This window comes from Acinetobacter sp. 1130196, from assembly GCF_000588095.1.
Taxonomy (GTDB): domain Bacteria; phylum Pseudomonadota; class Gammaproteobacteria; order Pseudomonadales; family Moraxellaceae; genus Acinetobacter; species Acinetobacter nosocomialis.
Genome location: NZ_JFWX01000022.1, coordinates 1 through 57,671, shown reverse-complemented (window position 1 = coordinate 57,671; position 57,671 = coordinate 1). Strand labels below are relative to the sequence as shown.

The following is a 57,671-nucleotide window of genomic DNA, read 5'->3' as shown; positions in this document are numbered from 1 at the left end:
AAAACAGTTCATGTATTTTGTGTAACGAGGTCGTGAGCATCTTCAATCGTTAACATTTCATTCCAGCGAGTTAGGTAATTTTTTGAGCGATGGCATTGTTTCATTTGCCAAGATGGGTTACGTGAGTGATAGCCGACTTGTAAGTAATGACTACCAAAACGCTTACGGACTGTACCTAAAGTTTCCATCAATTGTTGTCTTTGATGAATAAGTTCTAAAGGCTGCCATAAATCATCAATATGTTGCTGACGTGCATGTAGACCACAAAATAACACGCCAATTTTTATGTAGCTTTTATTTTCTTTATATAAAACATCGATTTGCTGCATTGCAGCTTTTGTTAGTATACATAAATCATCTGTTGCATAGTGAAGACCGATAGCCTGAGAAATGGCTTTTTTATAAGGTGGCTTATCGATTTTTTCATAAAGCATGACCTGAATGCAGGAACAAAGTTGTTCTTGTTTCATTAAACGGCGATGTGCTCGATTAAGATGAAAAATAAGTGCTTGTTTAATAATCTCAATGCTGGATAAAGCTTGAGCAAAACTTCGTGATGCTAAAATCCGTTTAGTCGGAATAGCGGGATCGTCAAGTTGAATACAGGATTGGCCTTTTAGCTCACGAATGGTACGTGCCATGACCACAGAAAATGCTTTTGCCATATGGTGTTCATTGGCAAAAGTTAAGTCTAGGCAGGAGTACACTTCATAACTTTGTAGTTGTTTGACCAATTGATAGCCAATTCCCCACACTTCTTTGACTGATGTGTGCTGCATGAGATCTTCTATAATTAATGGATCTAAGGTGATAAAATTACAAATTCCCCTAAAACTTTTAATTTTCTTAGCATAGTGATTGGCAAGTTTTGCTTGTGTCTTTGAATATCCAATACCAATACAACAAGGTAAGCCTAACCATTTTAGGAGAGTGTTTCTCACCTCACTGCAGTAATCTGATATATCAATAGACTGAAGGTAAGGGGTGAGATGAATAAAGCATTCATCTATAGAGTAAGCTTCTAAGTCATCTGGAGAGAAAAAGTCACCGAGGACAGCAAAAAAGCGACGAGACATCTCGGCATATAAAGTGTAGTTGCTTGAATAAACTTGAACACCAGCTTTTAAAGCATCTTTTTCAATTTGAAACCAAGGTACTCCCATCTTGATACCTAAGAGTTTTGCTTCTTCGCTACGTGAAACAACACAGCCATCGTTGTTAGATAAAACAACTACAGGTTTATCATTGAGTTTAGGGTTGAAAAGTCGCTCACAGCTGACATAACAATTGTTAATATCAACCAGTGCATAAACTTCGCGGTGTGAGATTTCTCTCATCATTTCTTTGCCCCCCAATTTATTAATCCCAAATACATATTTTGAATTTGTAACATAATCAAGTTAACAAAATTACAGACTAATATCTAGGGGAGTTCAGGTTGTTCGTCGAAATTATAAAAAGGATGCAAGACTGCTGAATTGTCAGTTATTGATATGGAAATGTCTGAAAATGATAAGTTTTAGTTGGTTATGATCGGAAGCATAAGAACTATATTTAATGGATGAGTTGAGTCCTTTAAATATAGTAATGCGTATAACGCATTTGTCTTATGGGTCTTTCAAGCTGTCTTTGTTAATAAAGACAGCTTTTTTTTATAATGAGCTTAAGTTTTTTAGAGTTTGGCTTGATTGTAGCAATCGAGATGAATGCATTGCGCACTCAGTTCTATGATTTGATCAGGGGCTAATTGAAGCTTTTCCCATTTTTGCATTTGTTCAAATAACCAATAAAAGTCTTCAGGTTGCGGGGCAGCATTTTCTTTAACCAAGTGCTTTACAATATTTTGAATCATATGGTATTTATCAACATGCACTTCTTCAGAACAGTGAAATCGGACAATCCCGAACTCGACCAATAACTTTAAGACAGGTGTAAAATCTTTTAAATTACTCAATTCTTTTTGAGCTTTCATAATTGCCGCCGTAAGTGCAACTAAGGTTTGAGGGTGTTGTTCGGCCCATTCTTGTGTTACTGCGAGAACTTTATCTGCCACATTGGGAATAATGTCCTGACTTGAGCAAACCATTTTACTTAAGCCTAAAAGTTCTCCTTGTGTATTCCACGGCTCTCCCACACAAAAACCATCAATCACATGGTTATCTAAAGCTTCGACCATATACGGTGGGGGAAGTGCTTTGAGTTTGAGCGTTTGAGCTATTTTAGAATCTGCCAACGCAAGCCATTCTCTTAAACAATAATGATGGATTGAATGTTTAAATACATGGGCTAAGGATAGAGCATTATCTTCTTTAATGTAGCTCGTCACTTTTTGGGCGGTAGTTTGTGCATTATCGTTTTCTTGAATAGCCAGTTGATGGGTTAATTTTTGGCTTAAGCTAATAAAGGCACGGTTTTTACTTAAAATAAGAGGGGTTTGCAGTGCAATACCAATTTGGTCTGCACCCACAGCTGCAGCGGGTAGCATAGCAGATAAACAATGTGCAGCATCTAATAAACCAAAAGCTAAACGGTCGCGTAGACTTGCCCATGATGCTTCTTTGACTAGGGTAACATCTAAATCGACTTCTTCGAAGAAACCTTGCTGCTTTGCCCACAGTAAAGCGATGCAATCAAGTAAAGGAATATAGCCGAGTTGCAATTGAGTCTTTTCTAATTTGCTCATTTATTCATCCTTTAGTTGATCATTTAGTAATTTTTGAGCGTCAAGTAAACGCCGTGCCATTTCTCCAATCGTTATACGGTGACTCATGGCATTTTTTCTGAGTAATTGAAAAGCCGTATCTTCAGGTAAGCCATGCAGTTGCATGAGTAGCACTTTGGCCTTTTCAACATCTTTACGATCTGCCAGTTTGGTTTGAGCTTCTTTTAAGTCACCTTCGAGCTTTTTATGTTTTTTATATTGCTCAATTGAAATCTCTAAAATGGTATGTAAGCGGGCAGGGTCTATGCCGTCTACAATATAAGCCGTTACACCTGCATCTATCGCTTGTTTGATGGTGTCTTTATCTGAATTTTTAGTGAATAGAACAGTTGGTAGGTCATAGCTACTCACACAACTTTCAATAATGTCACGATGAGGATGATCCATGTCGAGCAAGATGACATCGGCTTGTAAATCTTCAAGACGAAAAATATTTAAGTGGTCCAAAGTAAGGCAGGCCACCACTTCAAAGTCATTTTCAAGCAGACTGTTTTTTATATAGTCGGCCCGTGCATGATCATCATCGATAAGAGCTATTTTGAGTTTTGGCATAAGTTCAGAAAATCAGGCTAAGAAAATGCGCCAATTCGACGCGTTTTTTGTTATTAAGTTTTAAGCAAGATTAGTGCCATCCAAATTTAAACAAAAAATCAGGCATGAGTGGTCCTTTACTATGTTAAAGCATTGTTTTGATCGATATTGGTGCAAAAATACGATTCATTTTGTGGCAAAACTTATTTTTGTTTAAACCATATAGAGGAGCAGCAATAGTGCAGGAAAAATTAAATCTTCTTTATGGATGAAAAGGTATTTTAGTTTAAATAATTGAAAATAATAATAAAAAATTATTAATATTAATCTTAAAAAGAATTGGCATGCAAAATGCTTAGTTAATTACAGGTCGAAGACGACCATAAGTTTTAAAGACGGCCAACGATGTCCGTTCTGATCGAATTTGTGAGTGCAACTGCACACATAAAGAATTTACGTTCAGTCGGAGTGAAGGTTATGTCTTTATTTTTATTGCATAAAAAAGTTACATCTGAATTAACTAATTTTTCAGTTCCAGCGATGCGAGCCTTCTCTATGAGGGGGCTCGCTTTTTTTATTTGTTTTTATAACTTTGCTATGCATTGGGTGTCGTCAACGAGTGGAAAAAATGGATTCCAAGCAGCTATACGCTTTGTGATGTTGATACGTTTCTCGGTAGAGCACAAGGCAAAACAACAATGTCTATTTGAGAACGTAAGAACGCAGCTTAAAAGCAACGTGATTTGAGGAGAAACACTATGAAATTGGTAATGATTGGTCATGGTATGGTGGGCCACAAATTCATCGAAGCCATTTTAGAAAAAGCAGATGATGAACTGGAAATCACAATTCTCGCAGAAGAGCCTCGTATCGCATATGACCGCGTACATTTGACTGAATACTTCTCAGGGAAATCGGCAAAAGATTTATCTTTAGCACGTTTTGATTTTGCCGATGCGTATGGCATCGACCTACGTTTAAATACTAAAGCAGTAGCGATTGATACAGCTGCACAAACCGTAACAACCAATCATGGTGATGTTATTAGTTATGACAAGTTGGTGCTGGCGACTGGTTCATATGCATTCGTTCCACCAATTCCGGGTAATGACCGTGAAAACTGTTTTGTTTACCGTACTATTGAAGACTTAGATGCGATTCGTACAGCGAGTCTCAATGCAAAAACAGGTGTAGTAATTGGGGGTGGTTTACTTGGACTTGAGGCAGCCAAAGCTTTACGTGATTTAGATTTAGAAACGCACGTTGTTGAGTTTGCACCACGTTTGATGGCAGTTCAAATTGATGACTTAGGGGGTAAGGTTTTACGCCGTAAAATTGAAGATTTAGGTGTAAAAGTTCATACACAAAAAGCGACTCAGTCTATTGAGTCTGGTGTAAATACCACTCATGTGATGAAGTTTGCCGATGGTAGTGAACTCGAAACTGATGTGATTTTATTCTCTGCGGGGATCCGCCCACGTGATGAATTAGCGCGAAATAGCGGGCTTGCGATTGGTGAGCGTGGCGGTATTGTAATTAATGATTATTGCCAAACATCTGATCAAAACATTTATGCCATTGGTGAATGTGCGCTTTGGCAAAATAAAATTTATGGCTTGGTTGCACCGGGCTATGACATGGCGCGTATTGCAGCAAAACATATTTTAGATGAAGAGTGTCATTGCTTCGCTGGCGCAGACATGAGCACCAAGTTGAAGTTGATGGGCGTTGATGTTGCTTCGGTCGGTGATGCTCATGCCATGACTCCGGGTGCATTAAGCTATTTCTATGCAGATGAGCATGCACTGATTTATAAAAAGATTGTTGTAAATGCCGACAAAACCAAATTGCTGGGCGCGGTTTTAGTGGGCGATGCGAAAGAGTACAACGACCTTTTACAAATGATGTTAAACGGTCTGGCTTTACCTGAAGTTCCTGAAAGCTTAATCATGCCTGGCTTTGAACAATCAGCAGGAAAATCTGGTGGTAGCGGAGTCGATTTGCTGCCAGACGGCGCGACCATTTGTTCATGTAACAACGTATCAAAAGCAGACATCTGCCAAGCAATTAGCGATGGTTCGACCTCTTTAGGTGCATTAAAGAAATGCACCAAAGCAGCAACAGCATGTGGTGGTTGTGCACCATTAGTGACTCAAGTATTGAAGTCAGAGTTACAGCGTCAAGGCGTGACTGTTAACAATCACATTTGCGAACACTTCCCGTACTCGCGTCAAGAGTTGTATCACTTGGTCCGTGTCAATGAAATCAAGACATTTGATGATTTGATTCATCAACATGGGCACGGTTTAGGTTGTGATATTTGTAAACCAGCCGTAGCAAATATTTTGGCATCTTGCTGGAATGATTTCGTACTTAAGCCAAGTCATGCAGGTCTGCAAGACAGTAACGACTACTACCTAGGTAACATTCAAAAAGATGGCTCTTACTCCATTGTACCGCGTATGGCAGGTGGGGAAGTCACTCCGGATGGCTTAATTGCGATTGGTCAAATTGCAAAGAAATATAACTTGTACACCAAAATTACTGGTGGTCAACGTGTTGATATGTTTGGTGCGCAAGTTCATGAGCTTCCATTCATTTGGGAAGAGTTAAATGCTGCGGGCTTCGAGTCTGGTCATGCCTATGGTAAGTCGTTACGTACAGTGAAATCTTGTGTGGGTAGCACTTGGTGCCGTTACGGGGTAGATAACTCGGTTGGTTTAGCGATTGAACTTGAAAACCGCTACAAAGGTTTGCGTTCACCGCATAAATTGAAAATGGCAGTGTCTGGCTGTACACGTGAGTGTGCAGAAGCGCAAGGTAAAGATGTAGGCGTGATTGCCACTGAAAAGGGTTGGAACCTTTATGTATGTGGTAACGGTGGTATGAAACCGCGTCATGCAGAATTACTTGCATCTGACCTCGATAAAGGAACACTTATTCGTTATATCGACCGTTTCTTTATGTTCTACATTCAAACGGCAGACCGTTTACAACGTACCAGTGTATGGCGTGACAACATGGAAGGCGGTCTAGACTACCTTAAATCTGTGATCGTTGATGACTCTCTTGGTTTAGCTGCCGAGCTTGAGCGCCGTATGGAACACATTATTGGTACATATCAAGACGAATGGCGTACAGCTGTCGAGAACCCAGAAGTTCGTAAACGCTTCCAAACCTATATCAATGCAGAAGCGAATGAACAAGCTGATCCGCACATTCAATTTACAACTGAACGTGGTCAAATCCGCCCATTAACCGAAGCTGAACGTTCAGAAGACCGTATTCCAATGGTTGAAGCATAAAGGGGAACTTATATGAATATTGTACAAGACAAAAATATGCTTCCTGATGATCAGTGGATTGACGTTTGTGCACTCGATGATTTAACTCCAAACACTGGTGCAGGAGCGCTAGTGAGCGGTCAAGCGGTTGCAATCTTCCGTGTGGGGCATGAAAAACGCGTTTATGTACTGAGCAATAAAGATCCGTTTAGCCAAGCGAATGTGATGAGCCGCGGGATTATTGGTGATTTACAAGGCGAACGCGTGGTTGCATCACCAATTTATAAACAACATTTCAGTTTAGCTACGGGCCGTTGTTTAGAAGATAAAGACCAAAAATTGGCGGTTTACCCGAGCAAAATTGTTGATGGCCGTGTTTGGATCAATGCGGTGCCGCAAAAAACTTATATTACCAATACAGGGGTATCACAAGACAAACTTAGACTGGTGCTGATCGGGAATGGTTTGGCAGGGATGCGTTGTCTGGAAGATTTACTTGATATGGCACCAGACCGTTATGAAGTTACGGTGATTGGTGAAGAGCCATGGGGTAACTATAACCGTATTATGCTATCTCCGGTTTTATCGGGTGAAAAAACCATTGAAGACATTATGTTGCATCCACCGAAGTGGTATGACGATAAAGGCATTAAATTTATTGCTGGTGATAAAGCCGTAAAAATTGATCGTCCGCGTAAAGTGGTTTACACCGAAAAAGGCCAGACAGTTGATTATGACCGTTTAATTCTGGCAACTGGCTCGGCACCATTTATTCCATCAGTTCAGGGTATTGACCTAAAAGGTGTTTTAACTTTCCGCGATATTTATGACGTTAACACCATGATTGAATACTGTGGTTCAAAAACTAATGCAGTGGTGATTGGTGGTGGTTTACTCGGTTTAGAAGCTGCCTATGGGTTAAAACAACGCGGTATGAATGTCACAGTCCTGCATTTGATGGACCGTATTATGGAACGCCAACTTGATGGTCGTGCGAGCCAGTTATTACGTCATAGCATTGAACAAAAAGGTATTCAAATCATTACCGAAGCCAATACAGAAGCGTTAATTGGTGATGAAAACGGTCATGTCAAACAAATCCGTTTGAAAGATGGCACAGTGTTAGATGCTGACCTTGTGGTGTTTGCTGTAGGTATCCGCCCGAATATTACTTTGGCACAAAGTGCTGGTTTACGTTGCAATCGCGGTGTATTGGTGAATGACACCATGCAAACATTTGACCCAAGTATTTACGCAGTGGGTGAGTGTATTGAACACCGTGGACAGACCTTTGGTTTAGTTGAGCCACTATGGGGCCAAGCTTTTATTTGCTCGACGCATTTGGCTGAACACGGCAGCTTAACTTTTAAGGCACCAACCGTACCAACTCAGTTAAAAGTCAGTGGTGTCGATGTATTCTCGGCGGGCAATTTTGAACCGAAAGATGATTATGAAGACATTATCCTGAACGATGAAAAACGCCAGATTTATAAACGTATCATCATTCAAAGCGATCGGGTAATCGGTGCAGTATTGTTTGGAGATACTGAAGATGGCATGTGGTATGCAGAGTTAATTGCAGATCAAACTCCTGTTTCTTCATTTAGAAATAAGCTGCTATTTGGTCGAGATTTTGCATTAAAAAATGCAGGCTAAATAGGGAAAGGAGCAGTTATGAATAGTATTCCAAGCGTTGAAATCGATAGCTCCGACCATGTTGCAAAAACAACTAAAACAACATGTCCATATTGCGGTGTAGGTTGTGGTGTTAGTGTAAACGTTCAAGAAAAACCTCAAGGACCTGTGGTGCAAGTTGAGGGGGATGCTGAGCATCCTTCCAACTTTGGGCGCTTATGTATTAAAGGTAGCCAACTTGCGGATACTTTGGGATTAGAAACACGTTTACTTCAACCGATGTTTGGTCGTAAGTCGCATCGGACTGTAACGACATGGGATGCAGCAATCAATAAAATTGCCAATAAATTCCAGTCTTGTATCGACAAATATGGACGTGACAGCATTGCATTTTATGTTTCAGGTCAGCTTTTGACTGAAGACTATTATGTGGTGAACAAGTTTGTAAAAGGCTATTTGGGCACTGCAAATATCGATACCAACTCACGGCTTTGTATGTCATCTGCGGTAGCAGCTCATAAACGTAGTTTTGGTGAAGACCTTGTCCCTGCAAGTTATGAAGATTTTGAACATGCAGACATGGTAGTTTTGGTTGGTTCCAATACCGCATGGTGCCATCCTGTACTGTATCAACGGATTATGCAGGCTAAAAGTCACAATCCCGATATGTTTGTTGTGGTGATTGACCCACGTTTTACCAGTACTTGTGAACAAGCGGATTTACATTTACCGATTTTACCGGGTCAAGATGTCGCATTGTTTAACGGTCTATTCCAATATTTATATCAAAATGGTCATGCCGATCAGGCTTTTGTAGATGCTTATACCGAAGGTTTGCAAGAGGTTTTGGCAAGCAGCGAGCCAGAAGCTAATGTGGAATATGTGGCAAAGCGTACAGGAATTGCACTCGATAAGATGCAACAGTTCTTTGAGAAATTTGCGCAGACTGAAAAGGTAATCACGCTATTTTCAATGGGTGTGAATCAATCAAGTCAGGGCGTGAATAAAGCCAACAGCATTATTAACTGTCACTTACTAACAGGCAAAATTGGAAAGCTCGGCGCTGCGCCATTTTCAATGACAGGCCAGCCCAATGCTATGGGTGGCCGAGAAGTGGGTGGTTTAGCTAATATGCTGGCTGCCCATATGGACTTAGATAGCCCTTTACATCAAAAAGTAGTGCAAACCTTTTGGGACAGTCCATTTATTGCAACTCAAGCTGGCTTAAAAGCAGTTGATTTGTTCCGTGCTGTTGAAGCTGGAAAAATTAAAGCCATCTGGATTATGGCAACCAATCCGGTGGTAAGTTTACCAGATGCCGATCAGGTGAAACGTGCTTTAGAAAAATGCGAATTGGTCGTTGTGTCAGATATTTGTGCCGATACGGATACTACGGCTTACGCCGATATTTTGCTTCCAGCTTTAGGTTGGGGTGAAAAAGATGGAACCGTTACTAACTCTGAGCGTCGTATTTCACGTCAACGTGCTTTTTTACCTGCGCCGGGTGAAGCAAAAGCAGATTGGTGGTCAGTGAGTCAAGTTGCGAAAAAATTAGGCTTTAAAGGTTTTGACTTTACGAGTGCTGTTGATATTTTCAATGAACATGCAGCTTTGTCAGCACAAGATAATGGGGACATTGAAACACGTGAGCAAACTGATACGTTCCGTTATTTCAACTTAAAAGGTTTAATGAGCCTAAGTGCTGCTGAGTACGATGCTCTGCAACCAGTGCAATGGCCAGTATGGGATAAAAAACAAGACGCTAAAGCTGTTCAACAACTGTTTGGTAAGGGCCAGTTTAGTCACAAAAACACCAAGGCAAAACTAATTCCGACTGTTGCAATTAATCCGGTACATGCAATTTCAGAAGATTATCCGCTCATTTTGAACACGGGGCGTATTCGTGACCAATGGCACACCATGACCCGTACTGGTTTGTCGCCAAATTTAACCAGTCACCGTGCTGAACCATTCTGTGAGATTCATCCAAGTGATGCATTGAAGTTTGGTGTACGTGATCAGGGCTTGGTAGAAGTTCGTTCGAAATGGGGTAGTTGTATACTACGCGCGACCTTCTCATCTGGTGTCCGTCGTGGGCAAATTTTTGCACCGATTCACTGGACTGAACAGGTCGCATCCGACGCCCGTATTGGTAAAGTCGTTAATCCAGAAGTTGATGCAATTTCAGGTGAACCTGAGTTCAAACATACGCCTGTAACTATTCAACCGTTCTATACCACTTGGCAAGGTGTGCTCTATATTCGTGAAGGATACGATTCGCATATTCAAGAATCGCTGCATCACTGTGCATGGTGGACTAAAGTCAAAATGGTGAAAACCAATCGCTATGAACTTGCAGACCGCCAAACTTTTCATGATACTCAAAAGAATCTGAAAAGCTTTTTGCCATTTGCTGATGAAACCTTTGAATGGTTAAGCATAGAAGATATTTCTTCACAGCTGAGCCATAGCGTTATTTTGAAAGATGGCATTGTAATTGCAAGTCTATATATTGCACCGCCAGATTTATTGCCAGACCGTGACTGGGTAGCAAGTCTGTTTAAACGAGAACGTTTGAGCGCCTTGCACCGTAAAGCTTTACTAGCAGGTATGCCAATGTCGGCTACCAATAATGATGGGCCTTTGGTGTGTAGTTGTTTTAAAGTAGGTAAGAATAAAATTATCGAAGCAATAAAAACACAAAACATTACCCATGAAAAACAGGTCACTGCTTGTTTAAAAGCTGGTGGCAATTGTGGATCATGTTTACCTGAAATCCGTGGCTTAATTAAAGCTTGCCAGCAAGAGGTAGAAGTGTGAATAAGGGATATCCCATAACTGATCTGGTCATTCTGGCGGGTGGACAAGCCCGCCGTATGAATGGTTTAAATAAGCTGTTGCAGCAATTCGATGGCGATACGCAACTTCTTAAGATTCACCAAAAGCTAAAATCTTCAGTATCTGAAATTTGGGTGAATAGTCATCGAGACTATTCAATCTATCAAAGTATTGTGCCCGATATTAAATGTTTTCAAGATGATGCTTCAGGTTTTTTCGGTCCACTTATGGGGATGAAAAGTGCATGGTCTCATGTACGAGCAGATTATGTTTTGTTTATTCCTTGTGATGTGACCTACATACCTACGCAAGTCGTTGCGAAATTACACAGTGCACTTCGCAAAAATAAACAGGCTCAGGCAGCTTACGTTTCAATTAATGGAGATGCCTTATACCCATTTTGTTTGTTAAAACGTGAAAGTCTAGAGGTTTTAGAGCAGCAAATTGATAAGCAACAATTGAGTTTAAAAAATTGCTTTAAACTTTTACATGCACAAGTAGCCATTTTTCAAAAGCAGAACTTATTTTTCCATAGCATTAATTCTTTAGATGAACTTCAACAATACAAACAAATTAAAGCATTTAAAGAGATTTTTTCGACAAATTAGAACTTCAATCATATCGATTTAAAATTTACATTGATAATCTGAAATCATTTTTTAAATTTTGAGTTATTGACTGTTTAGAATTTAAGTTCTATTTTGGAACTTGTTATTTTCGTTCTAGCCAGATGTATAAAAATAAACGGAGCCAGAAAAATGATGGATGCAGCTCAGCAAAGTAAAACAGATGTGACCGCATGTATTTTATGTTCAAGAAACTGCGGTTTGAGCGTAGAAATTCAAGATAACCAATTTGTCAAAATTAAAGGTAATCCTGAGCACCCATTTTCTCAAGGTTACATTTGCCAAAAAGCGGCAAGATTACAGCATTACCAGAAACATGCAGACCGTTTAACCACACCTTTAAAACGCCAACCAGATGGCTCATTTCAAGAAATTAGTTGGGATGTGGCGATACAAGAAATTGCTGATCAATTGGTTCAGATTAGAGATAAATTTGGCGGTACTGCTTTTGCTTCAGTTGGGGGCGGTGGTCAGGGTAACCACCTCGGCGCAGCTTATGGCCGACAACTTTTATTGGCTATGAAAAGTTATTATGCATATAACTCACTTGCTCAAGAAAAAACAGGTGATTTCTGGCTCAATGGACGCCTGTTCGGTAGTCAGGCTTGCCATACGACAGAAGATGTTGAACATGCAGATTACGTACTTTTTATTGGAACAAATCCGTTTCAAGCACACGGTATTCCTAACGCACGAGACACGCTAAAACATATTAAGAAAGATCCGAACCGAACCATGGTGGTGTTCGACCCGCGTGTTACCGAAACAGCAAAACAAGCAGACATTCACGTACAGCTAAAACCGGGAACAGATGCTTTTTTAATGTCGGCCATGATTGCGATCATTATTAAAGAAAAGCTTTATGATGCAGCGTTTATTGAGCAGCACACACATGGGTTTGAAGACGTAAAAGCTGCATTTAACCATGTCCCGATTGAAGACTATATTGCTAAAGCTGCTGTACCTATCGATTTGATTTATCAAGTGGTTCGAGAGTTTGCCAAAGCAAAAAGAGGCTGTGTACGTATCGATTTAGGTATTCAACATACTTTGAATACAACATTAAATGGTTATTTAGAAAAGCTTTTATACTTGCTGACAGGGAACTTTGGAAAACAAGGTACCAATAATTTGCATACCATGTTTATTCCAATTTTGACCGATACGGATGAAAGAAAACCAAAATATCGACGTAGCGTTTACCATAAAATGTTCCCGATTTCCGGGTTTTTTCCACCTAATATTTTACCCGATGAAATCCTAAAAGCAGGGGAAAAGAGAATTCGTGCTGTGTTTGTAGATAGTTGTAATCCACTATTAACTTACCCTGATACACCTGCCTATGAAAAAGCCTTTAAAGCATTAGATTTGTTGGTTGTAGTCGATGTTGCGATGACAGAAACCGCGAGACTCGCCGACTATATTTTGCCTGCTCATACTCAGTTTGAAAAATGGGAATTTACCGGTTTTAACTTGGAATTTCCTAAAAATGGTTTTCATCTGCGTCATCCCGTTTTGGCTGCTCAAGCAAATACTTTACCGGAAGCCGAAATTTATACTCGATTACTGGAAGCTATGAATGCTATTCCGAAGAGTTTCCCAGTTTTAGAAAAAATAGCTGCGGTCGACTCGAAAAAAACTGCCTACTTACCATACTTGTCGGCGTTAGGCCTTACCTTGGCACGACATAAAAAATATATCCCTTTTGCTGCCTCTATTATTTATCGAACTCTTGGCAAACGACTTGGCAATTCTGCAGATTCAGTTGCTTTTTTATTGCCGCTATCTATTCAATATGCTGTTTTACATACCAAAGCAGTACGCCGTGCAGGTTATAAAGGTAATCCGTTAACACAAGGTGTCAAACTATTTGAGCAGATATTAAAGCAACGTTCAGGTATGGTTTTATCACAACATGAATATGACGAAGTCTGGAAACTGGTGGCTTATAAAGATAAGAAAATACGTCTTGCAATTCCCGAGATGTTAAGTGAACTCGCAAGCTTGAAAAGCCATAACGTTAATGTTGAAGAGTTTCCTTTCATCCTTTTGTCAGGTGAACGACGTAGCTACAACGCCAACCAAATTTACCGTGACCCTGCTTGGCGAAAAGTAGATGCAGAAGGTGCACTGCGTATTCATCCCGAAGACGCAAGGCACTTAAATGTAGATACAGGAGGGCAGCTTAAATGTATCTCACAGCATGGAGAAATTCAGGTAGCTATTGAGTTAGATGATGGGATGAGAAGAGGTGTTGTGTCACTGCCACATGGCTACGGTATGCGCTTTCAAAATGGAGCACCGATTGGGCCACAATTAAACTTACTTATTTCTGCTGAACATTGTGATCCATTGTCGAAAACGCCGTACCATAAATATGTACCCATCCGTCTAGAAAAGTGTTAGAAATAGAATCAAGTAAAACATAGATTTTACCGCGCTAACTCGAGATTTATTTTTTAATTGTTCTTAAGGTAGTGCGGTGAAAAGTCTATAAAAAATTTAAATATTATGGAAAATAAGTAGAGCTGGAACAAATTTTGCTATTAAAGAACAAAGCACTATTAAGATACAATTTTTTGTATTTGATTGTTCATAATCGGTGCTCGCAAGATTTGAAATGTTCTCGATATGAGTGCAAATGATGAAACAATATCACTCTGAAAATGCGCCAAGCCTTCTGCAAGATCAATATGGGCGTATCAAGCGTAAGTTACGAATTTCTGTAACTGATCGCTGTAATTTTAAGTGTGTATATTGCATGCCTGAGCATCCAGAATGGTTAAATAAACAGGACTTGCTTAGTTTTGAAGCGCTCTTTCAATTTTGTCATTTTATGGTGCAGCAAGGTATCGAGAGTATTCGCATTACGGGTGGTGAACCATTAATGCGTCAAGGCATTGTTCATTTTGTTCGTGATTTGCAGGCCTTAAAAGCATTAGGTTTAAAACGTATATCGATGACTACCAATGGTCATTATCTTGCTAAACATGCCAAACAGCTAAAAGACGCTGGATTAGATGATTTAAACATTAGTTTAGATAGTCTTGATTCAATTCAATTTAAAGAGCTCACTAAGAAAAAGTTAGAACCGGTTCTTGAGGGTATTCAAGCTGCTAAAGATGCAGGACTGCCTTTTAAAATTAACTGCGTATTAATGAAAGATAAAAATGATGATCAAATCTTACCTATGGTGAAGTGGTCAATTGCTCATCATATTCCTTTACGTTTTATCGAGTTTATGCCGCTTGATGGTGATGTACTTTGGTCAAATAAAGATGTGGTAAGCGAGGCTGAAATTTTACAGGTATTGCAACCGTATTATTCGGTACAAGTGATCGAGCAGCAACATGAGCCAGCGCGTCAATATCTAATTAACGATAGCTACCATTTAGGAATTATTTCCACAATTACGCATTCATTTTGTCATCAATGTGACCGTATACGACTTACCGCAAAAGGCGAACTATATAACTGTTTATTTGCGCCGCAAGGTTTAAATATTAAGCCTCAGCTTCAAGTACTGGTAAGCAAACAACATAGCCCAGAATACGGTATATATATCCAAAATTTAAAGAATTTGGTTCATCCTTATATCTGGCATAAAGCAAAAGGTTTCCATGCCTTACAACATCAACAAACCCGTAAAATCAGCATGCATATGCTTGGGGGATAAATGCAACAATCTATCCAAATTAAAGTCGAAGCATTTGGTGCAATTGAAAAATTGCTTCCTGAAAATCTTTTGTTAGTTTGTCCTAATCATAGTTTGGTTAAAGATGTATTGGATGAAATTATTTTATTGCATCCGGAATCTACAAAAGCCATGGAAAAATGTGCATGTGCAATTGGTGACAATGTCATAACTAGACAAACTGTCTTAAGTGAGCCATGCACTTTGGTTTTATTATCACCCGTTGCTGGAGGGTGAATCATGAAAGAGTTCGCAAGAATACAAGAGCAGGCTTTAAGTCTAGATACTTTTGATCCGATTCAATCTTTTCCTGAATGTGGCGGTATTGATATTTTTATGGGTACGGTTCGTAATCACCACGAAGGTAAAGCGGTAAAGGCGCTGAAATATACATCTTATAAACCGCTTGCAGAAAAAATGATACGTGAAATTGAACTGGAAATTGAGAAAAAGTATCAGGTATCTTATGTGCGAGTGGTTCATCGAATTGGATATCTGGATGTTGGTGAAACTGCCATTATTGCGATTGCGTATGCAGCCCATCGTCGTGAAGCTTTTCAAGCATGTGAGGAAGCAGTCGAATGGGTAAAACATGAAGTGCCTGTCTTTAAAGAAGAGTTCTTTACAGATGGCACAAGTCATTATGTAGAGGGCTGTTGTATTCGTAAGGATGCACCGCACGAACACAAACATCACCATCATCATGCCGGCCATGAGCACTCACACTGAAATATGTAACACTAGGATAAATAATGAAAAACGTAGGAATGAAGCCGGAAAGTTATCGTGTTGCCGAAGCACAAGCGATTTTATATGCACCACCGCACTGTATTGAACTATTAAGACAAGGAAACACGGAAAAAGGTGATGCCCTAAAAACAGCACGTGTTGCAGGAATTTTGGCAGCCAAACGAACTGATGAGCTGATTCCACTATGTCATCCGCTACCGATTTATAGGGCAGATGTTGAATATGAATTGGAAAATGACTTTGTAAAAATTATTGCTGTTGTTGAAACTATTGGTCCAACTGGCGTAGAAATGGAAGCTTTAACGGCGGCAAGCCTTGCAGGCTTAACTATCTATGACATGTTAAAGCCTCATTGTGAACCAGAAGAACTCTGGATGGATCAATGTAAACTACTGAAGAAAAAAGGCGGAAAATCCCATTTTAAACGGGTATTGCGTCAGCCTGTTTCGGCTGCGGTTATTGTCTTGTCAGACACCGTAGCAGCGGGTAGAAAGCCGGATACTGCTGGAAAATCTGTGGTTGAAACTTTAACTGAAGCTGGCTTTGATCCGATCCATTACCAAATTTTGCCCGATGAAGCAGATGATCTGAAAGAATTGGTTTTAGAACTCACCAAATCGTATGCTTGTATTATGACCGTGGGTGGGACAGGAATTGGTAAGCGTGACATTACAGTTGATACGCTAGAGCCTCTTTTAGAACGTAAATTAGATGGCTTAATGGAAGCCGCTCGCTCATTTGGACAAAAACGCACGCCATATGCTGCTATGTCACGCGGAGTAGCAGGGTTTATTGACCGTTCGTTAGTAGTGACATTACCGGGAAGCCGTGGTGGAGCAAGTGAGTCAATGGCTGCTATTTTACCCGCATTAGTCCATATTTTTGATGTTTGCCGTGATTTACCACATCCGGGAGGCTATGAATAATGTCAGGTTGTGGCGCTGAGCGTGGATTAATCAGTATAGATGAAGCGCTAGATTTAGTTATTAATAAGCCTAAAAACTTAAGCTCTATTCAAAAGACTCTAACAAATAGCCTAAGTAGCTATCTTGCGAAAGAGATTTACTCTGAAATTAATCTACCTAGCTTTTCTCAAAGTGCAGTAGATGGTTATGCACTTTGTAGCCATGCAGAAGATTTGAATAATCAAAAGTTCCAAGTCACAGGTGAGATTCGTGCCGGAAGTGAGAGTCACGACATACTCGGTGAAGGTCAGGCAATTCGTATATTTACGGGCGGCAAAATTCCTGAAGGGACAACGCATGTAGCTCGACAAGAAATCGTATCGGTTATTTCGGCCCAAGAAATTTGTTTAACGAAACATATACGTCCTCAAGCCGATATCCGCTTTACTGGAGAGGAAATCCAGCAAGGGCAGTTGCTTGCTCAAGTAGGACAACTTTTGAATATTGGAAGTTTGGCTGCTTTAAGTATGGCGGGTGTGCAAACCGTTGAAGTCTATCGTGCACCGAAAGTCGCTGTTTTGATCACGGGTGATGAAGTTGCCGAAACAGTAGAAGATCTAGCTGAAGGTAAAGTCTTTGATGCAAATGGCCCATTACTAAAAGCTTGGTTTGAAGATTATGGTTTAGATATCGAACTCATTCACGTAGCAGATGAAGCAGAGCAGGTCACCCATTACTTTAATCAACTAAAAGACAGCCATGATGTTGTTATAACGACTGGCGGAGTGTCGGTAGGAGACTACGACTTTGTACGGCCCTGTGCTTTCGAAGTTGGGTTTGAACAAATCTTTTGGAAAGTTAAACAAAAACCGGGTAAACCTTTATTCTTTGCCGAATACCATAATTCACAAACCCAACATTCTTGCTATTTGTTAGGCTTACCGGGCAATCCAGCTGCGGTATATGTCGCAATGCAAATTTACGGAAAATCTTTGCTTGATGCATTGCAGGGCAATAGACGCGGACCAGAATGGTTTACCGCAATTTTAGAGCATGATTTAAAAGAAGATACACGTGAGCGTTTTTTACGAATGTATGCTTATTTTGATGCAGGACAACTTAGGGTAAAAGGTTTGGCCAAGCAGCAGTCCCATATGCTGAGTAATCTTATGCAAGCCAATTGTCTAGTCCGTATTCCTGCGAGTACAAAACTAGCATCAGGAACTGTGCTAAAGGGAATCTTTATTTCAAATTAACTTATAAATAAGCTGAATATAATTAATCCATACGGATGGATTAATTATATTTTATATCTATTTTTAGTGACTGTTATTTTAAAAAATAAGCTTTATAAATATACTGAAAACTTATTTCTAAGCTCTATATTGCATATAACATATTAAGTGGTTTAGGGTATAAATAATATGGCAAATAGGCCAGTTTTATATTGAGGAAAGCATAAAGATGAAATGGGATGACATCGGTGATCAGCCTTGTTCAGTTGCCCGCATGCTATCAGTGATTGGTGATCGATGGACGATGCTAATATTACGTAATGCTTTTATGGGAATTCGCCGTTTTGATGATTTTCAAAAATCATTAGGTGTCACTCGTCATGTCCTTTCTGATCGCTTAAAAAGGTTGGTTGAATACGAAATTTTAGTCAAAGCTCCTTATTTTGACCGTCAGGAGCGTTTTGAATATCGTCTCACTGATAAAGGCTTTGAGCTTTATCCAATTATCTTATCTATGGCGAACTGGGCAGATAAATGGATGGATCAAGGTTTAGGCAAACCTTTGGAATATCGCCACAAAACATGTGGACATAAGTTTGAACCTGTTATGGTCTGTTCAGTATGCCGTGAGCCATTACATGCAAAGCAAGTTCAGGTTTCGGCTGGGCCGGGTTATTTTGCTTATATGGAACAAAAGCAAAAACAGGCTTAAACTCGGTTCTCTAACGACTCTTGTAGAAGTGCTTCTGCAAGGGTCTTATAAATATAATCATGATTTGATTGAGTAATATTAAAACGGATAAATTGCCCTGCCGATTGGGCCTGGCTAAAGGCATTACCCGGGGCGAGAATCACTTGCCGATTCAGACAAAACTGAGCAATTTTCGCTGCATCTACACCTTCTGGTAGATGACACCACACAAAAATTCCAGCCTTGGGTTCAATCCACGGTTCTATCCCAATCGATTTAAGTTTCGCGATAGTTTCTTGCATGGCTTGAGCTAAACGAACTTTTAATAAATCTAAATGCTTACGGTATGAACCATCGGTTAAAGCTGTGTGTAAAATCTTGGCTGAGAGTCCATTGTGAGAAAAACTGGTAGCAATTTTTAAATCGGTAATCTGATCAATCCATTCTGGTTTCGCAATAATGTAGCCGCAGCGAATAGAGGCAGAGAGCGTTTTAGAGAAACTTCCAATAAAAATCACGCGTGAAAGGTTGTCTAGGGCTGCAAGTCGTGGAGCTGGAGTATATTCAAAATCCGAGAATATATCGTCTTCAATCACAATTAAATTAGATTGATCAATCAACTTCAGTAATTGATGAGCTGTCGAGAGTGAAAGCGTTGCGCCAGTGGGGTTATGTATTCCTGAATTTGTAATATAAAGCCGAGGATTATAGATCTCAATCGCTTCTTTAAATGCCTCTAAGTCTGGGCCATTTGGAGTGTATGGAATACCAATAACTTTAACTTGATGAACTTTAAGTAGAGCATGAAAATTAAAGTAACATGGGTCATCAATTAGAACTACATCATCTGGTTTAAGTAAAAAACGACAAACCAGATCAATAGCTTGAGTGCCTGAATCGGTTAGAACAACTTGATTGAGATTTGCCTCTATACCTTTATTTTGTGCTCGCCTAGCCAGTAAATCTCTTAATACGGGCAGCCCTAAAGGTGACGAATAGCCCATTAAGTTATCATCTTCGTTACGTGTAGCAGATCTTAAAGCTTTGCGAATACTCTCAAGTGGCATCCAGTCATTTGGTAACCAGCCACAACCGGGTTTAAACGCATCAGGTTTTGCTTCTAAGGACTGACGTGAAATCCATAATGGATCGATAGAGCGATCTAATTTAGGGCCTAATTCACTCAAAGCTAAAGGGGCAAGCGGTCCCACTACATAAAAGCCGGAACCACTACGTGATTCAATTTTACCTAGGGCAATTAATCGCTCGTAAGCTTCGACAACCGTAGAAATAGAAAAACCTAAATCTTTGGCCAACTTGCGCACAGAGGGGAGTCGAGTTCCCGGAGTTAAAGAGCGATTCTTAATTTGTTGTTCAATCTGTGAAATAACAAGTTCGATTTTTGTTTTTGTCTGGTTCACGTTAATTATCTCGACTGTACTGCTCATTTATACATAACAGTTTTTTAAAATTGTACTGCTTTGTATCTGGTTTTGACACCATATCACAGCTTAAATTCTTCGTATAGTTGTGGAGAATAATATGCAAAAGTTTATGAACGGTTGGGTAAATGGTTTTATTGGGGTTGCAATTTTTGCAGGTTCATTACCGGCTACCCGTGTTGCGGTAACAGGTTTTGAGCCTGGTTTTCTAACAGCAGCAAGAGCTGTCATTGCAGGAGTTTTGGGTTTAATTCTTATCTTTTTGCTTAAGGAAAAAAGACCTGCGAAGCAAGATTGGTGGCCACTGGCTATTGTAGCTTTAGGCGTTGTAGTTGGGTTTCCCTTATTTACTGCGCTTGCTCTACAGTATATGAACGCAGCCCACTCGATTGTCTTTGTTAGCCTTCTACCGCTCGCTACTGCCATATTTGCAGTAGTGAGAGGTGGAGAAAAACCAAATTTATTTTTTTGGATATTTGCAATTTTAGGCAGTCTGGTTGTTTTTATCTATATGTTCTTTTTGTCGGGTGAAGCATCTTTTGGCATCGGCGATTTATATATGCTTGTTGCAATTATTTTGTGCGGATTTGGCTATGCAGAAGGAGGAGTACTTTCGAAAAAAATAGGTGGATGGCAAGTGATTTGTTGGGCGCTTATTTTAGCTTTACCAATTATGCTGCTTGCTACTCTTTTTTATATGCCCGTTTCCTTTCAAGATGTATCTACATCGGCGGTAGCAGGGCTGATTTATGTATCTTTATTTAGTATGCTCATCGGGTTCTTTTTCTGGTACAAAGGACTTGCACAAGGCGGTATTGCTGCAATTAGCCAGCTACAGCTTTTACAACCATTAATGGGACTCGCGATTGCTGCACTTTTATTACATGAACATGTAAGTTGGTCGATGTTAATGGTAACGGCAGTAACAATTTTATGTGTCGCTGCCGCTAAAAAATTCGCATAAAAATTTATAAACAATTTGCCGGTTTAGGAATACCTGCCAAACGACTGAGATGGCGAGCAACTAAACCGGTATTAAATTTTTGCTGTAAAACAGCATTATTAATATCTGGACTGACGGTTTTCATTAAAAACTTAATCAGAGGGCGGGTTGCAGGAGAATGCCCAAATTGCTGATAAAATTGGCGAACCGCAGCTAAAATTTCAAAATGCCAATCTGTTAATTCAAGATCGAGAGATTTGGCGAGTTCCTGTGCGACTTCTGGATTCCAAATCGTATAGTCGACTAAATGACCATCTTGATCTAATTCTAAATTCATAAAAATGAGCCTAACTATATTATTTCAAAGAAATGCATCGATTAAATTGTAAAACCAGATCCGCAAACTGGTCATAGTTCAATACCTTAACGTGAGCTAAGGTTTCTGCATCAATTAAATCTTTTTCATGAGATAAACAAGAAACTGAGCCAAACTGCTGACAAATGTCTACGGAAAGCTGTGCGGTTGAATCGCCCATAAAAACAATCTGATCGTCTTGATGAAAAAGCTTTTCAAGTTCTTCAATAATACGAGGGGTATGGTGATAAGAAGCTTGCACCAGATAAAGTGTTGATTGCGTCATTAAATTTACACCTTTATCTACCAATATAAGACATGATCGAAAGATTGAATGAGTTCAGTATCTAACTGAACAAACTCTAGCTCCTGCTCACTGTTTTGAACAAAAGGATGCTGTTTATTTTTGATCTCAACAAGAATTGGACTTAAATCATAAAACTCAAAGCTATCCACCATGTTTGAAGCAATTTTAAAAGCATGCTGCAACTGGTCAAAGTTATGTTCATTTTGTAAGAGGCTAAGAGCTGCATCTTTCAATAATACTTTGACTGGTGAGCCAAAGGTTGCTAAAACCATAGTAGCGGCGAGGCTTTCATTGACTTGTAGGCTGGTTAGATTGGCTTGGGGCAAAATAACGAGTACAGTTTTCACACAATATACCTTTTAAAAGCAACAATCTAAGTTAACAAAGTAACTTAGAATTGAAGAAGACGAGAGGCTGACTGTACTGCATCAGCAAGTTCACCTAGTCCAACCAACTCAAAGTTGCTCGCTAGGTTGTGATGACTAAGTTGATGGCGACTCGCATTTTCTGCATCGGTAATCCCGCGTGCAAGAGCAGCGCTAACGCAAACAGGAAGTCGGATCGCGAGCTTTTGCCATTCATGCGTTAAATTACGCTGGTCGTCAGGAACCCACTGAAAATCATTCGCAACTTGAACGCCATCTTGGTAAAAGAATACACGAAAGTCTTCATTTTTACTTTTGAGTGCCTGAGCAAGGCCAAGTGCATGCCAAGCATGGATTGAAGTAGGAGCAGAGGTTATTAGTAGTAATGTACTCATTGAGAATTCACTATGGTCATACGTCTAAATGGGCGTAGATACATTAAGAGAAAGGTAAGTATACAATGATTTTAGTGACAGGTGGTTTAGGCTTTATCGGTTCACATATTGCATTGAGTCTGTTGGCTCAAGGCCAAGAAGTGGTTATTGTCGATAATTTGGCTAACTCGACCTTGCAAACGCTTGAGCGGTTAGAATACATCTCTGGTATGTACGTTCCGTTTGTTAAACTTGATGTACGTAATACACCTGCATTGAATAAGGTATTTGAACAATACTCAATTGATGCAGTCATTCACACCGCTGGTTTTAAATCCATTGAAGAATCTAACTTAAAACCGCTCGAATATTATAACGATAATGTCAGTTGCATCATGAGTCTATTACGTGCGATGCAACGTACAGGAGTCCGTCATTTTATCCATTTATCTAGCTTGGCAGTCTATGGAAAATCTGATTTAGAACTGAGTGAAACACAAGATTTCAACTACGCTTATCCAAATCCATATATCAAATCTCAACAGATGATTGAAGAAATCATCCGTGATACCTATAAAATTGATCATGAATGGAAAATTGCGATCTTACGCCTATCAAATATTGTAGGTGCTTTTGAGCATGGTGTATTAGGTGAGTATGTTGCGCAGCTTCCTAAAAATATTGTACCGCTTGCATTGCAAGTAGCAGCCATGCAGCGTGATTTAATTGAATTACAAGACCAAGTGTCTACCGAAGACCATACTGTAGAGCGTAGTTTTCTACATGTCTTAGATGTATGCGAAGCTGTAAGTGCAACTCTACTATGGCTACGTGATCAAACCCATTGCTGTGAAGCATTTAATATTGCACATAACCAAGTACATTCAATTCGTCAGTTATTAGATGAAATTTCACAAGTGACCCAAGCTGAAATTCCGACACAATCGGCAATTTATAAGCATGAAGAATTGGCTCAACTTGGTGCAAATGTAGGAAAAGCAAAAACTTTATTACAATGGAATCCGAAACGAACTTTAAAGCAAATGATTGAAGATGAATGGAGATTCTATCAAAACACATTAAATGGAAGATAAGATAATGATTCTTATTTACAATAATGGAATGCTTGAGTACGATATTAAAATTAACTAGCCAAAGCAAAAATTGCTTCAGCCCGTGAGTTCTTTAACCAGATAACCGAGGTTTCTATGCAAACACGAATTGAACATGACACTATGGGTGAGATTGAAGTTCCAAATGAAGCGCTATGGGGAGCACAAACCCAACGTAGCTTACAGAACTTCAAAATCGGGCAGGAGCGTTTACCCCGTGCCATGATTCGAGCGATGGGATTGGTAAAAAAAGCAGCAGCAATAACCAATGCAGAGTTAGGACAGTTACCACAAGATTTAAGTCAATATATTGTGGGCGCTGCCGAAGAAGTGATTGCAGGAAAATGGGACTCACAGTTCCCACTCGTAGTTTGGCAAACAGGTTCTGGTACACAAAGCAACATGAACTGTAATGAAGTGATTGCCAATATTGCCAACCAAAAATTAGGTGAAGTGCTGGGCGCACAAAAACCAGTACATCCAAATGATCATGTCAATCGTGCGCAATCTACCAATGACTCATTTCCAACAGCTATTCACGTAGCCGCAAGTTTGCAAATTAATGAATTGCTGATTCCAGCTGTAGAGCAGCTTAAAGCGACTTTGCAGAAGAAGTCCGATGAGTTTCACGATATTGTTAAAATTGGCCGTACTCATTTGCAAGATGCTACACCATTAACCTTAGGCCAAGAATTTAGTGGTTATGTTTCTCAGCTTGAGCATGGTTTAGTACGCTTACAACAAGCCTTAACTGGTTTGTATGAGTTGCCATTGGGTGGTACAGCAGTAGGAACTGGTTTAAATGCTCATCCTGACTATGCTGTTAAAGCCGCAGCTCAGCTTGCAGCTTTAACGGGTTTGCCATTTGTTACTGCTCCTAATAAATTTGAAGCACTTGCAGGACGTGATGCAGCTGTTTTTGCATCAGGTGCATTAAAAACTTTAGCAGTAAGTTTAAATAAAATTGCTAACGATATTCGTTGGTTAGCAAGCGGACCACGTTGTGGTTTTGGTGAAATTCGCATTCCTGAAAATGAGCCAGGCTCAAGCATTATGCCGGGTAAAGTGAACCCGACCCAGAGTGAAGCAATGACTATGGTGGTTGCACAAGTGCTTGGTAATGATACGACTATTAATGTCGCTGGTGCTTCGGGTAACTTCGAGCTTAATGTATTTATGCCAGTAATCGCTTATAACTTACTGCAATCTATTCAATTGCTTGGTGATGCATGTAATAGCTTTAATGACCACTGTGCAGTAGGAATTGAGCCTAATCGTGACAAAATTGATCACTTCTTGCATAACTCTCTCATGCTGGTTACCGCATTGAATCCGGTTATTGGTTATGAAAACTCTGCAAAAGTAGCGAAAACTGCTTATAAAGAGAATAAAACTTTAAAACAAGTGGCTGTTGAGCTTGGTTTAGTTACAGCAGAACAATTTGATGAGGTCGTTAAACCTGAAAAAATGGTTTCGCCAAATAGTAAATAAGCGATCTATATAGCCATCAGCCGTATAATTATGTACAGAATGTACGGTTAAACTACTGATGGCTATTATGTTTACACCTTAAATCTAGAACTTTAACTTAGAGATTGAAAATAAAAGCTACATCAGAAGATCTTCTATATATTCCCAGCCATTTACTTTCATTTCTCCAAACTTTCTTTTTAGTTCTTCTTTTGTATATTCATGTGAGTCTTTAGCTAAAAGAATATGATAAGAATTAGAGGCTGGGTCTATAGTGACCTCACTAATTTCTACAGGTTCAATCACACCATTTTCGGTTAAACCAAGATCAGTAAAGCACATTCCTTTTACTGGTATAACGCTACATTCATATTCTTTCGAAATAAAGTAATGGTTTGAATAAGTTGAATAGGTACGTGAAGCGCGAATCTTCATTGATCTCTCCTTTATTTGTAGAGAAGATTTGTATAGTCTGGCGTCTTTTAGCAGTTAAAACTGTTTAATTTTTATTGCTTATTTACTATGGATCTTTGTTATTTAAAGTTTTTTTAACAATCTATATCAAAACTATTATAGAAGCCTTCCATCAAAAAGAAGGCTTCAGAAAATATAAAAGCTTATTTTAAAATTTTATAAACTTTCTCTTTGTATTCATCATTGGAAATGACTCCTTTATCGTATTGCTGTTTTAATGATCTATATTGTTGAATACGAATATCCCTTTTAAGGCTTATATCATCATGATTTCTAATATAGTAGAGACTTCGATCATGATCGCTCATGTTCACTGTGGGGTCAGGAAAATGCGAGTAGGTATTTTGTGGTTTCTCATCTTGATATTGTTTGGCAATTTCAAAAAAATCTACTCTTTGCTTATTAGAATCGGAGTGAAAAGAATTGTGTTGTGATTCACTAAACTTATGATTTGAAGTGTTACTTACCTCAAGCATACTTCTATGGCAATTAGATTCTTGGTCATAAAATTCTTGTTTAATTGGAGAAGTAATCGTTTCAGAAAACACCGAAGAAGAAAAAGTACTAATACTTAAAAATAATAAAATTAATTTTGATCTATTCATTTCTTTGGAAGCCCAGATGAAATTGAGTAAATCAATGTATTATAACATTAAATTTAACAGTAGATTAAAAAATAATATATTTAAAAGATAGCATTTTTAAATTTTTGAAGTTGTACGAGATTTATTTGCAAGTTTCTAGATTGTAATTATTTCTTAATTAAGCTTTATCAAACCAACTTAGAGTTGAATAAGCTGCCATAATTGTTAAAATGCCCACCTTATCCTGTTTTTCTATTGTTTTTAATTTTTATTTATTTTGCGATATGGAAATTAAACACATAATAAACAGTTGTTTAGCTAAGGATTTTTGAATGCTCTCGATTTATTTAACAGATACCAGACAACATGTGCAGTTTAATGATTACCCGAGTGATCAGCCTGTTAAATTTCTGTTAAATCTTAAAAAGATTTTTCCAAGTACTGGTGATTTGCTGTTACCTGTTTTGCCTGAAGATAATAATCTGGAAAATGTCACTTGGGAATCAACGACAAAAGACTTTGAAATTTTCAAAAAATTGTTAGCCGGTTGGGGTGTTATTGAGCTTCGTTTAAATGCAATCACCACATATAAAGATAAAAATTTTGCAAATGAGTTAATTAAACAAGCTCAAGTGAAGCGAAAAAAAGTAGCGCAAAAAAATCATCAACTCTCTTTAGTTGCCTTAGATTACATTTTTATGCACGAAATTCATGCACTCATTGATGCTGAGTTGGTCACAATTGGCGAGAAGTTTTATTTACCGACCTTGAGAGAGCAGTGGAAAGGTCATGTTTCAGACCAAGTGCTTGAAGGAAAGCTTTAATAAATGGCAAAAGGTGAATTTAAAGAATTCACCTTTTTTTGTAATTAAATCAAATACTTTTATATTTAATTGAATTGCTGTACAAAAGTTTACAAGAAAAGAATGCGTTTTTTTAAAAGTGGCAGATACATTGCTTATATAAATACAAAATTATTGCGGGAGAGAGGTTCTTAAGAACCCGCCGAAGGAGCAACAGGCCCGGAAACTCTCAGGCAAAAGGACTGTAATAATTAAAAAATCTGGAGAGCAGCTTAAGATTTATAAGCATGAAGAATAAAAACTTATAAGTCATAAACTCACCGAAGGGGAAGATCGAAATGCTAAAAGGTAGTATTTAGGTCGAAACTCTCAGGTACAAATGACAGATGGGCTGTACTGATGAAATGTTTTTGCATTTCAGAGGAGTCTGTTATGCCACATGTTATTGTGATTGGTGCAGGAATCACAGGGGTTACTTCAGCCTATGAATTATCTCAATTAGGTTACCAAGTCACAGTGATTGATCGCCATCTTTATCCAGCTATGGAAACATCATTTGCAAATGGAGGGCAATTATCTGCTTGTAATGCAGAAGTCTGGAACCAGAAAGCGACCGTTATAAAAGGTTTTAAATGGATGAGGCAAAAAGATGCTCCTCTATTACTTAATCCTTCTTTTAGTTTGCACAAATATAGCTGGTTAGTTGAGTTTTTATCTCATATTAAAAATTATGAGGCTAATACGATAGAAACTGTTCGTCTAGCATTGCTTGCTCGTAAGCGCTTATTTGAAGTCGCTGAAAAAGAGCAGCTTCAATTTGATTTGGAGAAACGCGGTATTCTTCATATGTACCATACTAAGGATGACTATGATATTGCCAAGCGAGTTAATGATGTCTTGAATAAAGGGACTTTGGAGCGCTACTCAGTTTCACCTGAGGAAATGAAGTCAATCGAACCTTCTTTAACGGGTGAGTACTTTGGTGGTTATTACACACCAAGCGATGCAACTGGAGATATTCATAAATATTCAACCACTTTAGCTGAAAAGACTAAACAATATGGGGTGCAGTATAAGTTTGGCTTAGAAGTTACTGATATTAAGTGTCATACAGATAAAGTCATACTGAATTGTCAGCCAAGTGCTGAGCATCCGCATCTTTCTCAATCAGATAGCTTTCAATTAGAAGGTGATGTTCTGGTGGTTTGTGGTGGTGTTGGAAGTTATCAATTGGCTGACATGATTGGTGAGCGTGTAAATGTTTATCCTGTGAAAGGCTATTCGATTACTGTCCAATTGAAAGATGAGAAAAGTATTAAAAATGCGCCGTGGGTAAGTTTACTTGATGAGAGTGCCAAAATTGTAACCTCTCGTTTAGGACAAGACCGTTTACGTATAGCAGGTACAGCTGAGTTTAATGGTTACAATCGAGACATTCGTGCAGATCGTATTCAGCCTTTAGTTAATTGGGTGAACCGCAATTTTGACATTTCAACTGAGCATGTTGTGCCCTGGGCTGGTTTAAGACCAATGATGCCTAATATGTTGCCTGTAGTGAAACAGTCTAAGCAATCACGGGTTTTTTATAATACCGGGCATGGCCATTTAGGTTGGACTTTGTCAGCAGCAACAGCTGTTTTGGTGAGTCAGGATATCCTACAAAAATATCCAGCTTAAAAAGAAAAGCCAGTGTAGATGCACTGGCTTTTTTATTTTATATCGATTAATCATATAGTCGATAAACACCAGTAAATCGCTCACAGCCTTTTTGTTGAGTCTTTACAACAAGTAAGGCCTTTTGAAAATCAAATTTGTATTTGCAGTTATGCTCGTTATCTAAAATTTCACTTTTCTGTTCAGGAGAGCTATAAGCCATTAATGAAATAGTTTGGGCTTCTTTTCGGTTATTCGGATTACGGTAAGCTAACCCTTCGATCTTGATTTTATCTTTAGCAAGTTGATGGATTTGTAAATGAACAGGTTGGGGTGCAATGTGCCCATTTTCAAATTTAAGATAATGCTGCGTTAGGGTTTGCTTAAGTGAAGCATAAAAATTTAAATCATCACCACGTACGTCAAACTGTTGTTGAATACATGAATTGGTTTTACATTGTTGCGTATGTTTAAACCACAATGTTTGAGTATCTTGTAGAAGCTGTAATGGGGCATCTGTAACTAAGTATGCAGAAAGATATTTGTTGTTGAGTTGCTTTCGTGCTTCGCTAAAGTTTTTTGAACAGATTTTGAGCTCTGATTTTGAGTTGGAGCAGTCAATGGATTCTGCAAAAACAAGCGATGAGCATAAACAACTCAATGTCACGACAAAACTTAATCTTTTCAATTGATTCATATCAGTATTCGACGGCATGATCGCTTATACTTTCAGTCTACTTTGCTAAGTGTACTATAGCGAAACACAACGGTTGAATACAAGATTTCTTAAGCTTTTATAATAGAAGGAAAGAGTTTATATGGTTGCTCAAATTCGTATTGGTCAAGGAATGGATGTGCATGCCTTTGAAGAGGGTAACTTCGTAACTTTAGCTGGCATTCAGATTCCGCATACGCATGGCCTGAAAGCACATTCTGATGGTGATGTCGTGTTACATGCACTATGTGACGCTTTATTAGGTGCACTAGCGCTTGGAGATATTGGTCAGCATTTTCCAGATACCGATCCAGAGTTTAAGGGTGCAGATAGTCGTGTACTACTAAAACACGTTTATCAACTAATCTTAGACCGTGGTTATCGTTTGAATAATGCTGATATTACTGTAGCCTGCGAACGTCCTAAATTAGCGAAACATAATTTAGAGATGCGACAAAGCATTGCGGATGTTTTGAATGTGGATTTAAATCAAATTAGCATCAAAGCGACCACTACCGAAAAACTCGGGTTTACTGGTCGCCAAGAAGGAATTTTAGCAACAGCGACGGTATTAATCTCTAATTAGACTAAATCATCAGCTTGTTGCAAAGACTGCTGGAGTTCTAAAGTAGCCTTACGGCCTTGTAGCTGTAAGGTAATACTATGGATAAGACCTGTCCAAGTTTCATTTGGTTCCCAAATTTCGTGCAGTAAATCTTGGGAAGTAGGCATGTCCATATTCATATAAAATTGTCTGTAGACATACATAAGACAGCTTACGCGTTTATTTTTGGCACAATGTAACCAAACAATTTCATTTTGAACCAAATGATCAATTAAATCTAAAACCAGTAAGCATTGGTCAGAAGATGGTGTTTCCCAGTCAATTGGAATATGAATGTAATTTAAACCATACTCAAGACAAACCAGATCTTCGTTTTCAATACAATCTGGTGAGTTTGTCAAAGCTAAATTGATAACTGTACTACAACCATACTCTTTAATAAGTTTAAGCTGTTCAATAGAAGGTTGTGCTGAACTAAACAAATGTTCATGAATAATTGAAAATGCAGGGATTTGAGATAGTGATTCTTCAAGGGTTGTCATAATCGCACTCTACAAGAGTAGGCTTGGCTTATTGTGTAGAATGTTATACACGATTCTAGAGTGTAGTTGAAATATAGACTGTTTATATATTCAGCAACATCATGAAAAATTTTAAAAAAATAAACTAGAAAAATAAGTATTTTATAGAAGTAAAAAAAACAGCACCTTAAAGGTGCTGCTTTTATATCAAGATTAAGCTTTTTTTAAATTTTCATTCAATAAAAATTCCATTAAAGCTTTTTGTGCATGTAGACGATTTTCAGCTTCATCCCATACAACAGAGTTTTTATGATCAAGCATTGTTTCTGAAATTTCTTCACCGCGATGAGCTGGTAAACAATGCATAAATAAACAATCTGGGTGTGCAAGACTCATCAGTTTTTCATTTACCTGAAAAGCTGCAAATGCGTTCTTACGTAATTTTTGTTCTTCTTCTTGCCCCATGCTTGCCCAAACATCTGTAACGATAAGGTCAGCATTTACAGCCGCATCTTCAGCATTATCAAAAAGCTCAACGCAATGACCAAATTCTGCTAAAAATTCAGGTTTAGGTTCAAAACCTTTGGGTGAAGCAATTTTTAATTTAAAACCCATTAAATGTGCAGCTTCAATATATGAGTTACACATATTATTGCCATCACCAATCCACGCTACGGTTTTACCTTCGATACTACCGCGATGTTCAATGTAAGTTTGTAAATCTGCGAGTAGCTGACAAGGGTGGTGGTCATCAGTTAGACCATTAATCACAGGAACTTTTGAATAAGATGCAAAACGTTCAACAATGTCATGACCAAACGTACGAATCATCACAATATCAAGCATACTTGAAATAACGCGTGCTGAATCTTCGATAGGTTCACCGCGACCTAGCTGTGTATCGCGAGGTGATAAAAAGATAGCGCTACCACCAAATTGATTAATACCGGCTTCAAAAGAAATACGCGTACGTGTACTCGATTTTTCAAAAATCATTCCCAATACTTTACCAACAAAAGGTTGATACACCTTATTGCTTTGTTGCATTTTTTTTAGTTCGCTTGCGCGCTGTAAAACGCGATTGAGTTCTAATGTAGATAGATCACGTAAAGTCAGGAAATGTCTTAAAGCCATGTAGCTACTCCATAATAATTGTCTTTGAAATACAACAATTATCTGTTGTTGGCTGGGTGGATGTGGGAAAAAAGAAGTCTACTATACTATAAGCATTTCAAAATGCAAAAGAATTAGACTTTATGATGGCCTTTTAAGAAAATTTCTACACAATAATGAATATAATCAAATACTTCATATTCATTGGTTGGCAGTGGCATGCCCATAATCATACGCCACTCAATATCACGTAAAATCCCAAAATACATGAGAGATGAGTGATCTGGAGAGGTACAAGTAATTTCACCTGCCTGATGAGAAATAAGTAGTGCTTGAGCAATGGTATTTTGTACGTCTTGAGCGCATTTTTCGTATAAATATTGGCTCAAAGTTGCATTACACTGGGTTTGTTCAATAACCAAACGTAAAAAAGCAATATGCTCAGGTTGAATAATGTGGTTATAAAAACGGATGAGAGTTTGAATTAAGTATTCTTTTAAAGAAGCCTGATCTGGTTGAAATGCAATACAAATATCTTTAAAGAACATCTCACGGCGGTAATCGCAAATTGCAGTAAATAAGCCCTCTTTATTACCAAAGTATTTATAAATAGAAGCTTTTGAACCACCAGCATGATTGACGATGTCATCTAAAGAGACAGCATCATATCCTTTTTCCAAAAACAGTTCGGTTGCGCTTAGCAATAGTGCTAAACGACGTTCTACACCGCGACGTGTTTGAGGTTTGTCACATATAGGATGATATGACTCAAGGACTGGATCATGCATAAAATTTAATAACGACAATTAATACTGCTTAACTAGTATAACAAAACTATCTTTAAGGATGGTCATCGCTATATTTTTAGGTTGCTTGATAAACAGTAATATAAAATTTAATTTGAATAAATATTTTAAAATACAAATATTTATGAAATATTTTGAAGGTTTTTAATGATGTAACTGTATGTTCACATTTTAGTTTAACCATGTCTTTTCAATGTAAATCAAGATAAAGAAAAAGCGACTAATGGATTTAGTCGCTTTTTCTTTTACGAATGATTATTAAGCTTCAGACAAAGTTACTTTGTGTTCATCCTCATCATCGTCATCAGCAGAATCCATACCTAGTTCTTTTAACTTTCGGGTTAGAGTGTTACGCCCCCAACCTAATAGCTCGGCTGCATGACGTTTGCGCCCACGAGTTTGTTGTAGTGCAGCATTAATTAAAGTGCGCTCAAACATTGGTGTAGCAATATCCAAAATCTTCATTTCGCCATTTTTGAGTTTTTGAATTGCCCATTGACTTAGTAGCTCATCCCAATGATGTAAAGAAATACGCTCAAAAGATGGAGCAGGTTGGCTAGCTTCACTATTTTTTTGGAGTGGAACTTGTTTAAGTTCTGAAGGTAAATCTTCTGGGTAAACCTCACGGCCAGTAATCATGACGGTTAACCAGCGGCAGGTATTTTCAAGCTGACGAACATTACCGGGCCATGGTAATTGCTGCATATAGTCGGTTGTCTCGGTACGTAAAATCTTTGGACTTACGCCTAACTCTTTACCAGCACGAGCCAAGAAATGTTGAGCTAACATCGGAATATCTTCACTTCGATGTGCAAGCTTAGGAATATGAATACGAATTACATTTAGACGGTGGTATAAGTCTTCACGGAAGCGACCTTCATTTACCAATTTTTCTAAATCTTGATGTGTTGCCGCTACGATCCGAACATCAACTTTAACAGGAATATGCCCGCCAACGCGGTAAAACTCACCATCTGCGAGTACACGTAGTAATCGCGTCTGTGTTTCAAATGGCATGTCACCAATTTCATCAAGGAAGAGAGTGCCGCCATTGGCTTGTTCAAAGCGACCTTGATGTTGAGTATTAGCGCCAGTAAAAGCACCTTTTTCATGGCCAAATAATTCCGTTTCGATTAAGTCTTTCGGAATTGCTGCCATGTTTAGAGCAATAAATGGTTTGGCTCGGCGTGGTGAATGTTTATGTAAAGCATGTGCAACTAATTCTTTACCTGTTCCTGACTCACCATTAATTAAAACGGTAATATGCGACTGAGATAAGCGACCAATTGCTCGGAAAACCTCTTGCATAGCCGGAGATTCACCAATAATTTCTGTCGATTGTAGCGGAGAAGCAGTTTTTGTAGCCTCTTGCTGCTGCAATTTATTGATATGTAAAATTGCTCGATTGACTAAAGCTAAAGCTTCATCAATATCAAACGGTTTTGGTAAATACTCAAAAGCACCAGTTTGATAGCTAGATACAGCAGACTCTAAGTCCGAATGCGCTGTCATAATGATCACTGGCAAATCGGGATGAGAATTTTTTACTTTAGATAAGAAAGTTAACCCATCAATGCCTGGCATACGGATGTCAGTTAAGATGACATCCGGCGCATCATGATGTAAACGTTCGAGTGCTGTTTGAGCTTCTTCAAAATTGGTGACGTCAAATCCTTCTTCTTTAAAGGTCTTTTCAAGTACCCATCGCATGGCGCGATCGTCATCAATAACCCATATTTTATTTCGCGACACGGTCTGACTCCCAAGGTAAATATAAGCTAAACATTGTTTTTCCAGGAACTGATTGGCATTCAATCATTCCGTTATGTTGATGCATGATGTTCTGTGCAATACTCAGGCCAAGGCCTGTGCCTTTTGCTCGTCCTGTAACCAAAGGATAAAACACAGACTCTAAAATGCTTTCGGGAATACCCGGTCCATTGTCCTCAATATCGACTCGTACCGCAGAGCGATTGAGTACACCATTAATAGTGACTAGACGTTGAATTCGGGTACGTAAAATTAATTCAGGCTCTTGATCTATAAAAAAAGATTTATTTTCTGTGATAGCTTGAATTGCATTAACGCTAATATTGAGCATGACTTGGATAAGTTGATCTCGATCGGCTTTTACATCCGGTAAAGATAAATCATAGTCACGCGTAATTTTGATTTTTTTCTTGGTTTGATTTGCGATTAAAGAGCGTACACGTTCCAAAGGTTCATGCACATTTACATTTTCATAACTCGGCAGTTGTCTTGAACCTAGCATAGTGTCTGCTAAATTGGTGAGACGGTCTACCTCATTAATAATGACATCTGTAAATTCAGCATAACTCTCGTCATTTAAACTACGAGCAAGTAACTGAGTTGCACCCCTGATACCAGCCAGAGGATTTTTAATCTCATGAGCCACACCTCTAACCAGTTGTCTAGCCACCTGATGTTGTTGAATTAGGTTTTCTTCTTTAGAAATTTTCAACATCCGATCAATTGGATTTAGCTCAATAAGTAAGAGCGGGTGGTAGCTTTTGCCTGCATTTAACTGTGAAACCGTATAATCAACATGTAAGTCTTTAAAGTTAACATTAATTACAGCTTCACGACGTGTATAAGGCTGTCCTGTTTTTAGAGTATTGAGTAACGCTTCATGCGTATTAAAAGTATCATCAGGGGCATGAAGTAAATTTAAAACCGGTTGTCCAGAAGCGCGAAGCAAACTAATGTCAAAAAGTGCTTCACAAGCAGAATTTAAATAAAAAATATTAAAGTTACTATCGATTAGTAAAATCGCAGTAGTTAAGTTGTCTACCAAAAGGCGATAGTCGATAGGTGTGTGTTGATCCATTAGCGAATCGTTCCTGTCTTAAAATGGCGCAATGGCATCTTCATTAGTTATCGGTTTTCACCGTTATAGAACATGCATGATGCAAAATGTACGCCAACTTTGTTTATGGATTATTTTCAGGTTCCAAGCGTAGTTAAAGCGCTCTAAAATCGTTCTTAATATCTTTTGGTCAAAAATATGGATGTATATACCAATAATATCATGATCCAACTTGGTGCAATATTGAGTTTTGGTGCAAATATTGGTTGTATTTTGGTGCATTACACAAAGAGTGGGGTTTCCACCTATGCTTGAGGCGAGAAAAGACATACAATACGCGCATTCAAGTGGAGCGCAGATTCATGAAGACCCCCAAAGTCGGTTTTGTTTCTTTAGGTTGTCCTAAGGCATTGGTAGATTCTGAACGAATTTTAACTCAGTTAAAGACTGAAGGTTATCAAGTTGCATCAGATTATGATGGTGCTGATTTAGTTGTTGTTAATACCTGTGGTTTTATTGAATCTGCAGTACAAGAATCGTTAGATGCAATTGGCGAAGCCATGAGTGAAAATGGCCGAGTTATTGTTACAGGTTGTTTGGGTAAAGACGAAGATAAAATTCGTCAAATGCACCCTAATGTTTTAAAAGTCACTGGTGCAGCAGCTTACCAGGACGTTATGGAAGCTGTACATGAATATGTGCCAGCACCGCCTAAACATAATCCGTTTATTGATCTTGTTCCTGAGCAAGGTATCCGTTTAACACCTAAACATTATGCTTATTTGAAAATATCTGAAGGCTGTAACCATCGTTGTACCTTCTGTATCATCCCAAGCATGCGCGGTGATTTAGTATCACGTCCGGTTGGTAGCGTATTAGAAGAAGCTGCCGCATTAAAACGCGCAGGTGTGAAAGAAATTTTGGTTATTTCACAAGATACTTCAGCTTATGGTGTAGATACTAAATATAAGCTGGACTTCTGGAATGGACAACCTGTAAAAACCAAATTCTTTGACATGTGTGAAGCACTTGGTCAGCTTGGAATCTGGGTTCGTCTACATTATGTATATCCATATCCACATGTTGATGCAGTAATCGATTTGATGGCTCAAGGTAAAATCTTGCCATACCTCGATATTCCTTTCCAACATGCAAGCCCACGTGTTCTTAAATTAATGAAACGTCCGGCGCATAGTGAAAATACTTTAGAAAAAATTAAATTATGGCGTGAAAAATGCCCTGATCTTGTAATCCGTTCTACTTTTGTGGTTGGTTTTCCAGGCGAAACTGAAGAAGACTTCCAGATTTTGCTCGATTGGTTGGTTGAAGCTCAACTTGATCGTGTAGGGTGCTTTACCTATTCACCAGTAGAAGGCGCTACGGCAAATGATTTACCAGATCATGTGCCAGAAGAAATTAAGCAAGAGCGTTACGAGCGCTTTATGCAAGTGCAGCAGCAAATATCTGCTGCCAAATTACAAAAACGTATTGGTCAAACAATGACTGTATTAGTCGATAGTTTGGAAGATGAATATCCTGTTGCTGTTGCACGTTCTTATGCCGATGCTCCGGAAATTGACGGTAATGTCTTTGTAGAAGATATCGATAAGAGCACGATTCAACCAGGCGATATGTTGGAAGTCGAAATTACCGATGCGGATGAATACGACTTATTTGCAAAGTTAATTAAAATTAAATCGGTCTAATCGAATCGCGATTCAAAAAGCATTCAGTTTAAGAGGTCTTGGAGCAAAATCATGGCGGAAACAATCAGCCCCCGTTATTCACGAATTTTATTAAAATTATCTGGTGAAGCTTTATCAGGTAATAAAGATATGGGTATTGATGCTCAAGTTTTAGATCAGATGTCACTTTCTATTGCGCATTTGGTAGGCTTGGGTGTGCAAGTAGGTATCGTTGTTGGTGGTGGTAACTTATATCGTGGTAGCCAGTTACAAAAAGATGGCTTGGTTGGCCGTGTAACAGGTGACCAGATGGGTATGCTTGCAACTGTCATGAATGGTTTGGCAATGCGTGATGCATTAGTGCGTCGAAACATTAGAACTCGTCTTATGTCTGCATTACCAATTGGTACTGTTGTAGAGTCATATTCAAGTCGTGATGCAATCCGTCATTTAAGCCAGGGCGAAGTTTGTGTTTTCGTTGCGGGAACAGGTAATCCATTCTTTACAACTGATACAGCAGCTTGTCTACGTGGTATTGAAATTGAAGCAAATTTAATTTTGAAAGCAACCAAAGTAGACGGTGTTTATAATAAAGACCCTAGCAAATACGAAGATGCAGTGAAATACGATCATTTAACCTTTGATCAGGTGTTAGATGAGAAGTTAGGTGTTATGGATTTAACAGCAATTTGCTTATGTCGTGACCACAATGTGCCATTGCAAGTATTTGATATGAATAAATCTGGTGCGCTTTTATCAGTTGTAATGGGTGAAAAAGAGGGTACACGCGTTACTAAATAATGTACGTGTGCTGCAAAGCTCTTTATACTAGCGCTAAATTAAATTTGTTATATACATCCTTGAATAAATAAGTAAGGAAGATCATATGATTAACGATCTGAAAAAAGACAGCGAACAGCGTATGATGAAAACTCTTGAGTCTTTGGAACAAGGGTTTGCTAAAGTTCGTACCGGCCGTGCACACCCATCAATTTTAAATGGGGTAATGGTTCCTTACTATGGTTCTGATGTGCCTTTAAACCAAGTAGCGAACGTTGGTGTTGAAGATTCTCGTACGCTTATCGTTCAACCGTTTGAACGTACAATGGTATCTGCTATTGATAAAGCAATTCGTGAAAGTGATTTAGGTTTGAATCCAATTACTGCTGATTCAATCCGTGTACCTTTACCAGCTTTAACTGAAGAAACACGCCGTGATATGCAGAAAGTTGCACGCAGTGAAGCTGAAAATGCAAAAGTTGCTATTCGTAACATTCGTCGTGATGTTTTAGGTGATATCAAAGCATTATTGAAAGAGAAAGAAATCTCTGAAGATGATGAGCGTCGTGCAGGTGATGATATCCAAAAAATCACTGATAAATATGTTGCAGAAGTAGATAAGCGTCTTGCAGCGAAAGAAGCAGAATTGATGAAGGTCTAATTTTATGACCGAATCAGAAGAGTATCATCTTCCTAAGCATGTTGCCATCATTATGGATGGCAACAACCGCTTTGCAAAGAAAAATCAAATGCAAAAAGGTGATGGGCATCGAGAAGGTAAAAATATTCTTGATCCTATTGTTGAACATTGTATAAAAACTAGTGTCCGTGCTTTAACTGTTTTTGCATTTTCGAGTGAAAATTGGAATCGACCACAATATGAAGTCGATCTGCTTATGAAGCTTCTTGAAGAAACCATTCATGAGCAAATACCTCGCATGAAGAAATTCAATATTGCTTTGCGTTTTATAGGGGATCGTTCTAGATTACCTTCACATTTAGTTGCCTTAATGGAAGATGCAGAGCAACAAACAGTACATCATGACACCATGACATTAACCATTGCGATTAGCTATGGTGGTATGTGGGATATTGCAAATGCAGCTAAACAAGTTGCCCAAGCAGTTTCACGTGGTGAAATTGACGCTGATCAAATAAATGTTGATTTGTTCGAAAAATATGTCAGTCTAAACGATCTGCCAGCTGTGGACTTGTTGATCCGTACAGGTGGAGATTTCCGTATATCTAACTTCTTGTTATGGCAAGCAGCTTATGCGGAACTGTATTTTACGGATACTTTGTGGCCGGAATTTACAGTCGAGGAATTCGATCATGCACTGAATGTTTTTTCAGGGCGTGAACGTCGTTTCGGTAAAACATCTGAACAAATTCAGCAAGAGAAAATCGAGAAATTATAATGTTAGAGCGGATTGTTACCGCATTGGTACTTGTTGCAGTTGTTTTAAGCTGTATGTTTGCTACGCAATCACATTATCCAATGTTGGTACTTATGATTGTAGCAGCAGCGGTTGCGGGGTATGAATGGTATAAGTTGATGCCTCATGAAGCTGGCGCCGTAGTAAAACCTAAAGCATGGGGTTATGGTCTACTTGTTGCTTTTGTTTCGGGCGTTGCCTTGTTCTTTCACGACATTGCATTACTGCTATGGTCTGCTTCAATTTTAACTTGGCTCGTTAGTGTATATTGGGTTAAGTCCTTTCCTGAATTTGATGGGTGGTATAACGCGACCCTTTATGTCATTGGTTTAATTCTTATCTGTGCAGCAGTGACTGCAATTTTTGTAGTATGGCAAAGCTCACCATGGTGGTTGATGTATTTGTTCTTGCTTGTATGGGGTGCAGATAGTGGAGCTTACTTCGTAGGTCGTAAATTCGGTAAGAGAAAATTAGCACCTACGGTAAGCCCTAATAAATCAGTAGAAGGTTTATATGGTGGTATTCTCACTACAATTATTGTAATGCTTGTAGTGCAATATCAATATTTAAACTTAACTTGGGTTCAACAACTTTTATTCCTGATCTTATCTTTAGTCACAGTATTCGGTTCAGTATTAGGTGATCTATTTGAGTCGATGATTAAACGCCGTGCTGGTATTAAAGATTCTGGCCGTGTTTTGCCAGGTCATGGTGGTGTGTTGGATCGTATTGATTCTTTACTCGCGGCAGCCCCGATTTTTGCAACGGGAATGTATATATTAAAGCTTATTGGTGTAGATTTATAGATGACACAATCTGTTTGCATATTGGGTGTAACTGGTTCTATTGGGCAAAGTACATTAAAAATTTTAAGCCAACATCCAGATAAGTATTCAGTCTTTGCAGTTTCGGCACATAGTCGAATTTCTGAACTTGTTGAAATCTGCAAACAGTTCCGCCCTAAAGTGGTCGTTGTTCCTGAACAGAAAATAGTTGAACTAACCACCTTATTTGCTCAACAAAATATACAAGGTATTGATATTTTAATTGGGCAAGATGGTCTAGTTGAGATCGCATCACATACAGATGTTGATATTGTTATGGCAGCAATTGTCGGGGCAGCGGGACTGTTGCCTACTTTGGCAGCTGTTAAAGCTGGTAAACGAGTATTGCTTGCAAATAAAGAAGCATTGGTTATGTCTGGTGAAATCATGATGCAAGCTGCTCGTGATCATCAGGCATTATTATTACCAGTGGATTCAGAGCATAATGCCATTTTTCAGTCATTACCTCATAACTATTTGCAAGTTGAGAGAACTGGACAACCACAACTAGGCGTATCTCAAATATTGCTAACAGCATCTGGTGGCCCATTCTTAAATCATTCCTTGGAACAGTTGGAACATGTAACACCCCAACAAGCATGTAAACATCCAAATTGGTCAATGGGGCAAAAAATTTCAGTTGACTCGGCTACTCTCATGAATAAAGGGTTGGAGTTAATTGAAGCGTGTCATTTATTTTCAATATCTGAACATTTTGTTACAGTTGTTGTTCATCCACAAAGTATTATTCACTCTATGGTGCAGTATGTTGATGGTTCAACATTAGCACAAATGGGTAATCCTGATATGTGTACGCCAATTGCACATGCATTAGCATGGCCTGAGCGTTTACAAACAAGTGTTCCTGCTTTAGATTTATTTGAGTATTCTCAACTTAATTTTCAGGCGCCCGATACCCAAAAATTTCCTGCATTAAATTTAGCAAGACAAGCAATGCGTGCAGGAGGTTTGGCACCTACCATTTTGAATGCGGCAAATGAAATTGCTGTTGAAGCATTCTTAAAGGAAAGGATTGGATTTACACATATTCCACAAGTGGTAGAGCATACTTTGCAAGAGTTAGAGAATGCCGCAGGTGAAAGCATTGAGTGCATTTTAGATAAAGATAAAGTGGCTCGATCTATAGCTCAGAAATATATATCAAGTATTGGAGGCTGAAATGAATGCGCTTTTTATGATTGCAGCAGCAGCTCTTTTACTTGGTCCTTTAATTGCAATTCATGAGTTTGGCCATTACTGGGTTGCACGCAAACTTGGGGTTAAAGTTTTAGTTTACTCAATTGGTTTTGGTCCAACTTTATTGAAATGGACCTCTAAAAAATCGGGTATCAAGTATCAGCTTTCTGCTTTACCTTTAGGTGGCTACGTCAAAATGTTGGACGAGCGTGAAGGTAATGTCGCAGAACAAGATCTACCGTATGCTTTTAATAGACAAAAACCATGGAAACGTATAGCTATTGTTGCTGCAGGGCCACTAATTAACTTAATTTTTGCTGTACTTCTCTTTTGGGTTTTGTTTTTACCAGCACAACAACAATTAAATACCAAAATTGGTAAAATTATTCCAAATTCTCCAGCTGCAGAGGCTCAATTGCATGTGGGGGACAAAATTATTGCTGTTGATGGAAAAGAGACTGCAACTTGGGAAAAACTAAACTTTGCTTTAATTGATCGGGTAGGCGAGACAGGTACTATAAATATCGATGTTGATCGTGCAGGTACAGAGAAAAATTTTGTCTTACCTGTTAAAGATTTTTTAAAAAACCAGAATGAATCTGCATTGGATATATTAGGCTTCTTGCCTTATCGTCCTGTAATTCCTGCTGTGGTAACAGATTTAACAGAAGATGGTGCGGCTATTCGTCAAGGAATGAAAGTAGGTGATCGTATTGTTGCGATTGATGGCCAGCCTATGAAAGATTGGTTTGATGTTGTTGAAGTCGTACAGCGTTCTCCAGAAAAATTGCTTAATATTGATGTTTTACGCCATGCGCAATTAGTGCATTTACAAGTTATGCCGCAAGGAAAGCGGGATAATATGGGACAGGTCAATGGTGTACTTGGTGTAAAAAGTGATGCTGGAAAAATTACAATTCCTGACGAATATAAGCAAACAATTCAATATACTCCAATACAAGCTTTTGAAATGGCACTTGATAAAACTGGCCAAATCTCTAGCATGATTTTGAATTCAATAGTGAAAATGGTTAAAGGATTAATTGGATTAGAAAATCTTTCTGGCCCAATTACCATTGCAAAAGTTGCTGGACAAAGTGCAGAAATGGGATGGGAAACTTTTATCTCTTTTATGGCTTTAATGAGTGTAAGTCTTGGAATTTTAAACTTATTACCAATTCCAATGTTAGATGGTGGTCATCTAGTGTATTACATTATTGAAGCTATTCGAGGGAAACCTGTTTCTGAACAAATACAAATGTTTGGTCTAAAAATTGGTATGGTACTGCTCGGTAGTATGATGCTTTTAGCTTTATTTAATGACTTTATGCGTTTGTAAACGTATATGGATTTATAACTTACTGGAAAAAACTGGCATGCGGCACACACATTTTTTAATGCCTTTGGCACTTGTTAGCGCTATGGCAGCGGTACAACAAGCATATGCAGCTGATGATTTCGTTGTTAGAGATATTCGTGTAAACGGCTTAGTCCGTCTTACTCCTGCAAATGTTTATACCATGTTGCCAATCAACAGTGGCGATCGCGTTAATGAACCGATGATCGCCGAAGCAATTCGAACATTGTATGCCACGGGTCTTTTTGATGATATTAAAGCATCAAAAGATAACGATACTTTGGTCTTTAATGTTATTGAACGCCCTATTATTTCAAAACTTGAATTTAAGGGTAATAAACTTATTCCTAAAGAGGCATTAGAACAAGGCCTTAAAAAAATGGGTGTTGCAGAAGGTGAGGTTTTCAAGAAATCTGCTTTGCAAACCATTCAAACAGAACTAGAGCAGCAATACACCCAACAAGGTCGTTATGATGCTAGTGTTACTGTTGATACCGTTGCGCGACCAAATAACCGCGTTGAATTAAAACTTAATTTTAACGAAGGAACGCCAGCAAAAGTTTTTGATATCAATGTAATTGGTAATACTGTTTTTAAAGACAGTGAAATCAAACAGGCATTTGCTGTTAAAGAAAGTGGTTGGGCTTCAATCGTTACACGTAATGACCGTTATGCGCGTGAGAAAATGGCTGCAAGCCTTGAAGCATTACGTGCTATGTACCTTAACAAGGGTTATATTAATTTTAATATTAATAATTCCCAGCTTAATATTAGTGAAGATAAAAAACATATCTTTATTGAAGTTGCTGTTGAGGAAGGTAACCAATTTAAATTTGGTCAAACTAAATTCTTAGGTGATGCGCTTTATAAGCCTGAAGAGTTACAAGCACTAAAAATTTATAAAGATGGCGATACCTATTCACAAGAAAAGGTAAATGCAGTTAAGCAATTACTTCTACGAAAGTATGGTAACGCAGGTTATTACTTTGCTGATGTGAATATTGTTCCGCAAATTAATAATGAAACTGGTGTTGTTGACCTAAATTATTATGTAAACCCAGGTCAGCAAGTGACAGTGCGTCGTATTAACTTTACTGGTAATAGTAAAACTTCCGATGAAGTATTACGTCGTGAAATGCGCCAAATGGAAGGTGCATTAGCAAGTAATGAAAAAATTGACTTGTCTAAAGTTCGTTTAGAACGTACAGGTTTCTTTAAAACAGTTGATATTAAGCCAGCTCGTATTCCAAACTCTCCTGACCAAGTCGATTTGAACGTAAATGTTGAAGAACAACATTCAGGTACTACCACATTAGCTGTAGGTTATTCACAAAATGGTGGTATTACGTTCCAAGCTGGACTTAGCCAAACTAACTTTATGGGTACTGGTAACCGAGTTGCAATTGATTTGTCTCGTTCAGAAACTCAAGACTATTACAATCTAAGTGTTACTGACCCATACTTTACTATCGATGGGGTAAGTCGTGGTTATAACGTTTATTATCGTAAAACTAAGTTAAATGATAACTATAACGTTAACAACTACGTAACGGATAGTTTTGGTGGTAGTTTAAGCTTTGGTTATCCAATTGATGAAAACCAAAGCTTAAGTGCATCTCTAGGTATTGATAATACTAAAGTAACGACTGGCCCTTATGTTTCTACCTATGTGCGTGACTATTTATTGGCAAATGGTGGTAAGGCAACTGGTAAGTCGAATTGGTGTCCAACTGGTAAGACCGAGACTGACCCTGAAACAAATCAACCAATACCTGATACATGTGAAGGTGGTTTTAAAGAATATGATAGTGCTTTTGATGGCGAGTTCTTTACTTATAATTTAAACTTGGGTTGGTCATATAACACTTTAAATAGACCGATTTTCCCAACATCAGGTATGTCTCACCGAGTAGGTCTTGAAATTGGCTTGCCAGGTAGTGATGTTGACTATCAAAAATTAACTTATGATACACAAGCATTCTTACCGATTGGTAAATCAGGCTTTGTGCTTCGTGGTTATGGTAAGCTGGGTTATGGTAACGATTTACCATTCTATAAAAACTTCTATGCCGGCGGTTATGGTTCTGTTCGAGGCTATGACAATAGTACTTTAGGGCCTAAATATGCCAGTGTAAATTTACAAGAAACAAAACAGAATGATCCTTCACCTGAAAATGTGGGTGGTAATGCTCTAGTTCAATTTGGTACTGAATTAGCATTACCTATGCCATTTAAAGGTGATTGGACTCGTCAAGTACGTCCTGTACTATTTGCAGAAGGTGGTCAGGTCTTCGATACCAAATGTAATATTAATAACTCTGTATACGGTGATAAAGGCATGATGATTAATGGCCAAACTATTACAGATGTTAAGAAATATTGTGAAGATAACTATGGCTTTGATTTAGGTAACTTACGTTATAGCGTGGGTGTGGGTGTAACCTGGATTACTATGATTGGACCATTATCACTTAGCTATGCATTCCCGCTAAATGATAAACCGGGTGATGAAACTAAAGAAATCCAGTTTGAAATTGGTCGTACTTTCTAAGTACGATCTTATTGAACAACGAAATAAGGAAAGAAATTTACATGAAAAAATTAAATACATTAATGTTAGGGTTAGGCTTGACGGTGGCTTCGGTAGCAGCTAATGCAGCGGGTTATGGGGTGATTGATCTTGCTAAAGTTGTTGAGAGCAGTACTTATTTGAAACAACAAAACGCAAGCTTAAATCAGTCAGTTAAACCAACAACCACTAAACTTGAGCAATTGGGTAAAGAGTTAGAAGGGCTTCAACGTCAAGCGCAGACGCAAGGTCAAAAAATGAAAGATGATGAGATTAAAAAATTACAATCTCAGTATCAATCAAAATTAAATGAATTTAATTCAACACAACAGGGCTTACAGTCAAGAGTTCAAACTAGCTTGCAAAGTATGAACACAACTTTTGAGTCTAGAGTTAAGCAAGCTGCTGAGCAATTACGAAAAGAAAATAATCTTGACTTTATTTTGAATAAAAATTCAACTGTTGCCTATGACGCTAAGTATGATTTAACTGATAAAATGATACAAAAGGTTAATTCAATGAAATAAATTAATGAAAGTGCAACAATTTCGTTTAGATGAATTAGCTCACCTTGTTAAAGGTGAGTTAATTGGTGAAGGTAGTCTTCAATTTTCGAACCTAGCAAGTTTAGAAAATGCAGAGGTTAATCATCTTACTTTCGTAAATGGTGATAAATATCTCGAACAAGCTAAAGCAAGTCGTGCAGGGGCTTTCATTGTTACTGCTGCTTTAAAAGAACATCTTCCTGAAAAAGATAATTTTATTATTGTTGATAATCCTTATCTTGCTTTTGCAATCCTTACTCATGTATTTGATAAAAAGCTTACTTCAAAAGGTATAGAAAGTACTGCTCAAATCCATCCTTCTGCTGTTATTTCAGAAGCTGCTTATATTGGTCACTATGTAGTCATTGGTGAGAATTGTGTAGTAGGTGATAACACAATCATTCAATCACATACCAAACTTGATGATGATGTAGAAGTTGGGAAAGACTGTTTTATTGACTCTCATGTCACCATTACCGGTAGTTCTAAATTGGGTGATCGGGTGCGTGTTCATTCAAATACTGTAATTGGTAGCGAAGGTTTTGGTTTTGCTCCCTATCAAGGTAAATGGCACCGTATTGCTCAGTTAGGATCAGTTCTAATTGGAAATGACGTTCGAATTGGATCAAATTGTAGTATTGATCGGGGTGCTCTTGATAATACAATTTTAGAAGATGGTGTAATTATTGATAACCTTGTGCAAATTGCACATAACGTTCATATTGGTTCAAATACTGCTATTGCAGCTACCTGTGGCATTGCGGGTAGTACAAAAATTGGCAAAAACTGTATTCTTGCAGGCGCATGTGGGGTAGCAGGTCACCTTTCAATTGCTGATAATGTGACTTTAACTGGAATGTCAATGGTCACAAAAAATATTTCTGAGGCTGGAACTTATTCTTCAGGAATTGGATTGTTCGAAAATAGTCAGTGGAAAAAGACGATTGTGCGCTTGAGACAATTAGCAGATGTGCCATTGACCCAAATCACTAAACGACTTGATCATATACAAGCTCAAATAGAGTCTCTTGAATCAACTTTTAATTTGCGTAAATAGAATATTATGACCGAGTCAACTACACCTAAATTTGCCATCCCTGAATTACCAATGCAGATTCAAACGATTCGTCAATATTTGCCGCATCGTTACCCATTCTTATTGGTTGATCGTGTGATTGAAGTTACTGACAATAGTATTGTTGGTTATAAAAATGTTTCTATCAATGAAGAGTTTCTACAAGGACATTTCCCAGAATATCCAATTATGCCTGGTGTTCTAATTGTTGAAGCACTAGCTCAAGTTTCAGGCGTTCTAGGTTTTATTATGAACAATGAAACGCCAAAACCAGGTTCTTTGTTCCTGTTTGCTGGTGCAGAAAGAGTTAGATTTAAAAAACAAGTAGTTGCAGGCGACCAACTTGTATTAAAATCCGAGTTGGTAATGCAGAAGCGCGGTATTTACAAATACAATTGTACAGCTAGCGTTGATGGCATTGTAGCAGCAACCGCTGAGATTATGATTTCACACCAAAAAACAGAGCAGGCATGAGCAATCACGATTTAATCCATTCTACCGCCATTATTGATCCATCTGCAGTGATTGCTTCAGATGTTCAAATCGGACCTTATTGTGTTATTGGTCCTCAAGTGACTATTGGTGCTGGTACTAAATTACATTCTCATGTGGTAGTAGGTGGTTTTACCAGAATTGGTCAAAATAATGAGATCTTTCAATTTGCAAGTGTTGGCGAAGTTTGTCAAGACCTCAAATATAAAGGTGAAGAAACTTGGCTGGAAATTGGTAACAATAATTTAATTCGCGAACATTGCAGCTTACATAGAGGCACTGTGCAAGATAATTCATTGACTAAGATAGGTAGTCATAACCTATTGATGGTAAATACTCATATTGCACATGACTGTATTGTAGGTGATCACAATATCTTTGCTAATAATGTTGGTGTTGCTGGACACGTACATATTGGTGATCATGTTATTGTCGGTGGTAATTCTGGAATTCATCAATTCTGTAAGATTGACTCTTATAGTATGATTGGTGGGGCCTCACTGATTCTTAAAGATGTACCAGCCTATGTTATGGCTTCTGGTAATCCTGCGCATGCCTTTGGTATAAATATTGAAGGTATGCGAAGAAAAGGTTGGTCTAAAAATACAATTCAGGGCTTAAGAGAAGCTTATAAATTGATATTTAAATCTGGTCTAACCTCTGTTCAAGCTGTTGAGCAAATTAAAAGTGAAATTTTGCCTTCTGTTCCAGAAGCTCAATTATTAATTGACTCTCTTGAGCAATCCGAGCGTGGAATTGTACGCTAATCAATAAGGCATAAAAAAAGACACTGTTAAAACAGTGTCTTTTTTTATGCCTAAATTATTTTTTAAAGAATTTAGCTTCTTCAGATTTAGGATATTGAGTAAGTAACTTATTTTTGTATTGATTAGCTGATACAGTATTCTTATCGACATCTTTGGCAATACTATATAGTTGATAGAGTGCTCGAGGTCCCTTGCTAGAGTTTGGATATTGGCTAGCGACAATATTGTAGTTTTTCTTTGCTTCATTGTAGTTCACTGGGTCTGTAGCTAAATGAAACTCGGCTAACCAGAAATAAGCATTGCCTGTATAAATACTGTTAGGATGGTTTTTAATAAAGTTTTGCATCGGAGCAATTGCTTTTTTTGCTCCACCTTGTTTGTAAGCATCTAAAGCTACTGTATAAGCGGCTTTTTCTAACTCAAGTGGATTTGATTGATTTTGGGCCGCGGTGACTGGTTGAGCGTTTGTTACGGGTGCACTAGGTTGTTGTTCAGAGGTGGTTGGAGTAGGTGGAGCTGCAACTACTTTATTGCCATCTGCAGGCTGAGATTGGGATACTGATGGACTAGCAGGTGTGGCGCTATTAGTATTGGTATTTGTACCGTCTTCTTGTGTAGCACTATCAGGGTCAACTTTTTGATGTAATAATTCTAAACGTTGATCTAAATCGGTATATCTATTCGCAAGGTCTTTTTTTAATTGATCAATATCATTCGCTTGTTCTTCTAATTGACCTCTTAAAGTGCGGATATCATTTTCTAGTTGTTGATTTTTTTGCATAAGTTCCCAGTTTAAGTTTGTAGGAACTGAAATATTGCTTGAAGAAGTATTAGATGCACTGCCATCATTTTGACTTAAACCACGAGATTCAATAGGAATGTTCGCGTATAGAGAAGTGGTACTCATTAAGGCAATAAATAATAAAGAATGCTTCTTCATTTGCATGTGTATAAATCCATAATTTTATATAAAAGCCACCTTGACACAGGAATATAAAAAACAATTCTCTAAATATCTAAGGTTTTTCATTGATCAATGCAATTAAAGCAGTTAACAGTTTAAATGCAAGGATAGTTTACAATCTTCAAGCATATTTTATGCAAAATAAGAAAAGAGCATAAGTTCAGAAAACTACATTTTTGGGGTTTTAAGCAATTTTTGCTGATGAATTAATCAATCGAAACAAAAACTTGCTGAAAAAGCCAGAGAAGGGTTGCAACTCTTTTAAAAATCTCTATACTTTGTTTTGCAATGGTAGCCCCGCTGGTGGCTTCGCAATTGTACTCTGTGAACCCCGCCAGGACCGGAAGGTAGCAACGGTAGCAGATCTATGATGTGCCGAAGTTTTGCTAGTGGGGTTGCCACCATTCCTTTAATCCAATTTTCTTTGGATCGCTTTTAAAATTACATCTAAATCAAATCCTCTATATTGTAGAAATCTAATCTGCTTTGCTTTAAGTTTTGGGTCTTTCTCTATCTCTTCTCCAAACTTCTTAACTTTAAGTTGATAAGCTTGTTCTACCCAATCAATTTCGTGAATTTCGTCGGCAATTAAATCATTTTCGATCTGTTTAGTTTTTAAAGCTTGTTGAATGCGTTTCGGTCCTTTACCTTTACGAATCTGACTTGCAAGCATTTGCTCAGCAACACGCTGATCACTTTGGTAATTTTGTTCAGATAACTCTTCAACGAGTTGGTTCACTTCTTCTATATTTTGTGCATAACGGGCTAATTTATCAATGAGTTCTGCTTTAGAGTAGTCTCGTCGAGTAAGTAAAGCAAAAGCATATGAGCGTAAACGCTGGCCAGTGAGTGGTGGACGCTGTTGAGATTGTTCATTGTTTCTTTTGAACATATATATTTCCTTGTAAAAAACGCCCCGAAGGGCGTTTTTATGACTTAGGTGTAATTAAGATTCTAATAAAAGATCTGGTTCTTCTTCATCATCTTCAATTTGCACTGCGCCATTTGTACCTGTAGTCAACAATTGCTCACGGATATTACGTTCAATCTCTTCAGCAATATGTTTGTTTTCTTCAAAATAGCGGATCACATTATTCTTACCTTGGCCAATTTTATTGCCTTGATATGAATACCATGCACCAGCTTTCTGAACGATATCTTGCTGTACTGCCAAATCTACAAGTTCACCTAATTGGTTAGTACCTTTACCGTATAGAATTTGGAAAATAGCTTCTCTAAAAGGAGGAGCCATTTTATTCTTAACGACTTTAACTTTAGTTTCTGAACCAACAATTTCATCGCCTTCTTTTACCTGACCAATACGACGAATATCTAGACGAACTGAAGCATAGAACTTAAGAGCGTTACCACCAGTCGTGGTTTCTGGGCTACCAAACATAACACCAATCTTCATACGGATTTGGTTAATAAAGATAACCATACAGTTTGAACGTTTAGCGTTACCAGTAATTTTACGAAGTGCTTGGCTCATAAGGCGTGCTTGTAGACCCATATGAGAGTCACCCATTTCGCCTTCAATCTCTGCTTTAGGTGTAAGGGCAGCTACTGAGTCCACAACGATTAAATCAATTGCACCTGAGCGAACAAGCATATCAGCGATTTCAAGCGCTTGCTCACCATTATCAGGTTGTGAAACGAGTAGGTTATCAATATCTACACCAAGCTTACGTGCATATTGAGGATCTAGGGCATGCTCTGCATCGATGAAGGCACATGTACCACCAGACTTTTGACATTGAGCAATTGCTTGTAATGTCATTGTGGTTTTACCAGAAGATTCAGGACCATAAATTTCAATAATACGGCCTTTTGGTAAACCACCAATCCCCAATGCGATGTCTAAAGTTAAAGAACCTGTAGATACGGCTTCAACTGCTTGAACAGTGTTGTCACCGAGACGCATAACCGTATTTTTACCAAATTGTTTCTCAATTTGGCTCAAAGCGGCTTGTAATGCTTTGCTTTTATTCTCATCCATCTCAAAAACCTCAATACTCTATGTTCATCACGTTTAACCCAAGTGGATGCATTGAATCTCAACTTGTTTCACAGGGCTAATAGTGACAGATTTTTTCTCTAGCTTCTATATATTGTATATGTGAGTGCGACACAACTCGACGTTTTTATTCATCATTATATGACCAGTGGTCTTCATAATGTTGATCGTTATCCTGTTTAAACCGATTGATTTGTCGCCGATCTTTCTTGCTTGGTCTATGGTCAGGTCGAGCTAGATTATGCAATTTTCGTTGCGAAGCAATCAACTCCCGTCTTGCAATACTTACTTCGGTTTCTTCATAAAGCTGTTGTGCAATAGGAGCCGGTCCTCTGGTATTGGAAAGTGCTTTAACAACAACTGTCTTTTTATCAAAACCTTGTTGAACAACAAGTTCCATTCCAACACGAATTTCTTTAGAAACTTTTACACGTTCATTATTGTGATGCACTTTTCCCCCTTCAATTGCAGCTTTAGCAATAGAACGGGTTTTAAAAAAACGTGCTGCCCATAACCATTTGTCGACACGCATGGTTTCTACAGCATCGTTTTCACGCAATTTTGACATCATTATCCTTTCTATCAGTTTGATTCAAAATAGACAGTAGCTCTGTAAGCTGATCTAGTGCTTTATACTCTAAATCTTGTAGCTGTCTTTTACTCTTAAGAGTTGAGGGCTGTAAGATAGTAAACAAGTGTCTTATACCAAATTTTTCTGCAGTTTTTAAAACTTGAATAGTATCGTCTAAAAAAATAGTGTTTTGGGGTTCAAAATAATGCAAGCCTTGTAATTCTTGCCAAAACTTAAGGTCTTCCTTCGCATAACCAATTTGTTCACTAGATACAATTACATCAAAAAAATCTTGAATAGGGATGTTATCAAGTTTTAACTGTAAGCTTGCACAGTCTGCGTTGGTCACTAACCAGCATTGATAGCCTTGTTCTTTTAGAGTATTAAGTAGCTCCATACATCCTGATCGTATTTTAATTTTGTGTTGAAATTCTTTTTGAAGATTTAAAACATCTACTCCTGTCGTTTTTGTCCAATACTGTGAAGAATACCAGGAAAGAGTATGTTTATTGCTACGATAAAACTGGTTTAATATTTCATGGCTTTGTGTTAAAGAGATTTGATGCGTCTGAGAATGTCGTTCAGGTAAGCATTCGTTCCAGATAAAATCATCAAAAGCCAAATCTAATAAAGTTCCGTCCATATCGAAAAGCACTATTTTATGCATGTTTTGAGAGCTCCAATTGAAACAGACACGGAAGAAAAGTAATTTAAGATTATAATCATTAAAGACGATAAAAACGGACTGATTTATGGTTATTTCATCATTTTATAATTTAAATAGTCTGTACTAGATAAACAGAGAGATAACAAGAGAGTTCTTAGACTTAGACTACTCAATAAGATCGCTGAAACAAATTTTTTTGAAAAATATTCATATAAAAGGAATAGGGTGGAGGATTAATAAAAATATATTAAAAAATATAGAGTTGTATTTATTAGGGGGTGATTTTTTGATAAGTATTTTTGCTTTTCTATGAACTCTATGGAATTATCATTATTTAAATATTATTAAAAGTTGGAATAAAAGTGGGCTTATATACAATTAGATATGGCTATCGTAATAATAGTTTTTTTATAGCTTCAAATGCTGCTGGACAATTCATTGTGATTGATGCATTAGGAGCAGATTTCCAAATAGGTCATCAAATTTCTTATGAAGGTACCAAAATAATAAATGAAACTTTAAATGATGAGACAGAAGCAAGAGTTCATCTGGAGAGTAATGAAAAAGAGGCTTATGAATATTTACGTGCCATGAAATAATGAATTCGTTATTTTGATTTACATAGGATACGTATTGGCAAACATTTTATAAATTGAACCGTACTTGTTTAAAGTTATATTAAAAATTATCCGAATAACAATTTAGAGCAGGCAATGAAAATTGGATTTATTGGCGGAGCCAATGATGGCATAGTGATCAATGCTGCTAATGGTATTGATACTTATAAACTTGAATGGCATTACAAGGCTGAGAAGCATTGTGAAGAACAGCCATCATTGGGGCTAAATGGCCCCGAATATGACTATTACAATTTATTAATTTTGAGAAAAAACAAAGAGGCAAAACTTTTCTATGTTTTAACTACAATGGATAAGGAAGCTATTGCAGATAAAATTAATGAATATTGGGAGCATTCCACTTCAGTAGGTTATGACTTCGATGAATAACCTTTATTTTATATTCATTGAAACGGTTGAAATATATCCATATTTTATACCTTTATAACTCAAAATTAGAGTTATTTATTTCATAAAGAACATGTTCTTGAAGGGCGTGTCCATCTGGAAGCTTGGGGTGATTGAAGTGTTTAACTTTACGCATTCCTAGTCTTTCCATTACGGCTTGTGATGGCTTATTTACCGTTGCTGTAAAAGAAACTACTTTATCTTTATTAAGCGCATTGAAGGCATAGTCCAATGCTGCTTTTGCTCCTTCTGTGGCATAACCTTTTTTCCAGTGTTTTGTAGCAATCCTCCAGCCAATTTCAATGCATGGAGAAAAATCAAATTGTTCTGGTTGGTCATGTAGGCCAATAAAACCAATAAAGTCATGGCTTTCTTTTAATTCTACAGCCCAAAATCCCCAACCTTTTTCATCAATAAGGGCCGATGCTCTTTGAATTAAATTTATACTTTCAGTAGCAGATAAAAGCTTTGGAAAAAAACGCATAACATCTTTATCCAATCCCATTTCGATAAAGGGGGCAGCATCAGTTTCCTTCCATTGCCTTAAGATTAAACGTTCGGTTTCGATCATAGTAAAAGCTCTTTAAATATAATTTTTAATTTAACCATATAGTCTACAGTGGCTTTTGTATAATTTTCTGTAAGATAATCTTAGAATTAATGCTTACCACTCCTTTAATTTTATTGAGTGTATTAATAACAAAGTGAGAAAAAGAATTTAGATCTTTAGTGGCGACATGCAGAACATAATTAGATTCGCCTGTAATGATATAAGCATTAATGACTTCATCAAAATTCTTGATCTGGCTTAAGAAAAAGTTGTGGTCATTTTCGGTGAGTTGAGCAAGTTTTATTTCAATTATCGCCTCAATTTTTATTCCTAATTTTTCATAATTAACTTTCGCTTGATATTTTTCAATAATTCCGTTGGTTTCTAAAATCTTGACACGTCTGTGACAAGCAGAGGCTGAAAGATTAACGAGATCAGCAAGTTCTTGATTGCTTAAGCGGGCATTATCTTGTAAATACTTCAAAATTTTTAAATCAATTGCATCTACATTCATTTTCGAATTCCATCCATATTTTTTAATTTTAATTAGAATTTTATACGAAATTATCTGTTTTTGATCAAATATTATCGAATAAATCGAAAGAATCACCATGATAAAATTCAAATACAAAGGAAATGTTGAAATAGGTGCAATACTAAATGATTACTCGTGAACAGTGTTTGTATTGGGATCAGGAAGACGAACTCAAAAAATTTAAAGATGAATTTGCATTGCCAGAAGGTGTCATTTATTTAGATGGTAACTCTTTAGGCGCTAGACCAAAGAAATCTTTGTCTGTCGCTCAGCATATTATTTCCCAAGAATGGGGAGAAGATCTGATCAATAGTTGGAATAAGGCTGATTGGTGGGGGCTACCTACTAGACTGGGTGATAAGGTAGCCACATTGATTGGTGCAGAACAGGGTGAAGTTGTTATTTCAGATTCAACTACACTGAACTTATTTAAAGTTTTATCAGCAGCGGTAAAAATTCAGGCTGAAAAATTTCCTGAACATAAAATAATTGTTGCGGAAAAGGATGCTTTCCCAACAGATATTTATATTATTGAAGGTTTTATTGATTTAATTCAAAAGGGCTATCAAGTTGAATTGATTGATGGAGTAGAAGACTTAGCTCGAGTTCTAGAAAAAGATGTTGCTGTAGTAGTTCTTTCTCATGTGAATTATCGTACTGGGTATTTCTACGATATGGCATCTATTAATAAACAGATTCACTCTCAAGATGCTCTGGTTATTTGGGATTTATGTCACTCAGTTGGTGCTGTGCCTATGCATCTTAATCAAGCTGATAGTGATTTCGCGATTGGTTGTACGTATAAATATTTAAATGGTGGACCTGGTTCTCCAGCATTGTTATGGGTCAATGAAAAACACCGTGATCAGTTTTGGCAACCATTATCCGGTTGGTGGAGTCATAAAAAGCCGTTTGATATGGCCCAGCATTATGAACCAGCGAATAGTATTCGTCGCTATCTATGTGGGACTCAGCCAATTATTTCTATGAGTCTGATTGAGTGCGGAGTAGATATTTTCCTGCATGCTGATATGCAAAAAATCCGTGAAAAATCGCTGAAATTAACTGATTTATTCATTCAGCTGGTACAGCAAGAATGTTCTGAATTTGGATTTGAGTTAATTACTCCTTTAGATCATAAATATCGTGGTAGTCATGTCAGTTATCGCCATGAGTTTGGTTATGAAATCATTCAGGCGCTTATCGCACGTGGCGTGATTGGTGATTATCGTGAACCTACTGTCTTGAGATTCGGTATTACACCTTTGTATCTGGGCTTTGAAGATATCTGGAGTGCAGTACAGCACTTAAAAGAAACCATGCTGAATAGTGAGTGGAAAAACAAGCGTTATTTAGTTCGCGGTGAAGTGACCTGATTTAAGGAATCAAAATAAAACAAATGGCTAGGAGGGCCTATGAGTAGTTTTGATGAAATACAAAATAGAGAAGCTGGACTGCATAAAAAGTTATCTGCAAAACAGATGGGGATGATTGCGATTGGTGGAGCAATTGGAACCGGTTTATTTATGGGAAGCAAATTTGCAATTAGTTTTGCAGGTCCCGCCGTGATAGTTAGCTATGCCATTGGTGGTTTAATTGCATTTGCACTTATGGCTTGTTTGGCTGAAATGACAGTGCAGCATCCTACTTCGGGCTCATTTGGTGCATATGCAGAACATTATATGTCTCCACTCGCTGGCTTCTTAGTCCGCTATTGTTACTGGGCTTGTATTGTGTTGGCTGTAGGTACCGAAATTACCGCCGTTGCTGATTATATGAAGCTCTGGTTTCCGAATGTAGGCTCTTGGGTCTGGATTGGATTTTTTTCACTGACCTTACTTGTTGTAAATGCCTATAGTATAAAAGCCTTCGGGTTAGTCGAGTACTGGTTTTCCACAATTAAAGTTTTTGCCATTATCGTATTTATTCTTTTATCTATTGGTATATTGACGCAAAGTAATCAGGGAATGAATCAAGTAGTTACTAATTTGAGAGGTCATGGGGGCTTTTTTCCAAATGGCTTTAGTGGAGTATGGATCGGAGTCATTATTTCTATATTTAGTTATTTAAGTATAGAAATGATTGCTGTCGCAGCTGGTGAAGCTAAAGACCCTGAAAAAGCAGTAAAAAAGGCATTTAAAAGCACCGCACTCCGACTCATTTTATTTTACTTATTGTCCTTATTTCTAATCGTTACTTTGGTGCCGTGGACTGTTCTGATTGGAGCAGATGCAACTAGTCCTTTTGTTATGGTCATGAAGATTGTTGGTATCCCATATGCAGATAGTATTTTAAATTTTATTGTAATTGTAGCTGCCTTATCAGCGATGAATAGCATGCTTTATATTTCAACCCGTATGTTGTTTAGTTTGTCACGTGCAGGTGATGCTCCAAAAGTTTTTGGCCGAATCAGTAGTAATGGTGTGCCGGTAAATGCGCTGTTGCTATCTGCGGTAGGGATTGGTATTGCTAGTATTGTTTATACGATTAATCCGGCTTCTGCGTTTCCAATTATGATTGCGCTATCGATGTTTGGTGCATTGTTCACTTGGGGCAGTATCTTTGTGACACATATGTTTTTTAGAAAACACATGACACAGCAAAACATCGAGCTAAAATTTAAAATTCCCGCTAGTCGATTCATCTCACTATTTGGGTTTATTGCGATTTTAAGTATTACAGTAACTACCTGGTTTACCAATGAGTTTAAATCCACTTTACAGTTTGGCGTGCCTTTAGTTCTTGTTCTGATATTTTGCTTCTACTTAAAACGTTCAACTGTAAAGCTAAATCTCAATTCTGGTGAAGAAACGTTGAAGTGATCACTATATGAGAAAATACGATAATGCTACAACGGTAGCAAATGAAGGGGAAATACTAGCAAGCTTTCAATATAGAAGGGCAGAGTAAAACTTGAAGTGCGACATAAACCACCTAATTAATTTAAAGGGTTTATGGAGTATATAAAATTGTCATACCATCATCTTAACTTTGAAGATCGTACTGCATTAATGCTTGAGTCAAGAAAAGAAGGCTTTTCAGCCAGAAAATTTGCTGAACTCATTAAAAGACATCCTAGTACGATCTATCGTGAGCTTAAAAGAAATAGCATCAATGACGTTTATCAAGCTCGATATGCTTCTGATAACACCTTCGCTAGACGTAGACGTGGTCACAGAAAACTCAAAATCGATTCAATCCTCTGGAAATTTATTGTTGAAGCGATCCGTTGTTTATGGTCTCCTCAGCAAATAGCAAAGCGTTTAAAGACATTT

58 protein-coding genes, 1 other RNA gene, 1 pseudogene and 1 riboswitch are annotated in these 57,671 nt (G+C 38.0%); of the genes and pseudogenes, 37 read left to right on the top strand and 23 right to left on the bottom strand.

Annotated elements, in window-relative coordinates; all coding sequences use genetic code 11:
* Window positions 1-8: 8 nt before the first annotated feature.
* Window positions 9-1,337 (bottom strand): Y-family DNA polymerase, encoded by a 1,329-nt coding sequence (locus tag J671_RS16145; protein ID WP_031982847.1) that lies wholly within the window; start codon window positions 1,335-1,337, stop codon window positions 9-11.
* A 220-nt stretch (window positions 1,338-1,557) separates the two neighbouring features.
* On the opposite strand from J671_RS16145, the pseudogene J671_RS25175 reads away from it, so the two are divergent.
* Window positions 1,558-1,658 (top strand): annotated as a pseudogene (locus J671_RS25175) (hypothetical protein).
* A gap of 14 nt (window positions 1,659-1,672) precedes the next feature.
* Here the strand turns inward: J671_RS25175 and J671_RS16140 are convergent.
* Window positions 1,673-2,683 carry an ABC transporter substrate-binding protein gene (locus J671_RS16140; protein ID WP_031982846.1) on the bottom strand — a complete coding sequence of 337 codons (1,011 nt, stop codon included), beginning with the start codon at window positions 2,681-2,683 and terminating at the stop codon, window positions 1,673-1,675.
* A complete protein-coding gene (locus J671_RS16135; RefSeq protein WP_001125253.1) occupies window positions 2,684-3,274 on the bottom strand; it encodes an ANTAR domain-containing response regulator in 591 nt (196 codons plus the stop codon). It abuts the gene before it with no gap.
* Window positions 3,275-3,658: 384 nt separating this feature from the next.
* Between J671_RS16135 and J671_RS16130 the strand changes: the two genes are divergently transcribed.
* The 12 genes from J671_RS16130 to J671_RS16075 all read left to right on the top strand — a co-directional run bounded on the left by J671_RS16130 (window position 3,659) and on the right by J671_RS16075 (window position 18,932).
* Complete coding sequence (locus J671_RS16130) at window positions 3,659-4,000, top strand: hypothetical protein (RefSeq protein ID WP_031982843.1); 342 nt, start codon at window positions 3,659-3,661, stop codon at window positions 3,998-4,000.
* Between the two features lie 11 nt (window positions 4,001-4,011).
* Window positions 4,012-6,558 (top strand): nitrite reductase large subunit NirB, encoded by a 2,547-nt coding sequence (gene nirB, locus J671_RS16125; protein ID WP_031982841.1) that lies wholly within the window; start codon window positions 4,012-4,014, stop codon window positions 6,556-6,558.
* Window positions 6,559-6,570: 12 nt separating this feature from the next.
* Window positions 6,571-8,193: a nitrite reductase small subunit NirD gene (gene nirD / locus J671_RS16120; RefSeq protein ID WP_031982838.1), complete on the top strand. Its 1,623-nt coding sequence runs from the start codon at window positions 6,571-6,573 to the stop codon at window positions 8,191-8,193.
* A gap of 18 nt (window positions 8,194-8,211) precedes the next feature.
* A complete protein-coding gene (locus tag J671_RS16115; RefSeq protein WP_031982837.1) occupies window positions 8,212-10,992 on the top strand; it encodes a nitrate reductase in 2,781 nt (926 codons plus the stop codon).
* Complete coding sequence (gene mobA / locus J671_RS16110; RefSeq protein WP_001032654.1) at window positions 10,989-11,618, top strand: molybdenum cofactor guanylyltransferase; 630 nt, start codon at window positions 10,989-10,991, stop codon at window positions 11,616-11,618. The genes J671_RS16115 and mobA overlap by 4 nt, the downstream gene beginning before the upstream one ends.
* Before the next feature lie 150 nt (window positions 11,619-11,768).
* Window positions 11,769-14,042 carry a molybdopterin-dependent oxidoreductase gene (locus J671_RS16105; protein ID WP_031982835.1) on the top strand — a complete coding sequence of 758 codons (2,274 nt, stop codon included), beginning with the start codon at window positions 11,769-11,771 and terminating at the stop codon, window positions 14,040-14,042.
* Between the two features lie 229 nt (window positions 14,043-14,271).
* Window positions 14,272-15,312 carry a GTP 3',8-cyclase MoaA gene (moaA, locus tag J671_RS16100; RefSeq protein WP_081404916.1) on the top strand — a complete coding sequence of 347 codons (1,041 nt, stop codon included), beginning with the start codon at window positions 14,272-14,274 and terminating at the stop codon, window positions 15,310-15,312.
* Complete coding sequence (locus J671_RS16095; RefSeq protein ID WP_002049630.1) at window positions 15,313-15,567, top strand: MoaD/ThiS family protein; 255 nt, start codon at window positions 15,313-15,315, stop codon at window positions 15,565-15,567. It abuts the gene before it with no gap.
* Window positions 15,568-15,570: 3 nt separating this feature from the next.
* Window positions 15,571-16,059 carry a molybdenum cofactor biosynthesis protein MoaE gene (locus J671_RS16090; protein ID WP_031982831.1) on the top strand — a complete coding sequence of 163 codons (489 nt, stop codon included), beginning with the start codon at window positions 15,571-15,573 and terminating at the stop codon, window positions 16,057-16,059.
* 23 nt (window positions 16,060-16,082) lie between these two features.
* Window positions 16,083-17,006: a bifunctional molybdenum cofactor biosynthesis protein MoaC/MoaB gene (gene moaCB, locus J671_RS16085; RefSeq protein ID WP_004708369.1), complete on the top strand. Its 924-nt coding sequence runs from the start codon at window positions 16,083-16,085 to the stop codon at window positions 17,004-17,006.
* Window positions 17,006-18,241: a molybdopterin molybdotransferase MoeA gene (locus J671_RS16080; protein ID WP_031982830.1), complete on the top strand. Its 1,236-nt coding sequence runs from the start codon at window positions 17,006-17,008 to the stop codon at window positions 18,239-18,241. The genes moaCB and J671_RS16080 overlap by 1 nt, the downstream gene beginning before the upstream one ends.
* 208 nt (window positions 18,242-18,449) lie before the next feature.
* On the top strand, window positions 18,450-18,932 hold the full coding sequence (locus J671_RS16075) for a winged helix-turn-helix transcriptional regulator (protein WP_002049640.1): 483 nt from the start codon (window positions 18,450-18,452) through the stop codon (window positions 18,930-18,932).
* Here the strand turns inward: J671_RS16075 and J671_RS16070 are convergent.
* Window positions 18,929-20,332, bottom strand: coding sequence for a PLP-dependent aminotransferase family protein (locus J671_RS16070; RefSeq protein ID WP_031982828.1), 1,404 nt, complete (start codon window positions 20,330-20,332; stop codon window positions 18,929-18,931). The two genes, J671_RS16075 and J671_RS16070, sit on opposite strands and share 4 nt — an antisense overlap.
* Window positions 20,333-20,453: 121 nt before the next feature.
* On the opposite strand from J671_RS16070, the gene J671_RS16065 reads away from it, so the two are divergent.
* Window positions 20,454-21,317: a DMT family transporter gene (locus J671_RS16065; protein ID WP_031982826.1), complete on the top strand. Its 864-nt coding sequence runs from the start codon at window positions 20,454-20,456 to the stop codon at window positions 21,315-21,317.
* 4 nt (window positions 21,318-21,321) lie between these two features.
* Here the strand turns inward: J671_RS16065 and J671_RS16060 are convergent, their stop codons facing one another.
* The 4 genes from J671_RS16060 to tusD are packed head-to-tail and all read right to left on the bottom strand — an operon-like array spanning window position 21,322 to window position 22,718.
* Window positions 21,322-21,633 (bottom strand): TusE/DsrC/DsvC family sulfur relay protein, encoded by a 312-nt coding sequence (locus tag J671_RS16060; RefSeq protein WP_031982823.1) that lies wholly within the window; start codon window positions 21,631-21,633, stop codon window positions 21,322-21,324.
* A 19-nt stretch (window positions 21,634-21,652) separates the two neighbouring features.
* On the bottom strand, window positions 21,653-21,937 hold the full coding sequence (locus tag J671_RS16055) for a hypothetical protein (RefSeq protein WP_031982821.1): 285 nt from the start codon (window positions 21,935-21,937) through the stop codon (window positions 21,653-21,655).
* A gap of 17 nt (window positions 21,938-21,954) precedes the next feature.
* Window positions 21,955-22,305, bottom strand: a complete 351-nt coding sequence (locus J671_RS16050; protein WP_031982820.1) for a hypothetical protein — start codon at window positions 22,303-22,305, stop codon at window positions 21,955-21,957.
* Between the two features lie 44 nt (window positions 22,306-22,349).
* Window positions 22,350-22,718 (bottom strand): sulfurtransferase complex subunit TusD, encoded by a 369-nt coding sequence (gene tusD / locus J671_RS16045; RefSeq protein WP_031982817.1) that lies wholly within the window; start codon window positions 22,716-22,718, stop codon window positions 22,350-22,352.
* A gap of 65 nt (window positions 22,719-22,783) precedes the next feature.
* Here tusD and galE point away from each other — a divergent pair, with 65 nt between their 5' ends.
* The gene (galE, locus tag J671_RS16040) at window positions 22,784-23,791 is read left to right on the top strand and encodes a UDP-glucose 4-epimerase GalE (RefSeq protein WP_031982816.1); all 1,008 of its coding nucleotides are present in this window, start codon (window positions 22,784-22,786) and stop codon (window positions 23,789-23,791) included.
* A 114-nt stretch (window positions 23,792-23,905) separates the two neighbouring features.
* Window positions 23,906-25,300, top strand: coding sequence for a class II fumarate hydratase (gene fumC / locus J671_RS16035; protein ID WP_031982814.1), 1,395 nt, complete (start codon window positions 23,906-23,908; stop codon window positions 25,298-25,300).
* Window positions 25,301-25,417: 117 nt separating this feature from the next.
* On the opposite strand, the gene J671_RS16030 is transcribed toward fumC, so the two are convergent.
* Window positions 25,418-25,714, bottom strand: a complete 297-nt coding sequence (locus J671_RS16030; protein WP_031982811.1) for a hypothetical protein — start codon at window positions 25,712-25,714, stop codon at window positions 25,418-25,420.
* Between the two features lie 182 nt (window positions 25,715-25,896).
* Window positions 25,897-26,358 (bottom strand): hypothetical protein, encoded by a 462-nt coding sequence (locus J671_RS0104645; protein ID WP_031982809.1) that lies wholly within the window; start codon window positions 26,356-26,358, stop codon window positions 25,897-25,899.
* Window positions 26,359-26,669: 311 nt separating this feature from the next.
* Between J671_RS0104645 and J671_RS16025 the strand changes: the two genes are divergently transcribed.
* Together J671_RS16025 and J671_RS16020 are read left to right on the top strand one after the other, a co-directional pair.
* A complete protein-coding gene (locus J671_RS16025; RefSeq protein WP_031982807.1) occupies window positions 26,670-27,161 on the top strand; it encodes a hypothetical protein in 492 nt (163 codons plus the stop codon).
* Between the two features lie 146 nt (window positions 27,162-27,307).
* A riboswitch (glycine riboswitch) is annotated at window positions 27,308-27,395 on the top strand.
* 177 nt (window positions 27,396-27,572) lie between these two features.
* Window positions 27,573-28,817: a D-amino acid dehydrogenase gene (locus J671_RS16020; protein ID WP_031982806.1), complete on the top strand. Its 1,245-nt coding sequence runs from the start codon at window positions 27,573-27,575 to the stop codon at window positions 28,815-28,817.
* A 46-nt stretch (window positions 28,818-28,863) separates the two neighbouring features.
* Here the strand turns inward: J671_RS16020 and J671_RS16015 are convergent, their stop codons facing one another.
* The gene (locus tag J671_RS16015) at window positions 28,864-29,508 is read right to left on the bottom strand and encodes a hypothetical protein (protein WP_031982805.1); all 645 of its coding nucleotides are present in this window, start codon (window positions 29,506-29,508) and stop codon (window positions 28,864-28,866) included.
* 103 nt (window positions 29,509-29,611) lie between these two features.
* Between J671_RS16015 and ispF the strand changes: the two genes are divergently transcribed.
* A complete protein-coding gene (gene ispF / locus J671_RS16010; protein ID WP_002049661.1) occupies window positions 29,612-30,094 on the top strand; it encodes a 2-C-methyl-D-erythritol 2,4-cyclodiphosphate synthase in 483 nt (160 codons plus the stop codon).
* Here the strand turns inward: ispF and J671_RS16005 are convergent.
* The 5 genes from J671_RS16005 to glnL all read right to left on the bottom strand — a co-directional run bounded on the left by J671_RS16005 (window position 30,091) and on the right by glnL (window position 35,361).
* A complete protein-coding gene (locus J671_RS16005) occupies window positions 30,091-30,615 on the bottom strand; it encodes a protein tyrosine phosphatase family protein (RefSeq protein ID WP_031982803.1) in 525 nt (174 codons plus the stop codon). The two genes, ispF and J671_RS16005, sit on opposite strands and share 4 nt — an antisense overlap.
* Before the next feature lie 192 nt (window positions 30,616-30,807).
* Window positions 30,808-31,728 carry an ornithine carbamoyltransferase gene (argF, locus tag J671_RS16000; protein ID WP_002049620.1) on the bottom strand — a complete coding sequence of 307 codons (921 nt, stop codon included), beginning with the start codon at window positions 31,726-31,728 and terminating at the stop codon, window positions 30,808-30,810.
* Between the two features lie 113 nt (window positions 31,729-31,841).
* Window positions 31,842-32,495, bottom strand: a complete 654-nt coding sequence (gene adeN / locus J671_RS15995) for a multidrug efflux transcriptional repressor AdeN (RefSeq protein WP_022575603.1) — start codon at window positions 32,493-32,495, stop codon at window positions 31,842-31,844.
* A 276-nt stretch (window positions 32,496-32,771) separates the two neighbouring features.
* Window positions 32,772-34,265, bottom strand: a complete 1,494-nt coding sequence (gene glnG, locus J671_RS15990) for a nitrogen regulation protein NR(I) (protein WP_004708399.1) — start codon at window positions 34,263-34,265, stop codon at window positions 32,772-32,774.
* Window positions 34,252-35,361, bottom strand: a complete 1,110-nt coding sequence (gene glnL / locus J671_RS15985) for a nitrogen regulation protein NR(II) (protein WP_002049598.1) — start codon at window positions 35,359-35,361, stop codon at window positions 34,252-34,254. The genes glnG and glnL overlap by 14 nt, the downstream gene beginning before the upstream one ends.
* Window positions 35,362-35,702: 341 nt before the next feature.
* On the opposite strand from glnL, the gene rimO reads away from it, so the two are divergent.
* The 12 genes from rimO (at window position 35,703) to lpxA (ending at window position 48,067) form a co-directional block, all read left to right on the top strand.
* Window positions 35,703-37,046, top strand: a complete 1,344-nt coding sequence (rimO, locus tag J671_RS15980; protein WP_000856678.1) for a 30S ribosomal protein S12 methylthiotransferase RimO — start codon at window positions 35,703-35,705, stop codon at window positions 37,044-37,046.
* 51 nt (window positions 37,047-37,097) lie between these two features.
* Window positions 37,098-37,826, top strand: coding sequence for a UMP kinase (gene pyrH / locus J671_RS15975; RefSeq protein WP_000852257.1), 729 nt, complete (start codon window positions 37,098-37,100; stop codon window positions 37,824-37,826).
* An 85-nt stretch (window positions 37,827-37,911) separates the two neighbouring features.
* Window positions 37,912-38,466: a ribosome recycling factor gene (frr, locus tag J671_RS15970; RefSeq protein WP_002049637.1), complete on the top strand. Its 555-nt coding sequence runs from the start codon at window positions 37,912-37,914 to the stop codon at window positions 38,464-38,466.
* A 4-nt stretch (window positions 38,467-38,470) separates the two neighbouring features.
* On the top strand, window positions 38,471-39,223 hold the full coding sequence (gene uppS, locus J671_RS15965; RefSeq protein ID WP_004708401.1) for a polyprenyl diphosphate synthase: 753 nt from the start codon (window positions 38,471-38,473) through the stop codon (window positions 39,221-39,223).
* Complete coding sequence (locus tag J671_RS15960) at window positions 39,223-40,047, top strand: phosphatidate cytidylyltransferase (protein ID WP_002049666.1); 825 nt, start codon at window positions 39,223-39,225, stop codon at window positions 40,045-40,047. Before uppS ends, J671_RS15960 begins: the two co-directional genes overlap by 1 nt.
* On the top strand, window positions 40,048-41,244 hold the full coding sequence (gene ispC / locus J671_RS15955; protein ID WP_031982802.1) for a 1-deoxy-D-xylulose-5-phosphate reductoisomerase: 1,197 nt from the start codon (window positions 40,048-40,050) through the stop codon (window positions 41,242-41,244). It abuts the gene before it with no gap.
* A 1-nt stretch (window position 41,245) separates the two neighbouring features.
* A complete protein-coding gene (gene rseP / locus J671_RS15950) occupies window positions 41,246-42,601 on the top strand; it encodes an RIP metalloprotease RseP (RefSeq protein ID WP_031982800.1) in 1,356 nt (451 codons plus the stop codon).
* Window positions 42,602-42,638: 37 nt separating this feature from the next.
* Window positions 42,639-45,170, top strand: a complete 2,532-nt coding sequence (bamA, locus tag J671_RS15945; RefSeq protein WP_004886883.1) for an outer membrane protein assembly factor BamA — start codon at window positions 42,639-42,641, stop codon at window positions 45,168-45,170.
* 41 nt (window positions 45,171-45,211) lie between these two features.
* Window positions 45,212-45,715 carry an OmpH family outer membrane protein gene (locus J671_RS15940; protein ID WP_016804937.1) on the top strand — a complete coding sequence of 168 codons (504 nt, stop codon included), beginning with the start codon at window positions 45,212-45,214 and terminating at the stop codon, window positions 45,713-45,715.
* A gap of 4 nt (window positions 45,716-45,719) precedes the next feature.
* Window positions 45,720-46,790, top strand: a complete 1,071-nt coding sequence (lpxD, locus tag J671_RS15935; protein ID WP_004708409.1) for a UDP-3-O-(3-hydroxymyristoyl)glucosamine N-acyltransferase — start codon at window positions 45,720-45,722, stop codon at window positions 46,788-46,790.
* A gap of 6 nt (window positions 46,791-46,796) precedes the next feature.
* Window positions 46,797-47,282 (top strand): 3-hydroxyacyl-ACP dehydratase FabZ, encoded by a 486-nt coding sequence (gene fabZ / locus J671_RS15930; RefSeq protein ID WP_002049600.1) that lies wholly within the window; start codon window positions 46,797-46,799, stop codon window positions 47,280-47,282.
* On the top strand, window positions 47,279-48,067 hold the full coding sequence (gene lpxA, locus J671_RS15925; protein ID WP_002049604.1) for an acyl-ACP--UDP-N-acetylglucosamine O-acyltransferase: 789 nt from the start codon (window positions 47,279-47,281) through the stop codon (window positions 48,065-48,067). Before fabZ ends, lpxA begins: the two co-directional genes overlap by 4 nt.
* A 55-nt stretch (window positions 48,068-48,122) precedes the next feature.
* Here lpxA and J671_RS15920 read toward each other — a convergent pair whose 3' ends face one another.
* On the bottom strand, window positions 48,123-49,013 hold the full coding sequence (locus J671_RS15920; RefSeq protein WP_031982798.1) for a YbgF trimerization domain-containing protein: 891 nt from the start codon (window positions 49,011-49,013) through the stop codon (window positions 48,123-48,125).
* 316 nt (window positions 49,014-49,329) lie between these two features.
* On the opposite strand from J671_RS15920, the gene ffs reads away from it, so the two are divergent.
* An RNA gene (ffs, locus tag J671_RS24845) (signal recognition particle sRNA small type) lies at window positions 49,330-49,426 on the top strand.
* Between the two features lie 14 nt (window positions 49,427-49,440).
* Here ffs and J671_RS15915 read toward each other — a convergent pair.
* The 4 genes from J671_RS15915 to J671_RS15900 all read right to left on the bottom strand — a co-directional run bounded on the left by J671_RS15915 (window position 49,441) and on the right by J671_RS15900 (window position 52,286).
* The gene (locus J671_RS15915; RefSeq protein ID WP_031982797.1) at window positions 49,441-49,923 is read right to left on the bottom strand and encodes a regulatory protein RecX; all 483 of its coding nucleotides are present in this window, start codon (window positions 49,921-49,923) and stop codon (window positions 49,441-49,443) included.
* Window positions 49,924-49,977: 54 nt separating this feature from the next.
* Entirely contained in the window at window positions 49,978-51,030 is a 1,053-nt protein-coding gene (gene recA, locus J671_RS15910) for a recombinase RecA (protein ID WP_002049645.1), read from the bottom strand.
* A 145-nt stretch (window positions 51,031-51,175) separates the two neighbouring features.
* Complete coding sequence (locus J671_RS15905) at window positions 51,176-51,616, bottom strand: RNA-binding S4 domain-containing protein (protein ID WP_002049587.1); 441 nt, start codon at window positions 51,614-51,616, stop codon at window positions 51,176-51,178.
* On the bottom strand, window positions 51,600-52,286 hold the full coding sequence (locus J671_RS15900; protein ID WP_031982796.1) for an HAD-IA family hydrolase: 687 nt from the start codon (window positions 52,284-52,286) through the stop codon (window positions 51,600-51,602). Before J671_RS15900 ends, J671_RS15905 begins: the two co-directional genes overlap by 17 nt.
* 362 nt (window positions 52,287-52,648) lie before the next feature.
* Between J671_RS15900 and J671_RS15895 the strand changes: the two genes are divergently transcribed.
* Window positions 52,649-52,885: a hypothetical protein gene (locus J671_RS15895; RefSeq protein ID WP_017394092.1), complete on the top strand. Its 237-nt coding sequence runs from the start codon at window positions 52,649-52,651 to the stop codon at window positions 52,883-52,885.
* Window positions 52,886-52,999: 114 nt separating this feature from the next.
* Entirely contained in the window at window positions 53,000-53,293 is a 294-nt protein-coding gene (locus tag J671_RS15890) for a hypothetical protein (protein ID WP_004708422.1), read from the top strand.
* 52 nt (window positions 53,294-53,345) lie between these two features.
* Here the strand turns inward: J671_RS15890 and J671_RS15885 are convergent, their stop codons facing one another.
* Window positions 53,346-53,882 carry a GNAT family N-acetyltransferase gene (locus J671_RS15885; RefSeq protein WP_031982795.1) on the bottom strand — a complete coding sequence of 179 codons (537 nt, stop codon included), beginning with the start codon at window positions 53,880-53,882 and terminating at the stop codon, window positions 53,346-53,348.
* A gap of 43 nt (window positions 53,883-53,925) precedes the next feature.
* Window positions 53,926-54,375 carry an Lrp/AsnC family transcriptional regulator GigD gene (gene gigD / locus J671_RS15880; RefSeq protein WP_031982794.1) on the bottom strand — a complete coding sequence of 150 codons (450 nt, stop codon included), beginning with the start codon at window positions 54,373-54,375 and terminating at the stop codon, window positions 53,926-53,928.
* Window positions 54,376-54,521: 146 nt separating this feature from the next.
* Between gigD and kynU the strand changes: the two genes are divergently transcribed.
* The 3 genes from kynU to J671_RS15865 form a co-directional block, all read left to right on the top strand.
* The gene (gene kynU / locus J671_RS15875; RefSeq protein WP_031982793.1) at window positions 54,522-55,772 is read left to right on the top strand and encodes a kynureninase; all 1,251 of its coding nucleotides are present in this window, start codon (window positions 54,522-54,524) and stop codon (window positions 55,770-55,772) included.
* Between the two features lie 39 nt (window positions 55,773-55,811).
* Window positions 55,812-57,218 carry an amino acid permease gene (locus tag J671_RS15870; protein WP_031982792.1) on the top strand — a complete coding sequence of 469 codons (1,407 nt, stop codon included), beginning with the start codon at window positions 55,812-55,814 and terminating at the stop codon, window positions 57,216-57,218.
* 132 nt (window positions 57,219-57,350) lie between these two features.
* The coding region (locus J671_RS15865) for a helix-turn-helix domain-containing protein (protein WP_025464761.1) at window positions 57,351-57,671 on the top strand (321 nt) is incomplete at its 3' end.

What these genes read in the sequence shown, in the direction of transcription:
- J671_RS16145 (WP_031982847.1), bottom strand. Translation starts at nt 1,337, where the DNA reads ATGAGAGAAATCTCACACCGCGAAGTTTATGCACTGGTTGATATTAAC.
- J671_RS16140 (WP_031982846.1), bottom strand. Translation starts at nt 2,683, where the DNA reads ATGAGCAAATTAGAAAAGACTCAATTGCAACTCGGCTATATTCCTTTA.
- J671_RS16135 (WP_001125253.1), bottom strand. Translation starts at nt 3,274, where the DNA reads ATGCCAAAACTCAAAATAGCTCTTATCGATGATGATCATGCACGGGCC.
- J671_RS16130 (WP_031982843.1), top strand. Translation starts at nt 3,659, where the DNA reads ATGTCCGTTCTGATCGAATTTGTGAGTGCAACTGCACACATAAAGAAT.
- nirB (WP_031982841.1), top strand. Translation starts at nt 4,012, where the DNA reads ATGAAATTGGTAATGATTGGTCATGGTATGGTGGGCCACAAATTCATC.
- nirD (WP_031982838.1), top strand. Translation starts at nt 6,571, where the DNA reads ATGAATATTGTACAAGACAAAAATATGCTTCCTGATGATCAGTGGATT.
- J671_RS16115 (WP_031982837.1), top strand. Translation starts at nt 8,212, where the DNA reads ATGAATAGTATTCCAAGCGTTGAAATCGATAGCTCCGACCATGTTGCA.
- J671_RS16105 (WP_031982835.1), top strand. Translation starts at nt 11,769, where the DNA reads ATGATGGATGCAGCTCAGCAAAGTAAAACAGATGTGACCGCATGTATT.
- J671_RS16095 (WP_002049630.1), top strand. Translation starts at nt 15,313, where the DNA reads ATGCAACAATCTATCCAAATTAAAGTCGAAGCATTTGGTGCAATTGAA.
- J671_RS16090 (WP_031982831.1), top strand. Translation starts at nt 15,571, where the DNA reads ATGAAAGAGTTCGCAAGAATACAAGAGCAGGCTTTAAGTCTAGATACT.
- moaCB (WP_004708369.1), top strand. Translation starts at nt 16,083, where the DNA reads ATGAAAAACGTAGGAATGAAGCCGGAAAGTTATCGTGTTGCCGAAGCA.
- J671_RS16080 (WP_031982830.1), top strand. Translation starts at nt 17,006, where the DNA reads ATGTCAGGTTGTGGCGCTGAGCGTGGATTAATCAGTATAGATGAAGCG.
- J671_RS16075 (WP_002049640.1), top strand. Translation starts at nt 18,450, where the DNA reads ATGAAATGGGATGACATCGGTGATCAGCCTTGTTCAGTTGCCCGCATG.
- J671_RS16065 (WP_031982826.1), top strand. Translation starts at nt 20,454, where the DNA reads ATGCAAAAGTTTATGAACGGTTGGGTAAATGGTTTTATTGGGGTTGCA.
- J671_RS16060 (WP_031982823.1), bottom strand. Translation starts at nt 21,633, where the DNA reads ATGAATTTAGAATTAGATCAAGATGGTCATTTAGTCGACTATACGATT.
- J671_RS16055 (WP_031982821.1), bottom strand. Translation starts at nt 21,937, where the DNA reads ATGACGCAATCAACACTTTATCTGGTGCAAGCTTCTTATCACCATACC.
- tusD (WP_031982817.1), bottom strand. Translation starts at nt 22,718, where the DNA reads ATGAGTACATTACTACTAATAACCTCTGCTCCTACTTCAATCCATGCT.
- galE (WP_031982816.1), top strand. Translation starts at nt 22,784, where the DNA reads ATGATTTTAGTGACAGGTGGTTTAGGCTTTATCGGTTCACATATTGCA.
- fumC (WP_031982814.1), top strand. Translation starts at nt 23,906, where the DNA reads ATGCAAACACGAATTGAACATGACACTATGGGTGAGATTGAAGTTCCA.
- J671_RS16030 (WP_031982811.1), bottom strand. Translation starts at nt 25,714, where the DNA reads ATGAAGATTCGCGCTTCACGTACCTATTCAACTTATTCAAACCATTAC.
- J671_RS0104645 (WP_031982809.1), bottom strand. Translation starts at nt 26,358, where the DNA reads ATGAATAGATCAAAATTAATTTTATTATTTTTAAGTATTAGTACTTTT.
- J671_RS16025 (WP_031982807.1), top strand. Translation starts at nt 26,670, where the DNA reads ATGCTCTCGATTTATTTAACAGATACCAGACAACATGTGCAGTTTAAT.
- J671_RS16020 (WP_031982806.1), top strand. Translation starts at nt 27,573, where the DNA reads ATGCCACATGTTATTGTGATTGGTGCAGGAATCACAGGGGTTACTTCA.
- J671_RS16015 (WP_031982805.1), bottom strand. Translation starts at nt 29,508, where the DNA reads ATGCCGTCGAATACTGATATGAATCAATTGAAAAGATTAAGTTTTGTC.
- ispF (WP_002049661.1), top strand. Translation starts at nt 29,612, where the DNA reads ATGGTTGCTCAAATTCGTATTGGTCAAGGAATGGATGTGCATGCCTTT.
- J671_RS16005 (WP_031982803.1), bottom strand. Translation starts at nt 30,615, where the DNA reads ATGACAACCCTTGAAGAATCACTATCTCAAATCCCTGCATTTTCAATT.
- argF (WP_002049620.1), bottom strand. Translation starts at nt 31,728, where the DNA reads ATGGCTTTAAGACATTTCCTGACTTTACGTGATCTATCTACATTAGAA.
- adeN (WP_022575603.1), bottom strand. Translation starts at nt 32,495, where the DNA reads ATGCATGATCCAGTCCTTGAGTCATATCATCCTATATGTGACAAACCT.
- glnL (WP_002049598.1), bottom strand. Translation starts at nt 35,361, where the DNA reads ATGGATCAACACACACCTATCGACTATCGCCTTTTGGTAGACAACTTA.
- rimO (WP_000856678.1), top strand. Translation starts at nt 35,703, where the DNA reads ATGAAGACCCCCAAAGTCGGTTTTGTTTCTTTAGGTTGTCCTAAGGCA.
- pyrH (WP_000852257.1), top strand. Translation starts at nt 37,098, where the DNA reads ATGGCGGAAACAATCAGCCCCCGTTATTCACGAATTTTATTAAAATTA.
- frr (WP_002049637.1), top strand. Translation starts at nt 37,912, where the DNA reads ATGATTAACGATCTGAAAAAAGACAGCGAACAGCGTATGATGAAAACT.
- uppS (WP_004708401.1), top strand. Translation starts at nt 38,471, where the DNA reads ATGACCGAATCAGAAGAGTATCATCTTCCTAAGCATGTTGCCATCATT.
- J671_RS15960 (WP_002049666.1), top strand. Translation starts at nt 39,223, where the DNA reads ATGTTAGAGCGGATTGTTACCGCATTGGTACTTGTTGCAGTTGTTTTA.
- ispC (WP_031982802.1), top strand. Translation starts at nt 40,048, where the DNA reads ATGACACAATCTGTTTGCATATTGGGTGTAACTGGTTCTATTGGGCAA.
- rseP (WP_031982800.1), top strand. Translation starts at nt 41,246, where the DNA reads ATGAATGCGCTTTTTATGATTGCAGCAGCAGCTCTTTTACTTGGTCCT.
- bamA (WP_004886883.1), top strand. Translation starts at nt 42,639, where the DNA reads ATGCGGCACACACATTTTTTAATGCCTTTGGCACTTGTTAGCGCTATG.
- J671_RS15940 (WP_016804937.1), top strand. Translation starts at nt 45,212, where the DNA reads ATGAAAAAATTAAATACATTAATGTTAGGGTTAGGCTTGACGGTGGCT.
- lpxD (WP_004708409.1), top strand. Translation starts at nt 45,720, where the DNA reads ATGAAAGTGCAACAATTTCGTTTAGATGAATTAGCTCACCTTGTTAAA.
- fabZ (WP_002049600.1), top strand. Translation starts at nt 46,797, where the DNA reads ATGACCGAGTCAACTACACCTAAATTTGCCATCCCTGAATTACCAATG.
- lpxA (WP_002049604.1), top strand. Translation starts at nt 47,279, where the DNA reads ATGAGCAATCACGATTTAATCCATTCTACCGCCATTATTGATCCATCT.
- J671_RS15920 (WP_031982798.1), bottom strand. Translation starts at nt 49,013, where the DNA reads ATGCAAATGAAGAAGCATTCTTTATTATTTATTGCCTTAATGAGTACC.
- J671_RS15915 (WP_031982797.1), bottom strand. Translation starts at nt 49,923, where the DNA reads ATGTTCAAAAGAAACAATGAACAATCTCAACAGCGTCCACCACTCACT.
- recA (WP_002049645.1), bottom strand. Translation starts at nt 51,030, where the DNA reads ATGGATGAGAATAAAAGCAAAGCATTACAAGCCGCTTTGAGCCAAATT.
- J671_RS15905 (WP_002049587.1), bottom strand. Translation starts at nt 51,616, where the DNA reads ATGTCAAAATTGCGTGAAAACGATGCTGTAGAAACCATGCGTGTCGAC.
- J671_RS15900 (WP_031982796.1), bottom strand. Translation starts at nt 52,286, where the DNA reads ATGCATAAAATAGTGCTTTTCGATATGGACGGAACTTTATTAGATTTG.
- J671_RS15890 (WP_004708422.1), top strand. Translation starts at nt 53,000, where the DNA reads ATGAAAATTGGATTTATTGGCGGAGCCAATGATGGCATAGTGATCAAT.
- J671_RS15885 (WP_031982795.1), bottom strand. Translation starts at nt 53,882, where the DNA reads ATGATCGAAACCGAACGTTTAATCTTAAGGCAATGGAAGGAAACTGAT.
- gigD (WP_031982794.1), bottom strand. Translation starts at nt 54,375, where the DNA reads ATGAATGTAGATGCAATTGATTTAAAAATTTTGAAGTATTTACAAGAT.
- kynU (WP_031982793.1), top strand. Translation starts at nt 54,522, where the DNA reads ATGATTACTCGTGAACAGTGTTTGTATTGGGATCAGGAAGACGAACTC.
- J671_RS15870 (WP_031982792.1), top strand. Translation starts at nt 55,812, where the DNA reads ATGAGTAGTTTTGATGAAATACAAAATAGAGAAGCTGGACTGCATAAA.